Origin of the sequence: Helicobacter sp. NHP19-003, from assembly GCF_019703305.1 — a bacterium.
Taxonomy (GTDB): domain Bacteria; phylum Campylobacterota; class Campylobacteria; order Campylobacterales; family Helicobacteraceae; genus Helicobacter; species Helicobacter gastrocanis.
This window is the reverse complement of sequence record NZ_AP024814.1, coordinates 848,749-906,419: the sequence shown is the minus strand read 5'-3', so window position 1 is coordinate 906,419 and position 57,671 is coordinate 848,749. Positions and strand designations below refer to the sequence as shown.

Sequence of the window (57,671 nt, the reverse complement as noted above, 5' to 3'; positions counted from 1 at the left end):
GAAGAGATCACAACCTCCGTGCAAACTGTGAGTGTGAAGACCCAAGAGGTCATTAAACAATCCGCAGACATTAAGAGCGTTACGGGTATCATTAAGGACATCGCCGATCAAATCAATTTATTGGCACTCAACGCCGCCATTGAAGCCGCCAGAGCGGGCGAGCATGGACGGGGCTTTGCTGTGGTGGCAGATGAAGTCCGCAAGTTGGCTGAGAGCACCCAAAAAAGCTTGGGTGAGATTGAAAGCAATACAAATGTCTTAGTGCAGAGCATCAACGATATGGCCAGTTCTATACACGAGCAAACAAAGAGCATCACACAGATCAACCAGACCATGGATTCTCTGGAACAGGCCACAAAAGAAAATGCCAAGATCGCACAAACTTCTTCTTCCATTAGCCAAAATGTGAGCGGCATTGCCCACAGCATTTTAGAAGACGCGCATAAAAAGCAGTTTTAGGGCGTTTGTGCATGGGCTTTCAAATCCTAAGTGCCGGGCTTTTTTAATCCTATTCTCCAAATTTCCCACTTCTCCCCCCTTAAGCCCCCTTAAGCTTAAAATGTGTAATATTGCGTTTTGCTTCTAAGAAAGCTTGCGAAGAAAGAGGTTAAACTTTTTCTCAAAAAAGCGGATTTGGAGCGTGTTGTTTGACTTATTATTGTCAATAGCCTATGTTAAAGGTAAAAACTACAAAGCCAAAAGAATTATACTCAATAAGGCGGTGTGGCTCTTATGCAACGCTCTAGCGGATATGTTAGAGTGGCAAACAAGATATTAAGAGTAGATGGTGGATGCCTTGGCAAAGAGAGGCGATGAAGGACGCACTAGACTGCGATAAGCTGCGTGGAGCTGTCAGAAGCATTGATGCGCAGATTTCCGAATGGGGCAACCCAACTTACAGCAATGTAGGTTACTCTAATTATAGAGAGCGAACCTAGCGAAGTGAAACATCTCAGTAGCTAGAGGAAAAGAAATCAACGAGATTCCCTCAGTAGTGGCGAGCGAAAGGGGAAAAGGGCAAACCGCGTGCTTGCACGCGGGGTTGAGGACGGCAACATTCAAGGGGTTTTTCTAGCAAAGTTGTTTGGAAAGACAAGCCATAGAAGGTGATAGCCCTGTATGCGAAAGGAAAACCCTAGATAGCCGGATCCAGAGTAGGCCAGGACACGTGAAATCCGGGCTGAAGCCGGGGAGACCACTCTCCAACCCTAAATACTACTCTTTGACCGATAGCGCACAAAAGTACGTGAGGGAAAGGTGAAAAGAACCGTGGGTAACGGAGTGAAATAGAACCTGAAACCATCTACTTACAATCATTCAAAGCCCTATGATTTATCAGGGTGATGGACTGCCTTTTGCATAATGATCCTGCGAGTTGTGGTGTCTGGCAAGGTTAAGTGAAAACGAGCCGTAGCGAAAGCGAGTCTGAATAGGGCGCATTAGTCAGACGCTGCAGACCCGAAGCCAAGTGATCTATCCATGGCCAAGTTGAAACGAGTGTAACAGCTTGTGGAGGACTGAACCCGTGCCCATTGAAACGGGCTGGGATGAGCTGTGGATAGGGGTGAAAGGCCAAACAAACTTGGTGATAGCTGGTTCTCTTCGAAATATATTTAGGTATAGCCTCAAGTGATGACAAGAGGGGGTAGAGCTCTGATTGGGCTAGGGCTGCTCGCCGCAGTACCAAACCCTGTCAAACTACGAATACCTCTTGTTGTATCTTGGGAGTCAGGCGGTGGGTGATAAAATCAATCGTCAAGAGGGAAACAACCCAGACTACCAACTAAGGTCCCCAAGTTCTATTCTAAGTGGAAAAAGATGTGTGGTTACTCAAACAACCAGGAGGTTGGCTTAGAAGCAGCCATCCTTTAAAGAAAGCGTAACAGCTCACTGGTCTAGTGATCATGCGCTGAAAATATAACGGGGCTAAGATAGACACCGAAGTTGTAGATTGCCCTTTTAGGGCAGTGGTAGAAGAGCGTTCTGTGCAGCGTTGAAGGCATACCGGCAAGGAGTGCTGGAGCGCACAGAAGTGAGCATGCAGGAATGAGTAGCGATAAGATGCGTAGAATCGCATCCGCCGTAAATCTAAGGTTTCCTACGCGATGTTCGTCATCGTAGGGTTAGTCGGGTCTAAGCCAAGTCCGAAAGGGGTAGGCGATGGGAAATAGGTTAATATTCCTATACCAATTAGGGTGTGCGATGGGAGGACGCATAAAGTTAGGTGAGCCAGCTGATGGATGTGCTGGTCGAAGGGTGTAGATTGGGAGAGAGGCAAATCCGCTCCTGTATTTGAAACCTGACAGGCTCTCTAAGACCTTCGGGTCGAGGGGAGAATCACTGACACTATCGTGCCAAGAAAAGTCTCTAAGTTTAGCCCTAATTGTCCGTACCGCAAACCGACACAGGTAGATGAGATGAGTATTCTAAGGCGCGTGGATGAACTCTCTTTAAGGAACTCTGCAAACTAACACCGTAAGTTCGCGATAAGGTGTGCCTACGCAAGTAGGTCTCAGCAAAGAGTCCCTCCCGACTGTTTACCAAAAACACAGCACTTTGCCAACTCGTAAGAGGAAGTATAAGGTGTGACGCCTGCCCGGTGCTCGAAGGTTAAGAGGATGGGTTAGCCGCAAGGCGAAGCTTTGAATTGAAGCCCGAGTAAACGGCGGCCGTAACTATAACGGTCCTAAGGTAGCGAAATTCCTTGTCGGTTAAATACCGACCTGCATGAATGGCGTAACGAGATGGGAGCTGTCTCAAAGAGAGATCCAGTGAAATTGTAGTGGAGGTGAAAATTCCTCCTACCCGCAGCAAGACGGAAAGACCCCGTGGACCTTTACTATAGCTTAGCACTGCTAATGGGAATGCCATGCGCAGGATAGGTGGGAGGCTTTGAAGCAGACACTTTGGTGTCTGTGGAGCCATCCTTGAGATACCACCCTTGGCGTTTTTGTTAGCTAACTGGCCTAAGTCATCCTTAGGCAGGACAATGCTTGGTGGGTAGTTTGGCTGGGGCGGTCGCCTCCTAAAAAGTAACGGAGGCTTACAAAGGTTAGCTCATGACGGTTGGAAATCGCCAGTTGAGTGTAATGGCACAAGCTAGCTTAACTGCAAGAGAGACAACTCAAGCAGAGACGAAAGTCGGTCATAGTGATCCGGTGGTTCTCGTGTGGAAGAGCCATCGCTCAAAGGATAAAAGGTACCCCGGGGATAACAGGCTGATCTCCCCAAGAGCTCACATCGACGGGGAGGTTTGGCACCTCGATGTCGGCTCATCGCATCCTGGGGCTGGAGCAGGTCCCAAGGGTATGGCTGTTCGCCATTTAAAGCGTACGCGAGCTGGGTTCAGAACGTCGTGAGACAGTTCGGTCCCTATCTGCTGTGGGCGTAGGAAAGCTGAGGAGAGCTGTCCCTAATGAGAGGACCGGGATGGACATGCCACTGTGGTGCACCAGTTGTTCTGCCAAGAGCACCGCTGGGTAGCCACGCATGGTTGTGATAAGAGCTGAAAGCATCTAAGCTCGAAGCCAACTCCAAGATGAGCTTTCCCTGAAGCTCGCATGAAGACAACATATGTTTGATAGGGTGGGTGTGTAAGTGCAGCAATGCACTCAGCTAACCACTACTAATAGAGCGTTTGGCTTGTTTGCTTGCTTTAGAGAGCTTCACTGCCTTATTGAGTGTAATGAGAGCTTTGTAGAAAACCGCACATAGACTATTGATTTAAAGCGTTGCCTTCTTTCACATAAAAATGCTAGAATGGTGTTTTTATGGGGAGCTTTAACAAGCTTTGCAAAAAGCTTCGCTTTTTCCCGTGTCCCTAGTAGAGAGGAAATACCCAGCCCCATCCCGAACCTGGAAGTCAAGCTCTCTTACGCCGATGATACTGCCCTTTGCAAGGGTGGGAAAGTAGGGTGATGCGGGGGATTTTTTTAAAGTATTTTTTTTTTTACGCTACAATTTCTCAATTTCTCAATTTCTCAATTTCTCAATTTCTCAATTTCTCAATTTCTCAATTTCTCAATTTCTCAATTTCTCAATTTCTCAATTTCTCAATTTCTCAATTTCTCAATTTCTCAAGGCGAGAGGTGTGGGCAATTAAGAAGATGGATGGAGGTTGTGGGTTAAAGAAGATGGTAAAAACTAATTCTGTTGGAGGCAAAGATGCAAGTTAGCAATAAAAAAGAGTTGGCTGAAGCGATTGAAAATGGGGAAAATTCCATTGAGATAGTGGGCGATTTTTCGAAAAAGATCGTTAAAATCAAAGCGGCTGGCGATGTAGCGTGGGGCGTTGCTATTGCTGCTATTGCGGCAGCTGTTGCTATTATTATTGCAAGCGGCGGACTTGGAGCACCTGCTAGTCTTTTTACGGCGGCTGGAGCTGTAGGGATTCTTGGAACTGCTCCTACTATTTCTGCAGTTACTATTGCAGTTGCAGCTGGTGGTGTCGATGTGTTGAATAAATTGCGAGGTTATAATCTAGCAAAGATTTCTGACAATCATGTCATTCTTACTAAGGGGTAAGGAGAGGAAAAACCCATGGCTTACTACAAAAACCAACATGGCGCAAGCGCAATACCAAATACCAATCCCAAAAGCAAAACGAGGCTGGGGCCGAAGAGTATTTGGATAGGGAGATGGGATTTTTTTATTATTAATCCTTTATATGTTCATTTTCCAAGACTTATACTTGTTTAGATCGTTACCATTTCTTAGATATTTTTAGTTAAAACACTGCAAAGATGGCATGAGGATTTTTTTATGAAAGAGGAACAACAGCACTTTGAGCACTATAAAGAAATGGGCAAGATCGACTACTGCACTTATTTTATCAAGAATTATTTAGCCCTCAACTTCTATTGTAAAACAAGGTTTGAAACAAGAAACAAGAAAAAAGACAGGGAGATAATAGACGCACTCAAAGATGATAAACAGGTATTGCATAGATTTTCAGAACGCTTGGACGAAAATCCAAAAGATGAAAAACTCAAATTCTTTGGCCTATTAAAGGATTTTGACAAAATCTTAGAAAAATCGGGCGTGAAACACAACACACAGCTGGTGAGTTTTACAAGTGTGCAAGTCCAACCCATGCAACTAGAGCAGTGGAGTGAAAAAAATCGCAAAGTTACCTATGTTTTGAAGATCCATAGCGATCGTGTTTGGGACAACATGTTGAACATTAGTGTCGAGGTGCGAAAAAGCAAGCCATGCTCTATCAAGGGTATCTTTGACATTGAAAGCGATAAGTTTATATCCGCATTGAGAGAGAAACGACTCAGCGACACCCAAATCAAGACAATACAAGATCTATTTCGTAAAAGACTTAAGGGGCGTGTAGAAAATATTGCCAAACTGATCCACAGAAGCGACAAAAACATGCTTGAGGGGGACGATCGCGGGCTTATTTATCGGGGCCTTATGGAAATTCTATACCAGCTCCGCAACGCTTTACTGCACAGCGATGTACAACTTTGGGTTCCACGCATCCAGGAGGTTTATAAACAAGCAACTTTAATTTTGCAAGAAGTGTTGGAATTTTTGCCATTTTAATATTCAATATCTCCATCTACGCAGTATGTGAAACCCATGTTGAATCCAGGTTCTTTTCTCTTGCTCTTAGGCCAAGGCCTTATGGGATCGGTCGTCTTGCTTTTAACTTTTAGTAGTGCCTTGAGCTAGACAATGGCTTTTAAGACACACCACTCTAGCCACTCTGCCTATTTCTGCTACCATTTGTGGGGCGTTTGTGGCAGTGTTGTTTTCGGCTTCAATCTTTAAAAAATGGGAGAAAAAGAGGTTTTAGGTGCTTCTTTGCTTGAGGGTGTGGGTGGAATTTAAGACAATAAAGGCAAGTTCATCGTGCAGACCCTTTGAAGGCCTTTAAAGCTGCAATGGGGGTTCGCCCACCATGGATTCAATAAGCCCCTGCCCGATGGCCAATCAGTATAGAAAAGAGGCCAGCATAGATCGCAGGTTTTGCAGCCTACTTCTAACCCGCCTGCTTTAGCATGCCTATTTTTTGATTTGGTCAATCGCCTTCCTGTATTGCTCTAAGTTGGTGTTTGTAACCCAGTGCACCAACTTTTTCACCACAACGCCATACATTTTGTCGAGAATCTTATGGATCGCATCTTTATGGTTTTTGTCTAGCTCACTGACACCCACTAAGTTTGCGCCTGCAAATCCTCCTGAATTTGTCGTTTGTTGAGAATAAAAATAGACAATGGCTCGCTGTGCGCCCACATTGATGGCAAAGTTATGCGTGGTGCGCCCCGTTTTAGGCTCAAAGAATTTAAAGATGACTGCCCCCGCACTCTGATCCACTGCGCCGTTCATTTTGGTGTCCTCAGGGTTTTCTGTGTTCATGTCCGCATCCTCTAAAATCCCCATCCATCCCCTGATTTTTAAAATGGAGGAGATGTTCATTTTTTGATCGGCTGTTAAATTTTGCGCATCTGCTAGGTGGATGATGTGGTAGCCCTTTTTCTCTAGGATTTCTTGGACTTGTTTCACCAACGCACTTTGGAATTGGTCAATGTAAGGTTGGACATTTTCACCCGCTTGGATGTTGGGGGCTAAAATGGCAATGGTGTGGTTATTGGAGGCCTCTTGCTCAATGTTGACGGGGTAGTTAAAGTCTAGAGGGGTGGTGTTTTTTGCCACAGCGTGTTTTTGGGCTTGGTTAGCTGTGGGCTTTGCTCCCGTGTCCGTGGCACAGCCTGAAAGAGCAAGCGACACGCCCGCTAAGGTTAATAAAATCCCTTTTATCATTTTTCGCATAAACTTCCTTTAAAATCTGAGATGTGGAATACAAATATGAAGGCGCATTATAGAGTTTTTTGGTTAATTTTTGGTTAATTTTTGGTGAAAAATTTGGCTAAAAAGCCATTTTGTGGGGAATGACCTTGAGCGGGAGAACCCCCAGCTCATTTTATGGCTAAAAATTGATCACATAGTTGGCGTAAATGGCGATGTTGCGTCTAAATCTAATGGCGATGGCATCGCCCTTTTTCACGCCTAGCTCAGCGTAGTCTTCTGTCCGCGTGAGGGTTAAATAAGGGTCGTTGATGGTGGGGATGTGCACGCCCAGCTCAAAGCCCTGGTGCTTAGTGAAATTTGCCCGCAAACCTAGATTGATGAGAACCTGCACATGCGTGGGCGTGAATTTGCCCTTAAACCCTTCGGTGTTAAAAAACTGCGCCCTCTCTTGAAAGTAGCTGTTCATGCTGGTGCATTGCCCATTGTCCTTACTCCAAGCGCATTGCCCATCGATAGAGCCCTTACCCATCAGCCAGCTACTCCCCCCGACCATCACGCCCGCAAGCACCCCAAAGGTGGTGTCTTTCTTTTCATAGAAGTTAAAGAGCGCATCGATACCCACACCATAAAAGAGATTTGCGGCTTGTTGTTTGGTGGTCGCCCAAAAAGAGTTGCCATGTTCATCCTCTAGGGCCTGTTTAAATGAAGCCGGACCACCCTGCCCGCTGAAAAAGGCGTAATAACGCAAGCCAAAGCGTTTTTTCTTGCCAAAGAATTGTTTATAACCAAATTGAATATCCGCCCCGAAAAGGTTACCATTTAGCCCGCTTGATTGCCCTAAGACTTGGTACAAGACGGGGTTGCTCGCCTTTTGTGTCCCGCTAAAGTTGGAGTATTGAAAGCCCCCTGCAAAGAACACCCCATCTTTCTCCGCACTTAAGGGGGCAAGAGAACACAGGGCTAAAGAGAGTGCTAGAAGTTTGCTTTTACTTGCCTTGCTGATTGCTGATTGCCTCTCTCACCATATCGTAACTTCCTTTACCAACGAGAAATAAAAACCAAATGCTAGCGAAAACATAAAGGCTTGTCAAGCCCCAAAACTTGCAAACACGCATCATGACTCCTTTTAAATCCATCACTTTTGCAACCCTGTCGTGGGCAGACAGCCACGCCTAAAAGGGGAGGCATGTGTGTTGCCTCAATTTATTTTCTAATTTGATCGATCACCCGCCTGTATCGCTTTAGATTAGAGTGTTGCGCCCAAGAGATCACTTTTTCTAGCACCACTTTATACACCTTGTTGAGGATTCTATGGACGGCATCGTCATGATTTTTATCCACAGGACCACCTAAGTTCACATTGTTTACATTGTTTGCAGTGTCGCCAAGACTAACCGCGTTTGCCCCCGCAAATCCACTCAAGATGACCGATTCTTGAAAGTTGGAGTAAGTGATGGCTTGTTCCGCGCCGATGTTGATGGCGATGTTGTGGGTTGTCCGCCCTGTCTTGGGTTCAATGAATTGTAAAATCACCGCCCCAGCGCTTTGGGCTGCTTGTGTTTGCGTGTTGGGATCTTGCGGGTTTTTGGTGTCAATATTGGTCTCTTCTAGGATGCCTATCCATCCCTTGATGTTTATAAGAGAATAGATGGTATTTTTTTGCGTGGGTGTGAAATCTTTGGCGGATGCAATGCGTATGACAGTGTAGCCCTTTTTTTGGAGAATCTCTTGGACTTGTGCGGCGAGGGCGTTTTGGAATTTTGCGATGTAGGGTTGGACATTTTCATCAGCTTGGATATGCGGGGTTAAAATGGCGGTGATGTGGTCGTTTAGAGGCTCTTGGCCGATGTGGATGGGGTAATTAAATTTGATGGGAGTTACGCTCTTTGCGTGCTGCTGGTTACTTGCAGTTTGCGTTCCCGTGTCTGTCGCACAGCCCGAAAGTGCTAGGGAGATTCCCATGAGTGTTGATAAAATGCCCTTGGTGTGTTTTCGCATAAAATCCCCTTATTTGAAATGTTTAGAAACTAGGTATTGTAAGTTATCAATCAATAATTTGAGTTTAAACAAGAGCTAAAACCCCTTTTTCATGCAAATCTTAAGTGGGCAAACCCCCGCTAGTTTTTAGCCCCCCTACTTGCCAAATACTCCTCATAACTCCCCTTAAAGTCGATCACTTTTGCGCCCTTGTTGGTGGGGACAAGCTCGATGATGCAGTTGGCATAGGCACTGATGAGTTTGCGATCGTGATTGGAACAAAACAAAATCAGTTTGTCAAAACTAGAAATCATGAATGGAATATAGTTCCAATAAAGGGATACATTGTGCCTGAACACTAGGCTTGATTTTCAGGCTCTAGACGGATAGACACGATTTCGCTCTTGGTAAAGATGCGCACAGGTGGCCCCCAAAAGCCACAACCACTACTCACGATCATTTGGCAATCTTTTAAATGATAATGGCCATAGATGTATTTTTGATCCAGCCACACCAAGAGGCTAAAAGGGAATATCTGTCCGGCATGGGTGTGCCCGCACAAGATCAAGTTGGGTTTTTGCTCTAAATGTGTTAGGGATTTGGGTTGGTGGGAGAGTAAAACGCTGGGCAGATTGGGGTTAGCTTTGGCAAAGACAGCCTTAAAATCAGGTTCAAAGTGTTTGAAGTGATACCCCGTCAGATCATTCACCCCCATTAAATTAAGCCCCGCCACTGGGACGCTCTCATTTTGCAATACGCGCACATTATACTTTTTGAACACCTCAATGAGAGCGGCCGCCCCGTGGTAATACTCATGGTTGCCCAATACATAATACACGCCGTATTGCGATCGCAGGTCTTTAAGCGGAGCTAAATCCTCTTGCACCAACTCCGCTTTTAAATCCGCTAGGTCCCCCACAATGACGACTATATCTGGGTGGAGCGCATTAATGCGATCGACAATCTTTTGCAAATAGTCCTTTTTGAGATACTCGCCTATATGTACATCGCTGATCATGGCTAGATTGAGTGCCTGTTTTAAATTCTTGAGTTTGACTTGGCGTTTTGTGATCACAATATTGGTCGCATTGTAAAAACCTTTGGCGATCGAACTAAAGAGCAAAAAAATCATGCCCACATCAAATAGCTTTTTGATGGTTTGGCGTCTATGGGTATCGGTGTTTTTGGGTGTGATTTTGAGTATCAGCATATGTAATAACAAGAACAACGACATTAAAAAGCTAGTGGCAATGCTAATCCCGCCTATGGCATATAAGATAACCCTAAATTCACCAAAGAAATTAGGTATCATCCTTTGTTGTATGAGCAAAAAGAAAATTTCAAAAACACACAAGGTGATGGGTATAAAGCGCAAAGAGGGGTAGGTAAATTTCTTCAAACGCATATAACCAAAGCCATTCATCAACAGAAAGACAACTGAAAAGATCACTGCAAAAAGGACACGCATTCTATCACCGCAGGTAGATGAAATCATGTGATCATACCTAAATTTGATTAATCTATCCGATTGAATATTTTGCGGTGGTATTAAATTTCATCGTTGACACCGATCAATGGGGTCTAATGCCCCTTCAAGTCTTGTCAATCCCCCTTGCTGGCCAAATACTCCTCATAACTCCCCTTAAAGTCGATCACTTTTGCGCCCTTGTTGGTGGGCACAAGCTCGATGATGCGATTTGCATAAGCACTGATGAGCTCGCGATCGTGGCTCACGCAAATCACCGCTCCCTCAAATTTATACAAGGCCTCGCCTAAGGCGATGATCGCCTCTAGGTCTAAATGGTTGGTGGGCTCGTCTAACACCAAAAAATTGCCCTTTTCTAGCATGAGTTTGGAAAGCACCATGCGGTGTTTCTCGCCCCCACTCAGCGCACTCACGCTTTTTTCTTGCTCTGCTCCGCTAAAGAGCATGCGCCCTAAAGCGTTTCTCACCTCGCCGCTTTCAATCTTTTTATTGAAGTTAAAGAGCCATTGATACAGGCTCTCCTCCCCTTGGATGCTCTCGCTCACATCTTGGGGGAAGTAGCCCCTTTGCACAGTCGCGCCCCATTTGACACTCCCACTATCGGGGCGCATTTCCTCCACGAGAATTTTACATAAGGTGCTTTTACCCACGCCATTGGGTCCTATCAAGGCGATTTTATCTTTAGGGGCGATTTTTAGACTGACATTTTTCAGCACCGCTAAATCCCCATACGCCTTAGAAATTTGGCTACACTCTAAAGCCTCGTTGCCGATCGTGCGGCTAGGCTTAAAGAGAATGCTCGGGTCGCGTCTAGACGAAACCTCAATGCTTTGGATGTCTAGCTTTTCTAATTGCTTTTGGCGGCTGGTGGCCTGCCTAGCCTTGCTCGCATTGGCAGAGAAGCGGGCGATGAATCGCTCTAGCTCTTCTTTTTCCTTGAGCTTTTTATTGCGCTCAGCTTCCTTTTGTTTGGCGATGAGTGTGGAGGCGATGTACCAATCATCGTAGTTGCCGCTAAACTCCCTTAGCGTGCCAAAGTCTAAATCCAAAATATGGGTGCAGACGGCGTTTAAAAAGTGGCGGTCGTGGCTGATGATGACCATCGTCCCCTCGTGGCGTTTAAGATTTTCCTCTAGCCACGCAATGGCGTTTAAATCTAGGTTATTTGTGGGCTCGTCTAAGAGCAAAATATCGGGCTTTGGAAAGAGCACTTGGGCTAAGAGAATCTTGAATTTATCGCTGCTAGGCAGGCTTTTCATCAAGTCGTTGTGGCGGTTGGCGGGGATACCTAAATCCTCTAAGATTTTCTCCACGACCACTTCACATTCATACAAGGGGTCTTCTTGCACGCAGATCATCTCTAACTCGGCTAGGCGGGCATTGACCTTGTCATCGCTCAAATCCGCTTCTGTGTAGAGCCTTTCCTTTTCTTTTAGGGCATCGTATAAAACTTTGTTCCCCATCAGCACTGCGTCTTTCAAACTAAATTCTTCAAAGGCGTATTGATCTTGGCCCAGTACGCCCACTTTAAGCCCTGAGTCCACGCTCACATCCCCACTGCTTGCTTCGATCTCTCCGGCTAAAATCTTTAAAAAAGTGCTTTTGCCCGCCCCATTGGCCCCGATGAGTCCGTAGCGTTTGTGCGCATCTAGTTTCAAATTGACATTTTCAAAGAGCTTTTTAGTGGCATAGCGCATGCTAAGCTGGGTCGCTTGTAACATCCATAAATTCCTATGTGTTTTTGCTTTTAAGTATAGCTATTTTTGGTGAAAATAGGCTTTTTTAATCCGCAAATGCAGCAAAGTAAGGGCACTTAAGGCAAATAAAGCAGCGCAAATGCCGTTCATGTCAATGTTAATATAATGTGCCACGAGTCCGCCCGTTAAAGAGGCAAAGGTGATCCCCACATTAAACGAGGCTTCATTGAGCGCGATCGTGCTGCCCGGCGTGTCTGGCGTGAAGGTGCGCGCCAAATGGCCACTCAACATTTTTAGCGGCGCGATGCATGCAAAGCCAAAAAAGCCAAAGGCCATGGCGTTAAACGCCACAAAGGGCTTGGGTAAGTGGTGGCTAAAACTCATCGCGGCTAGGGTTAAAGCTAACATGCTTAGCAAAAAGCGCAGGGCGGCAAACGAGCCCCTTAAGTCCGTGAGCTTGCCTCCAAAAAGATTACCCAGCATCGCCGCCAAGCCGTAGTAAAGGTAGATGTTGGTGATGCTTTGCGCACTAAAGCCGTGCTTTTCTAGCAAGACACGCATGTAGATATAGACCACAAACATGGACCCACACGAAAAGGCGGTAACTAAAAAGCCCTGCCACACGGGTGCAAAACCAAATGCCACGCCTAAATTTTTAAAGTTAGTCTGCTTGCTGGTAAATTTGGGCAAGATGAACAACGCCAAAAAGGCGGCCAAAGAGGCCAAACCAGCGACTAAGAGAAAGGGGGCTAATAGCCCAAAATACCTTGCCACTAAAATCCCCAAAGGCACGCCCGTTACCAGGGCGATGGTGAGCCCGCTAGCCATAAGGCTCATCGCCATGCTGGTTTTGGATTTGGGGGCGGCTTTTAGGCACACAATCGTGGCGATCACAAAAAACAAGCCGTGCATCAGCCCCCCTAGAAAGCGGGCGATGAGCGCGCTTAAAAAGCTGTGGCTTAAAAACATGAAAGCGTTTGAAAGGGCAAAAAGACCTAGTGTGAAAATGAGTTGGTTGCGGTAGTTGAAACGAGAAATCAGCACACTCACGATGGGTGCGCCAATGACCACGCCAAAGGCATAAAGCGTGGCTAAGTTGCCCGCCTCGCTTACAGACACCCCATAATACGCGCCTAACTGAGTTAAAATCCCTGAAACTAAAAACTCCGCCACACCCAAACAAAAGCTAGACAGGGCAAGTAAAGACACAATCCGCAAATAATGCCGCATAGCCACACCGCCAAAATCAAGGATAAAGGCGCATTCTAACATGCTTTTAAAGGCTTTAGGGCACTGTTTGGCCTTCAATCAAGGAGTGTGTTTGCCCACAAAACAGAAGACCGGGGCTGTTTTAACGACATTAATACCCCTAATGCTTTGGTGGTGCAACATCACCACTTTTGGTAAAAACGGGCTTTTTAATGCCATAACGAAGAATCAATAAAGCACACAGCGCAAAAAGTGCGGCACAAATACTATTAAAATTGACATTGAAATAATGCACTATAAGCCCGCCCACAAAAGAGCCAACGGACATTCCTTTAAAAAATGCAGCTTCATTAAGCGCAATGGTGTCGTTTGAGGAGGTGTGGGGCGTGAATACATGGGCTAAGTGGATACAGAGCGTTTTAAACGGCACAACAAGCGCACAACTAAAGAAACCAAAGACGATCACATTGGTGGCTAAAAACGCTTTTGGTAGGTGGTAGCTAAAATGCATCGCACCCAAGACTAAAATTTCCATGGTGAGTAAAAAGCTTAGAGCAGCAAATGAGCCCCTCAAATCCGTGAGTTTGATCGCCAAGAAATGACCGAGTAGGCCGGCGATGCCGTAGTATACATAAATTTCAGCGATGCTCTCCGGGCTGAAGTGGTGTCTTTCCAATAAGACTCGCAAGTAGATATAAACCACAGACATAGATCCGCACGCAAAGGCAGTGACTAAAAAACTTTGCCACACGGGCGTGAAGTGAAACACCACGCCTAAATTTTTAAAATTGGCCGGCTGACTTGAAAATTTGGGCATGGTCAATAGAGCCACAAAAGCGGCTAAAAAGACCATGCATGCGATCAAGAGAAAGGGCGTTAAAAGTCCAAAATGCTTAGACACCCAAATGGTCAAGGGCACACCCATGGCTAAGGCGATGAGAAACCCGCTGATGAGTAAACCCAAAGCCATGCTCTTTTTTGCCTTGGGAGCGACTTTTAGGCAAATGACTGTGGCGATCACAAAAAACAAGCCGTGCATCAGCCCCCCTAGAAAGCGGGCGATGAGCGCGCTTAAAAAGCTGTGGCTAAAAAACATGAACAGATGAGAAAGAGCAAAGAGCGTGAGAGCAAAGACAAGCTGGTTACGGTAGTTAAAGCGCGAAAAGAGCACGCTTATAATAGGCACGCCCACCATCACCCCTAAAGTGTAGAGGGTAACCAAGTTGCCCACCTGGCTATCTGAAACGCCGTAGAATAGGCTCAAATAGGTTAGAATTCCAGGGACAAGGAACTCCGCCACACCGAAGCAAAAATTGGCAAGAGCAAGTATAGACACAATCCGCAAATAATGCCGCATAGCGCACCGCTAAAAGTAAATGCTGTACTCTAACATGTTCTAGGCAATCTTCAAGAAACACCACAAATTATTTAAACGCCCTTAAATTAAATTTGCTACCATGCGAGGAATCACTCCGACAAGGATTTTTTGACCATGGACTTGCAAAACTCCGCAAAAGGGGCGGATAAAACCCAATTTTTCCGCCAGTCTTTCCGCTTAAAACGCTATATAGTGGCGATCGCCATCACTATTTTTGCAATCGGTGTACCCTTCATACACATGGGCGAAGGGCAAGTGTTTTTAATCTCTTTTGAACATAGACAGATCCACATCTTTGGCAAAATTTACAGTGCGCAAGAAATGTATCTCATGCCCTTTTTGGTGATTTTTCTTTTTATTTTTATCTTTTTCATCACCTCCATGCTCGGACGGGTGTGGTGCGGGTGGGGCTGTCCGCAAACGATTTTTAGAACAATCCACAGAGATTTGATTGAAACCAAGATTCTAGGCTTGCACGCCAAGATCAGCAACAAACAACGCCCCACGCCAAAGACTGCAAGCAATCAACTGAAAAAAATTGTAGGGCTTTTCCTCTTTGCCCCCGTGCCTATCGTGGCGATGGCGGTGCTTTTGTTCTACTTTGTCCCCCCACATGAGTTTTTTAGCCACCTAGCCCATCCTAGCGACAATGCCCTGCTCATTGGCATTTGGGCAGTGTTGAGTGCGGTGGTGTTCTTTGATATCGTGGTGGTTAAAGAGCGTTTTTGCATTTATTTATGCCCCTATGCACGGGTGCAAAGCGTGCTGTTTGACGACAACACTTTAAACCCCATTTACGACAGCGCAAGGGGAGGAGCGATTTACGATGAAAACAATGTAAAAATCCCTAGTTTGCCCCAAAAACGCAACAAAACCAACGAATGCGTGAGTTGCAACCATTGCGTGCTGGTCTGCCCCACACACATAGACATTAGAAAGGGAATGCAATTAGAGTGCATCAACTGCCTAGAATGTGTAGATGCTTGCACGGTGACTATGGGTAAATTAAACAAACCTAGTCTAATCCAATGGTCATCCACAAACGCCACAAACACGCACAACAAGGTGAAATTATGGCGGGCGAAAACCATCGCCTATGTGGGCGTGTTGCTCGTAGTGGTGGGGGCTTTAATCATCGGCTCGCTTAAGAAGGCTTCGATGATTTTAGACATCACGCATGGAGGGCAACTTTATGCCATCCACAACGATTTCGTGGACAATAGCTATGTTTTTTTGTTCCAAAACACAAGCAATAGAGCGCATGCCTACACCTTTAATGTAGACGATCCAAACATCAGCATCGTACGCCCCAAAGACACCCTCAGCATTGATCCACAGGGCAAACTCAAGGTCGTGGTGGTTTTACGCATGCCCTTAAAAATTGCCAAAGAAGCCTACAAGAAACACGATGTAACGCATGCCAAAAAAGAGATTTTACCCATTGTGGTGAAAGCTTACAGCGTGGATAACCCCAAAATCTCTGTGCAACAAGAGAGCATTTTTATTGTCCCCAGTGCGCTAAAACCCACCAAGCCTAAAACCCACTAAGGGGTTAGGCTAAAACCCTTTTGACACACTCCCCATAACTAAAGTCAGGGGAATTAAATTAGTCCAGAATCGTGGCTTCAAGCAGGAGCACTCTTTTAGGAATCTTGTGTTTGCTCTTGACAAGGTTGATGCCTAAAGCCCCAAGGGCATTACCCCCTGATGAATCGGCAAACTGAAGCTAGGGACTTTACAGCGCAAGGGGTCAGCTCTGCGGGGTGGCGTTCTAAGATTTATCCTCTTTTGCGCCTTCTTCTAGGCCGTCTTTTAAAGATTCTTTGGTGTCCCAAGGTAAGCTGGTGTTCTCAAATTGCTCCTGGTAGCCTAAAATCAAATTACGCTGGCTTTGGATGTGGTAGTTTTGCGCCTTGATGGTCTGCTCTAAGTGGGCGATGCGCTCTTGCAATTCCAAGAGATTAGGGGCGTTGGTTTCCTCAACTTCTGCGCCCTCGCCCTCTAGCCCTGCTTGTTTTAAACGGGCTTTGAGTCTATCTATACACCTTTGCTGGTTCTCTATGGCGGCTTTTAAGCCCGCCACTTTGGGGCTCTCGCTTCTTTGTTTTTCGTTGTTTTGCTGTTGTTTGAGTTGCCCCAGCTCGGTTTTCACCGCTTTTAATTTAGTCGTGGTGTCAAAGAGAGCCTTCTGCTGGTTAGCAATTTTTTTATCTTTCTCTTGCAGCCTCGTGGCAAATTGCTTTTCAATTTGGAGCTTCTCTTTTTCAAGTAAAGCGTTGAAATGGGCTTCAAAGCTGGAGGCTAGAACCTCTTTAATGTCGCCTAAAGCCTTTTCTAAGATCGCTTGCAGTCGCTGTGTTTCTGGCATTTCACCCCTTTGTCATTTTAGGGGTATTCTAGCATTAAAAGTTGTAGCGGTAACCCACATACAAGCTGTATTGGCGGCGGTAGGTGAAAGATAAGCCTTTTTTATTGAAGTAGTAGTCGTTGATGGTGGGGATCTTGATCCCAAAGTCAAATTCCTGGTGTTTGCCAATGGTGGTGCGCATCCCTAAATTAAAGAGAAACTGAAACATGGCGGGATCGATGGTGTTTTCGGCTGTGGCGGGGTAGTTGATTGTAATGAGCGGCCCGCCTGTGGTGTTGCCCCAAGAGTTACCGGCAATCGCCGCACCCAAGAAAAACCCAAAGGTCACATCTTGTTTATTGATGACATCATAAAGGGTGTCGATGCCCACACCATAGGTGAACATGTCTGTCAAGTTAGCAAAAGTGCCCTTGCCGGGAACCAATTCATTTGCCCCAAAGACGGCGTGCCCATAGTCCATAAAGCCGTAGTAGCGCAACCCAAACCATTTCTTTTTGCCAAAGAATTGTTTATACCCCACACTGATCCCCAAGCCCTGCATTACGGCCAGATTGCTGTAGCTGCCTGCAGGCAGTCTACTAAATTGGTAGCTACCGCCCGTTACGGGGTTGATGGCAGCTTGATCGGGAGAGGGGTTTCTCACAGCCTGCCCCACTTGCCCCACTTCATAACTCGCACCCACATACCACGCGTTCCTCTCAGCCTGCAACCCTGTTGCACCAAAAGCCAAGGCACTCGATAAAAAGGCATAAAATTTTCTATTCATTGTAATCCTCTTCTTTAAGTTAAATGGTTTGCGCTATTCTAGCATAATTTTTTTAACATGTGTTGTTATAAAAAAATAAAGCTACCTCTCACGCAAGCTTTTGTCTAAAAGTTCTAAGGGGTGTAAGAATTGCACGGGGGCATCAATTTGCGCTAGGGCGTTGTTTAACTGCACTCGACACGCCGAGCACTCCGCACTCACCACCTGTGCCTTGGTGCCGACAATGTCTAGGGCTTTGGGCGCGCCTGCCTTTAAACTGAGCTGGTAATGCTCGCTTTGCATGGTAACCCCCCCAAAGCCACAGCAACGGTCGCTCTCTTGCATTTCGATGATTTGGTGGTTGATTTGTAGCAAACTTCTAGGCTCTTTGTAGATGCCAAGCACCTTTTTAGCATGGCATGGGTCGTGGTAGGTTACACTGATGGGGCTTTGCGCTTTGGTCTCTAGATGCTTGCTTAAGGGCGTTTGTGTGGCTAAAAAATGCGATGCCATTTGCAATTTAGCTTGGATACTCTTAAATTTTTCAGCCCAAAGGGCGCGCTCTTGGTTATCCTTTAGGCTTTCGATCAAATGCTGGTAGTCCTTTTTAAGCATGCTGATACAAGTGGCTTCGGGAACTAAAATCGCTTCCACTTCTTGGGCTAGATTAGCTAGGCTTTCGATATTTTGCTTGGCTAAAAACCAAGCGGTTTCAAAATCCCCCGTGAAATACGCCGGTGCCCCGCAACAAACCTGTTTAGGGATCGCCACGCTAAAATTGAGCTTGTCTAGCAAAGATAACAGACTCTCACCTACCTGTGGATAATTGTAATTGCCCAAACAACCGATAAAAAGCCCGACTTTTCTTAAAGGCTCTTTGGGCTCTAGGGGGGCTTTAGGCGCAATAATGCCCTTGTGGGTTTGTAAAAAGCTCTTAGCCACAAAGGGAAAAAATGCGCGCTTTTGCCACGAAAAAGAACCCTTAAAACGCCATTTCAACTTGTCCCCCTCTTGTTTAAAAGCGCAAGGCGATAGGGCGTAGCAAAGCCTAAAGACAAGATCCATTAATTTAGGGTGTCTTAGCAAGTAAAAATAGGCTTTCTTGTGCCAAGTGATCCCATACTTGCGTGCGCTTGTCAAGCGGATTTTTTCAATCATGGCATCAATGGGTAAGTGGAAAGGGCAAACTTGCACACAAGTGGTGCATAAAAAACAGCTCTCAAAGATTTTTTTAAGGCTTGTGTCTAGCTCTAGGCTCTCTTGTTTGACCTGCGCTATGAGTTCTAAAAAACCTCTAGGCGAAGTGCTTTCGTCTTTGTGTATCCGATAAATGGTGCAACTAGGTACGCACTTAGCGCACTTCACGCATTTTTGCGTAACCTCTTGCAAAGAAGCGTTTATGTCAAAAGGACTAGAGTGTTTGGCTAAACCGCTGCGCGCCACTTTGCGCTCCCAAATACGCGTCAAACACCATCGCCAAATTACGCACGAGCATCGCCCCCGTGGGGCTGGTTGTGAGTCCCCCCTCATTGATCACCACCAAACCCTCTTGCTCGTAGGGTTTTAGGGCGTTTAACGCATCTTTAAAATGCGTTTTAAAGTCAATGTCAAAAGCTTTTTCAATGCTGCTAAAATCCAGCTCCAAATTGTTCATCAGGTGCATGATGACTTCTTTTCTTAGGCGGTCTTCTGTGCTCAGCCTAATCCCCCGCTCTACGGGCAAATGCCCACTATCTAGGGCCTGCTCGTAGCGTTTCAGGTCCTTAAAGTTTTGCGTGTAGTAGTCTTGCCCCTCGCCGATGCTGGTAACGCCCACACCAATGGTTTGGGAGAATTTTTTCGTGGTGTAGCCTTGAAAGTTGCGCCTAAGTTGCTTGTTTTGTAAGGCCAAATACAGCTCGTTGTCCTTTTTGGCAAAGTGGTCCATCCCGATCATTTCATAACCATGCCCTTTTAAAAAGCCGATCAAAAATTGCAAAAGCGCAAGTTTTTCTTGGGGGCTTGGCAGGGTTTTGGGGTCAATTTTCATGGTGTGTTTGACCCAGGGGACATGGGCATAATTAAAGACCGCCAAGCGATCGGGGTTGAGTTTCAAAACTTCTAGCAAGGTCTTTTCAAAACTTTTAATGGTTTGCAAGGGCAAGCCATAGATCAAGTCAAAATTAATGGAGTTGATCCCAAAATCCCGGGCGATTTGCACCTTTTCGTGCACTAAATCCACGCTTTGTAAACGGTTGATCGCCACTTGCACTTGTGGGTCAAAGTCTTGCACCCCAAAGCTTAGGCGGTTAAAGCCGTGTTTTTTGAGCACTTGCATTTGCTCTAGGCTAAAGTGCCTTGGGTCGATCTCACAGCTCAGTTCCGCTTCTTTAGAAAAATTGTGGAAAGTTTCTTTGATTTTTTGGATGATGCGTTCTAATTGTGCGGCGTTGTAAAAAGTGGGCGTACCCCCACCAAAGTGCAATTGTACAACACTTCTTTGCGTGTCTAAATGGGATTTTAACAGCTCCAACTCTTTAGCCAAATACCCAATGTAGCGTTCCTTCTTGCTTTGGCTATTTGTGTAAATTACACTGCAGGCGCAAAAATAGCACGCACTCTTGCAAAAGGGCAAATGGAAGTACAAGGAAAGGGGGATATTTTGATCCGCCCGCTTAAACGCCTCTAGCAGGTCGGCTTCTTGAAAGCTCGGGTTGAATTCCACGGCGGTGGGGTAGCTCGTGTAGCGCGGACCGGGCTTAGAGTAAGAAGCGTATTTATTAAAGTCTAACTCTTGCACGGCTAAAAGGGCAGAGCCGAAATGTCAAGGTCTAGCTCCTGGCGCTTGCTCTCTAAAAACTCAGGCAGATTGAAAAACAAATTTGGGTGTTGCTTTTTAATTTGTTTGACAAAGTCCAGCGAGCTGATTTTTGGCAGACTTCCATCCTTACCCCTTAAACCCTCTAACTTCTTAAACACCACCGCCATTGCATCCGCAAAGTCAATAGGGGTTAAGCTCGCCATATCCCGCTCCAACTCCACCATGACCTTGTCTTCATACGCCCTTTGGATGACCCGCACAATGTGCTGCAACAGCACTTCGGGGATCACCACAAACTTTTGGTCCTGCTCGTCTTTGACAAACCACGCCTCTTGGGCATTGAAACTCCCCTCTTCCAACTCTAAAAGCACTTGCTGGGCAGAAATTTGCTTGGCTTGGATTTTATTCTGTCCGGATTCTAAACTTCTATAAATGTCTTGCATGCCCGCCTCAGCGGTTTTTTTGCTTCTTGCTCTTGCCATGCGCACCTCTCTTTTTCGGGCTATTCTAGCATAAAATCACATTTGCCGATAGAAAGCCCGCACACTAGAAAGCTTGATTGGCATGTTTAAAAGCGCAAAATCCGCCACGACCAACGCCAACAAGCTCTCGCAAACCACACTCCCCCTAATGGCGATGCATGGGTCATGCCGCCCCTTTAATTCTAGGGTAATGGGTTCGTTAGCGGTGCTGATGGTGCTTTGGGCTTTAGCGATGCTGGCCGTGGGCTTAAAATGCACCCACACAGCTAAATCCTCCCCGCTGCCTATCCCGCCTAGCACCCCCCCGGCATGGTTGCTCTTAAACCCCTTGGGGCTTAAAGGGTCGTTGTAGACACTCCCGCTTAAACGAGCCACGCTAGGATCGCCAATAAACACCCCCTTCACCCCATTTAAGCCCATAAACACGCTACCAAGCCGCGCATCCAATTTGTCATAAAGCGGTTCGCCAAGCCCTAGCAAATGCGCCCCGCTGGCTTGCACCAAGACCACGCCCCCCACGCTATCGCCCTCTGCTTTCGCCTTTAAAATCGCCTCTTGTTGCGCTGGCTCTGTGTCCTTATCTAGACTAAAAATGGGGCTTGTTTTGGCGTGGTTAAAATCTACGCTTTGCGCCTCAATGCCTGCCACGCTAAAAACCCCACTAAAGACTTGTATGCCTAGCTCTTTTAACAACATTTTAGCGATCGCCCCTGCTGCCACCCGTGCCACGCTCTCTCTGGCTGAAGTGCGCCCCCCGCCCCTGTAATCGCGCACGCCATACTTTGCCCAAGTGGTGAAATCGGCGTGTCCGGGTCTAAAGGCATCCTTGATATTGTGGTAATCCTTACTTTTGACATTGCGGTTATAAATGAGTAAGCCGATGGGCGCGCCCGTGCTGACCCCCTCAAAGACTCCGCTCACCACTTCCACCACATCCTCCTCTTTACGAGGCGTGGTGTAGGCGTTGATGCTTTTGCGCCTATTTGCCTCAGCCTGCAAATAATCTAGATCGATCTTTAGCCCTGCGGGCACGCCCTCTAAAACGCCCCCAATCAGCACCCCGTGCGACTCGCCAAAGGTGCTTAAACGCAAGCACCGCCCCAAAGTGTTCATAGCCCCCCCTGTGTGAGTTGTTTTAGTGCCTCTTTGGCGCAGAGTTGTTGTGCCTCTTTCTTGCTCTTAGCTGTGCAGGTAGCGTACAACTTGCTTGAAATAAAAACTTGCATTTCAAATTGTTTGGCATGGTCTGGCCCGCTCTCGCTCTTTAGCACATAGGTGGGGATGGTTTTAAAGCGCTCTTGAGTGAGTTCCTGCAACGCGCTTTTGTAGTCGGTAAACAAGGCTTGCAGGGACAAATCGTGATAGGCTAAATCTAATAAATCCTGCATTAAAGCGCGCACCACCTCTAGCCCGCTCTCTAGGTAAACAACGCCCATCAACGCCTCAAAAGCGCTAGACAAAATGGACGGCTTGCTTTGCCCGTGGTTGTGCGCCTCAGCGGGGGAGACCACAATGTGCTTTTGCAAGTCCAAGAGCAGAGCCAGCTTATAAAACGCCTTTTCGTTGACTAAAGACGCGCGCATTTTAGACAAATCCCCCTCTTGCAAGTCATTAAAGCGCTCAAAAAGAATTTCTGCGACCGCTAAATCCAAGACAGCATCGCCCAGAAATTCTAGCCTCTCGTTGTTTGTGGGCGATTGCGTGCTCCTGTGTGTCAGGGCTTGTTGCAACAACCCTTCGTCCTTGAAGTGGTAGTTTAGATTGGCAAACTTCAGCACGCTTTTGCCCTTTGTTTGTAGTTTAGGGCTTGTTCTTTGGCGAGCTTGTCGCATCGTTCGTTTTCAGCGTGCCCATCATGCCCTTTGACCCAATGTGTGGTGATGGCGTGTGCGCCTTTGAGCGTTAAGAACTCTTGCCATAGGTCTACATTTTTCACCTTGGCAAACTTCTTAGCTACCCACATTTTCAGCCACTCGCTGATGCCCTTACACACATAGATAGAGTCGCTGTAAAGGTGGATATTGCACGGCTCTTTTAAGACTTTGAGTGCCTCTATGACCGCCCTTAACTCCATGCGGTTGTTTGTGGTGTAAATCTCCCCGCCTTGGATGATTTTTTCCACGCCCTTGTAGCGTAAAATGGAGCAATACCCTCCATAGCCCGGATTGCCTAAAGCCGACCCATCGCAAAAAATCTCGATGCTTTTCATGAAACCTCCTAGTTTAAATTGCTCGCCTTGTGGTCGCTGGTGTGCTTGTCTAGACTTAAGACCACCTCTTTGGGTCCAATTTTAGCGCACACCAAACAGCGGTAACTCTCAAAGGGCGACACACTCTTGCATGCCCCACATTGATAGCTAAAGTTTAAATCCAGGCCATAATCGGCGTGCAAAGTGCGATACACTTCTAACTCCAAAGTTTCACACCGCCCCCTAGAATAGCCCTTTGCGATAAACACCTCTAGCACGCTTGGGCGCAACTCGGCTAAGTAGGGGGCGATTTCGCTCTCCTCAATGTCCCAAAGCAAATCCACTAAAGCCCTGCCCTCTGTTGCCTGTGCAATCTCTTGCAAAAACAAGCCCCTATGGTGGGTTTTTAAATGCTTTAAAGCACCCCTATACAGTTTATTTTGCTCCTTGCCCAGCTTCAAAATCGCCCTGCTTTGATCTTTCAAACCTAAATCCTCTTGCATGAGGATTTGCATTTGCAAGTAGTGGTAATTGTCTAACAGCCCGCTCTCACCCAAAGCATCCAGGCATTCCAAAGTTTCTAGGGCTTTTTGCGGTTCGCACATGGTTTCATACACCTGCACCATTGTATGCAAGGCGTGGGTGTTTCTAGGGTCGATGCGCAACACTTCGGTTAAAATGTCGCGTGCCTTTTGCACATAGCCTAGGTCAATATACGCCTTTGCCAAGCTCTCAAGCAAAGCGATGCGCTCGTTTTGGTATTTAGGCAATAAGGCTAGATAAATTTTGATCGCCTGCTCGCTATTGCCGTGCTTGGCGTAGTGTTTGGCTAAAAACACCCATGTTTGAAAGCCCAGCACCTCTAGGGGGTTTTCCTGTTCTTTTTGCAAGAGTTGTTGCACCTCAAAGGCCAACTCCACTTGGGCGTAAGAGTGGGACAGGGCATTTAGGGCTTTTAAATTGCGTCTGTGGGCGAGGGTGGAGCGGAAATAGTCGATCAAAATCACCCCCCCGATGATGAACGCCAAAATGGCGACACTGAAGAGCGAGTCCTTATAGATGAAGGCTAGTTGCTCCACAGCCTATAAGCCCTAGCGCAAAAATTTAATCTTGGCTTTGACGCGTAATTTTTCGTAGTATTCGGCAAGGATTTTGTCCTGTTGTTCCTCAATCAACTTGTTGGCGATAAAACTGCGGGCTTGGCTGAAAGACACTTCCTCTTTACCGAGCTTTTGCTGGATGTAAAAGGACACATAATTGCCCCCCCCAGCGTTCAAGATAGGCGTAAAGGTGTGTTCTTTGGTGGATAAAAACATTTGGGCGATTTGGGGGTTTAGGGATTTTAAATTGATCTTTTCTTCGCCCTTAGACACCCCGGGGATCTCAATGTCTTTATTCTCTAGGGCTTGGGTGAGGGTCTTGGTGTCTTTAGCGGTGTAGCGGGTGACTAAAACCTCGCTAGGCACGCTAAATTCCTCTCTATGGGCATTGTAGTACTCGCGCATTTTGGTTTCGCTGTTCGTGTTGACATTAAACAGCAAGATGTTGCGCAAAAGCTCCCTTGTTTCTAGCTGTTTTTTAAGCTGTTTTCTATAGTGCATCGGGTCGATCCCCTCGTTGGCTAGAGTGCGCATAAAATCGTTCACGCCCATGCCATTGTGTTTGGCGATCTCCTCGATTTGCGCATCGATCTTGTCGTCCTCAATGTCGATTTTCAAGCGTTTGATCTCTTGGGCTTGGATGCGCTGGATGATTAAAGAGTTGATCGCCTGTTGCCGACTGATGTGCTTCTCTTTTTCTAGGGTTTCTATTTGGTAGAGCGTGATCGGGTCGTTATTCACCGTTACGGCGATCCCACCCACAATCCCATCTTTGCGCTCCTCCACTAAATCTTCTGGAGGGAGTTTTTTTAAGGGTTGGGGCTTGGAGGACCCTTCTTTTATCTCTTCTTTTTTTTGCTCCTCTATCTTAGGAGCAACTTGTGTGGCTTGGCCGGGCTTTTTGAGTGCTTTTTTGATCTGTTCATCCAGACTCTTGGCGTTGTGTTTTGCGCCACCGACTCCCTTGCCCGTAACCGACTCCACATTAGAGCCCGAGTCTGCGTGCAAGCTTAAAAAAACAAGGCATAGGCAAACGAAAGCCCGCTTTAAAACCCCCAAGGTGCATTTATTGTGCAAAAGGACCAAACCTTTCTCTTTATTTTTTGTGATGGGAGCAAGTATAATGCAGTGGGGCTAAGAGCAAGATTAAGTTTTGGGCGCAAAATTACACAAGGGCGTTATAATAGCTGCGTTTTATACATAAAGAAAAGGATAACCATGCCCTCTAGCGTTTTTGAAAAACTTACAAACCACTTAAAAGAGAGCCTAGATCAGGCCCTCTCTTTGGCGTTGCACGCCAAAAACCCCGAGATCGAGCCGATCCATTTGTTTTGGGCATTACTCGCAAACACGCACTCCCTTTTGAGCCAAGCCCTTTTAAAAATGGGCGTGGAAAAGTCCCCCCTAGAGTTAGAAGCCAGAAGTTTAGCCGACAAATTGCCCAAAAGCTCCAGCGTGAGCGCACAGGGTTTAGGTTTAAGCAAGTCTTTACTAGACGCTTTGCATGCAGGTCTTGGGCTTGCGGTGCAAAAGGGGGACAGCTATGTGGCGATCGACACTTTCATTGAGGCGAATCGAGAACTGTTTAAAAGCTACTTTGGCAAGTTTGTGGATGTGCGTGAACTTATAAAAACCTTTGAGAGTTTGCGCAAAGGGGCCAAGATCGAGCAGCCGGGCGATGACGCGACCCTAGAAGCCCTTGAGACCTATGGGATTGATTTAACCGCTAAGGCCCTAGACAACGCCCTTGACCCCGTGATCGGGCGTGATGAAGAGATTTTACGCATGATGCAGATTCTGATTAGAAAGAGCAAGAACAACCCCATTTTGCTCGGTGAGCCGGGCGTGGGCAAAACCGCAGTGGTGGAAGGGCTAGCGCAGCGGATTGCTAAAAAAGAAGTCCCCCTATCTTTGCAACACAAACGGGTGGTGGTTTTGGACATGGGTATGTTGATCGCCGGGGCAAAGTATCGGGGGGAGTTTGAAGAACGCTTAAAAAAAGTGGTCGAAGAAGTCAAAAAAGCAGGCAATGTGATCTTATTCATCGATGAGATTCACACCATCGTGGGTGCGGGGGCTGGCGAGGGGAGCATGGACGCGGCAAATATCTTAAAGCCGGCTCTGGCTAGAGGGGAGTTGCACACCATCGGAGCGACCACGCTCAAAGAATATAGAAAATACTTTGAAAAGGACAGCGCGCTCACAAGGCGTTTTCAGCCCATCCCCCTAAATGAGCCCAGCATCAACGAAACCTTGCAAATTCTAAGAGGGATCAAGGAAACTTTAGAGGCACACCACAATGTGAGCATCGCCGATAGCGCTTTGGTGGCGAGCGCCAAACTCTCTAGCCGTTACATCCCCGATCGCTTTTTACCCGATAAGGCGATCGACTTGATCGATGAGGCGGCGGCGGCGTTAAAAATGCAAATCGAATCCGAACCCTACGCCCTAGCCCACACAAAAAGATTGATCCAGCAATTAGAGGTGGAAAAACAAGCCCTTTTAATGGAGGAGAGCAGTGCAAACGCAGAGAGGCTCAAGGTGGTTGAAAAGGAATTGCAAAACGCCCTAGAGGAAAAGCAACGCCTAGAGGTGCAATTTAGCAACGAACAGAAAGTTTTTAAAGACATCGCCGCCAGCAAGAACAGCATTGAAAACTTAAAACGAGAATCGCTCTTTGCCAAACAACAGGCGGATTTTAGAAAAGCCGCCGAGATCGACCACGACAAAATCCCCACCTTAGAAAAAGAAGTGGCTAGCCTAGAGCAGAAATTGGCCCAAATGCAAGCGCAGGGCAGCCTGTTAGAGTCGGCGGTGACCAAAGAGGGCATCGCCAGAATTGTGAGCCAATGGACACAAATCCCCGTGTCTAAAATGTTGCAAGAGGAAAAGGAAAGAATCTTGCATATTGAAGACGAATTGTCTAAAAGCGTGGTGGGGCAAAAAGACGCGATCAAAGCCATCGCCCGGGCGATCAAACGCAACAAAGCCGGGCTTAGCGACCCGAATAAACCCATCGGCAGTTTTTTATTCTTAGGGCCTACGGGGGTGGGCAAGACCGAGAGCGCCAAGACTTTGGCGAAGTTTCTCTTTGACAGCCAAAAGAATTTGATCCGCCTAGACATGAGCGAATATATGGAGAAACACGCCGCCAGCCGTTTAGTGGGCGCGCCCCCCGGGTATGTGGGCTATGAGGAGGGGGGGCAGCTCACTGAAGCCGTGCGCCGTAGCCCTTATAGCGTGTTGCTTTTTGATGAGATCGAAAAGGCACACCCGGAAGTGTTTAACATGCTCTTGCAGGTCTTAGATGAGGGGCGGCTCACGGACAATAAGGGCGTGGTGGTGGATTTTAAAAACACCATCATCATTCTAACAAGCAACATTGCCAGCGATAAAATCTTAGAGCAACAGAGTGCACACGCCAAAATGAAAGAACAACAAGAGACACTGAAGGCTAATGGCATTGAAAGTGAGGACATTTTAGAGATTGGCGAGGCCTACGACTTGCAAAAAGTCGTACAAGAGGTGCTTAAAGGCTATTTTAAGCCCGAGTTTTTAAACCGTTTGGACGATATCGTGATCTTTAACCCTCTAGAAATGGCAAGCATTGTCAAAATCGTGGATTTGCTCTTTGCCCAAATTGCCGAGCGGCTCAAGGAGAAAGAGATCAGCATTAGTCTAAGCCCCGAGGCAAAAGAGTACATCGCTAAAAGCGGATTTGACCCCATTTATGGAGCACGGCCGCTTAAAAGGGCGTTGTATGAGGAGGTGGAGGACAGATTAGCGGCGTTTCTTTTAGAAACAGACACCTTGCATTTAACGGGCAAAAGTCTAGCGTTTGTCGTGAAAAATGGTACAATCATTGTTGAGGAAAGTTGATGCGCTCGTTTTCTTTAGGTAGACAAATTGTTGCGCTGTGGTTGTTGACGATCACCCTAATAGTGGTGACCTTGCTTTTATTTGCCAAAAGCAACCACGAATCGGTTGAGCGAGTCAGCGCTTTGGTGAGTGAGGATCTAAAAAGCTTTTTAGGTGAAAAGATCAAACTCGCCACAAATGTAACGGCGTATAATCTAGCTAGAGCCATTGAAGGCGCGAAAGACGATGCCACTAGACGCGCCATCGTCGCTCACATGCTGGGTAACTTCCGCTACGAAAAAGACCGCTCTGGTTATTTCTTCGTTTATCAAAAATACATCCCTTTTTATAGTCCAAACGATAAAGGAGGCTCAGGGGGTTCTGATGAGTACCTCAAGGATGAAAATGGGGTTTATTATATGCAAGAATTACGCAAGGCAGCCATGAATGGCGGGGGCTTTGTGAGTTATATTTATCCAAAGCCCCTGCCCGATGGGAGAACAAAAGACATGCATAAAATCTCTTATGCGCAAAAAATCGATGGGGCTAAAGATTTGTGGATCAGCACAGGGCTGTATATAGATAATGTGATCGAACACACCCAAGCCATTAGCCATGAGATCGAAACAGGCATCAAGCGCTCTTTCCATGTCTACGCCTTGATTGTGTCCTTGTTTATGTTTCTAATCGTTGTGCCTCTTTATTATCTCTTTTACCGCAAAATCACGGGCAATATTGAAGCCTTAAATGGTGGCTTACAAGATTTCTTTGCTTTTGTTAACTACGAGAGCCAAAAAGTGCCCAAAGTGGTGGTACTTAACTCCAGAGACGAGTTAGGGGAGATGTCGCAGGCCTTAGACACTAATGTGCAAAAGGTGTGCGATCACTTGCAGGTGGATCAAAACTTTTCTAAAAACGCCCTAGAGGTTTTAGAGAGTGTGCGCACGGGCGACTTCACGCAAAACATCCAAGCCACCGCATCCAACCCTCAGCTACAACACTTGGGAGGCAATCTCAACGCCTTCTTTGGCTTTTTGGACGAAATTTTCCGCCAAATTTGCCAAACCATCCAAACCTACTCCAGAAATGACTTCACAAAGGGCATGGACACTGCACATTTGCAGGGCAGCTTTTTGCAGCTGGTGTGCGACATCAACACTTTACAACAAAGCACTGTGGGCTCGCTCAAGCACTCTTTAGAGATCGCCCACGCCTTGAGTACAGAAACGCAAAACTTGAACGACACTGCCCACAAATTGCAAGATGCCTCTAAACAACAAACCCAATCGTTAGAGCAGACCAACCGCACTTTGGAAAACATCAGCGATTCTATGCAAAGCGTGAACTCCAAGAGCCACGAGGTGATCGAACAATCCAACGGCATTAAAAACATTGTGATTACCATCAACGAGATCGCCGATCAAATCGGTTTGCTCGCCCTAAATGCCGCCATTGAAGCCGCCCGGGCGGGTGAGCATGGGCGTGGCTTTGCGGTGGTGGCCGATGAAGTGAGAAAACTCGCTGAGCGCACGCAAAAATCTTTGAGCGAGATAGAGGCAAACACGCAATCGCTCACACAAGCGATCAACGATGCGGCCAGTGCCATTGACGAGCAAACCAAGGGCATTGCGCAAATCAATGAGACCATGCAAACCTTGGAGGCAACGATGGCCCAAAACACCCAAATTGCGACCACTTCTTTAGAAATTAGTAAAAATGTCAAAAGCATCGCACAAAACATTTTAGATGAAGCAAACAGTAAGAAATTTTAAGAAAGGTTTGTATGCGATCATTTTCTTTAGGCAAGCAGATTGTGGCGTTGTGGTTGCTCACCATTGCAGTGGTTGTGGTCACCGTGTTGTTGTTTATGCATGGCAACAACCAATCGGTTAAACGGACAAATGAGTTAGTGGGCAAGGATTTGAGAGCCTTGCTGGGCGAACAACTGAAGTTAGCAACCAATGCGATGGCGCACAGCCTCGCCAAAGCGATCAAAGACACCGAGGGAGATGAAGCGAAAAAGGTGATCGTTGCCCACATGCTCGATGGTTTCCGTTTTGATGATGACAAGTCGGGCTATTTCTTTGTCTATGAGGAACATAAAGCTTTTTACAACCCCAATGTAAAGGGGGAGATTGGGGGCGATAAGAAACATTTAAAAGATAAAAACGGAGTGTATTATGTGCAAGAGTTGCGCAAGGCTGCGATGAACGGTGGGGGCTTTGTCAATTATGTTTACCCCAAACCCCTAGGCAATGGCGAGGTCAAAGACATGGACAAAATCGCCTATGCCCAAAAGATCGAGGGGACGAAGGATTGGTGGATCGGCACGGGGTTATACATGGACAATGTCAACCAGAGAACCGCCACCATCGCTCAAGACATCGATAGAAGCATGAAGCGCAATTCCTACGCTTATGCCGGCATTGTGGCTTTGTTTTTACTGCTCGTGGTGATCCCCCTCTACTACATTTTTTACAGCAAAATCACCCGCAACATCGGTACGCTCAACAAGGGTTTAAACGACTTCTTTGCTTTTGTCAATTACAAAGATAAAAATGTCCCACAAGTGGTGGTGCTACATGCAAAGGATGAATTGGGGCAAATGGCTAAAGCCCTAAAAAATAATGTAGACGAAGCGGTGGATCACTTCCAATCCGATCAGGTTTTTTCTAAAGATGTGCTCAAAATTCTAGAGGGGATGCACACGGGGGACTTTAAACAGAGCATCCAAGCCAACGCCGCCAACCCTGAACTGCAATATGTGGGCAAGAACCTCAATGACTTTGTGCAATTTGTGGATAAAATTTTCCAACAGATCAGCACAGCGATCCAAACTTATTCTAAAAACGATTTTAAAATGGGGGTGGACACAACGGGTTTACAAGGCGGCTTTTTACAGCTGGCTAAAGACATCAACACTTTGCAACACAGCATTGTGGATTCACTCAAGCACTCTTTAGAGATCGCCCACGCCCTAGACAAAGAGACAAACACCCTTAATGACACCACACACCGCCTTAAAGACGCGTCTAAGCAACAAATGGAGTCGATTGAGCAAACCGCCAACGCCCTAGAGCAAATCAGCGATTCGATGCAAAATGTCAATGCCAAAAGCCAAGAAGTTACCGAACAATCCGAGAGCATCCAAAAAATTGTCGTCATCATCAACGAGATCGCCGATCAAATTGGCTTACTTGCCCTAAACGCCGCCATTGAAGCCGCCAGAGCGGGCGAGCATGGGCGGGGTTTTGCGGTGGTGGCCGATGAAGTGAGACAACTGGCTGAACGCACACAAAAGAGCCTAGGTGAGATTGAGAGCAGTACGCAAGCTTTGAGTCAATCGATCAACGAAGCGGCAAGTGCCATTGAGGAGCAGACCAAGAGCATTTCTAAAATCAGCAGTGCCGTGGAGAACTTAGAGCAAACGATGGCAGACAATGCGGAGATCGCCACGACTTCGCTAGAAATCAGCAAAAATGTCAAAGAGATCGCCCAAAACATTTTAGATGAGGCGAACAACAAACAATTTTAAGCGTAATCTAATAAATCTTGAGTGGTGTACACGGAGGCGGGCAAACAGTGCAAACACACCTCAAACACCCGTAAAGAGCCGAGTGCATCGGCAGCAGCGCGGTGTGCTATGGGGATATTGATCCCTAGAAAAGTGTTTAAAAACCCCAGCCCGTGTTTGGGGCTTAATATGCTTTTGCGGCTCAGGCTCAAGGTGCAAAGTTTGGGATTTAAGAGCCCTGCACCTAAATGGTGGGCGCAACATGCGCTCAAATAAGGGAAGTCAAAGTCCGCATTGTGCGCCACAAACACGCTGTCGCCCAAAAACTCCTTAAACTTCTTAAGTACTTGTTTAAAGGGGGGGGCGTGGCGTAGGTGTTGCGCGCTGAGCCCCGTGAGCTCAACAATTTTAGGGGGGACATGTTCGCAATGAATCAAGCTCGAAAAAGTTTTAACGATCGTGCCCGCGCTAAAGGGGTCAAGGGCGGGCTTATAGAGCAAGGCGGCGATCTCTATCATTTGGGAGGTTTTGGGATCAGGCCCGTTTGTTTCGATGTCGATGAAGCAGTAAAGGGATTGCTGGTAGGGGATTTTCGTGCTCAATTCTAGCTGTGTAGTGTAGGCGATGGGAAAGCCACACGCTTTAAGATACTCGTAAGAAAGCAGGGGGTCTTCGCAAAAGGGTAAATGCAAAGCCTCTAGAGGTAGAGGGGCTTGTTTTAAAGAGTTGTAGAGGTCTTCGGGGCTCATGCCTTTTTCAATTCTTGCAGGGCTAAAGCGGGGTTTTCATGGCTAAAAAGGTAACTGCCCACCACCAATAAATTTGCCCCCACAGAGGCAAGCAAGGGGGCGTTCTTAGCATTGATGCCCCCATCCACTTGGATTTTACCGCTGTAGGTGGGGAATTTTTGTTTAAAGTGCGTGATTTTATCCAACACTAAGGGCAGGAATTTTTGTCCCCCAAAGCCCGGATTCACGCTCATAAACAGCACCAAATCCAAATCGGCGATGATGTACTCCAGCCCATTTAAAGGCGTGGCAGGGTTCAAGCTCACCCCCGCCTTAAAGCCCAAGTTTTTGATGTGGTGGATGAGCTTATGCAGGTGGGGGGTGCTCTCTAGGTGGATGGTCATGTAGGCGGGGTTTAGGTCTTTGTAAAGCTCAACACCAAAAAGAGGGTTATCCACCATCAAATGGATGTCTAGGGGGGCGTCTGTATGTTTGCCTAGATTTTGCAACACGCAAGGCCCAAAGGTGAGATTAGGTACAAAATGCCCGTCCATCACATCAATGTGTAAAAAATCCACGCCGACCACTTGTGCGAGGCTGTGCTTTAAATCCATGAAATCCGCGCTTAAGATACTTGCTGCTACTTCCATAGGGGGATTATACTAAAAAGTGGTGGATTCTGTAGGGCTCGAACCTACGACCAATCGGTTATGAGCCGAATGCTCTGACCAACTGAGCTAAGAATCCGCCTCTGCGAGAGGGCCGATTATAACCAAATCCAAACTTAAATGCAAGTAAGTTTTCAAACACCGCAAACAGGATGATGAAGGTGATGAAGCTGCTCCCCCCATAGCTAAAAAGGGGCAAGGGCAAGCCCACAACGGGGGCAAGTCCCAAGGTCATAGCGACATTCACGCTTGTATACACAAAGAGTAAAATCGCAATGCCCCCTGTGATGGTCTGTAAAAAGCGGTCATGTGGGTCGCTGTTAAAATAAGAGAGAAAATGCAAAATAAAACCCATGTAAAACGCCAAAAGCCCTAATGCCCCCAAAAAGCCAAAGCGCTCCACAAAGTAAGCAAAGATGAAGTCGCTCGTGGCAATGGGCAAAAATTTTAATTTCGCTTGTGTGGACTCTTCTTTAGATTTGCCTAAGAGCCCCCCAGAACCGATCGCAATGATGGATTGGCGGACATGGTAGTTGGGCTTTTCTGCGATGAAGTCGTGCAGGCGTTTTTTTTGGTAATCGTGCAAAGAGCTGTAAATGAGCGGGGAGGCGATCGCAAAAAGTAAACCGATGGTGATCCAAATTTTAGGATGCACCCCGACTAAAAACAGCACCCCAAAGCCCATGATGAGTACCACCAAGGCCGTGCCCAAATCGGGTTGTTTTAAAATCAACCCGGCGGGGATGATGATGTATAAACTGAGTTTGCCAAAGGTTTTCCAGCCATAGCCCCCCGGGGGGATGGGATGTGTGCTGATTAAATGGGCTAAGAGCAGTAAAATGGCGATTTTAACCGGCTCGCTGGGCTGCAAAGAAAAAGAGGTGCCGGGGATGGTGAGCCAACGCTTTGCCCCTAGCTTTACAGAGCCAAAGAAAATCACCAACACCAACAAAAACACGCAAAACCAATAGAAAAAGTGGAAAATGCGATCGAGTTGCCTAAAAGGAATGAAAAATATCATCCAAAACACCACAAACGCCACACTAAAATACAGGGCTTGTTTTAAGCTCAAAGCCGTGTTGGCCTCGTAAATTAAAAAAAAGGATAAGCCCATCAGGGGGATAATAAAAAAAAGCAATAAAAAATCAAAATGTGTTAGAATCTTCCTATTGACCATGTGCTCGCTTTTTTTGTGGTGGGTTATTTTAGCACAAACTTAAAGGGTCGGAGATGGGTTTTGCCATGCATGCGTTGTTTTTATTGCTCGGGGTTTTACGGGGGTTTTGTCTGGGTTTTTGGCATAGGGGGATGGTGATTGTGCCTGCCATGCTTTTGACAGGTTATGGGTATGACAGCGCAGTCGGCATTTCCATTTTGCAAATGGCTTGCTCGTCTGTGGTGGGGAGTGTGGCGAATTTCAAAAAAGGGCTTTTGGACTTGCATGTGGGTTTTTGGGTGGGGCTGGGCGGTCTTGTGGGGGCAAGTTTTAGCGGAGCGATTTTAACCTACACCTCCCATAAAGTCTTACTCGGTGTTTTTATTTTGGTAACTTTATACGCCCTTTTGCGCTTCGTCTTTGTGTCTAAAAAGGCACAAGAGCAAGAGAGCAAGAAGTTAAACCCCGCCACAAAAGACAAGGCGATTTTAGTGGCGATTGGGGCGATTACGGGGATTTTTGCGATTTCTTTAGGGATTGGGGGAGGGGTGCTGATGGTACCGCTCTTGTCCTACTACTTAGGTTTAAGCCCTAAACAGAGCGTGCCTTTGAGCTTGTTCTTTGTGGTGTTCTCATCCATTAGTGGGGTGGCATCGCTGTATCAAAGCCATATTTTGCAGTGGCAGTATTTGCAATGGGGGCTGTTGGTGGGCATGGGGAGCGTGCTGGGTGTGCTTGTGGGCGTTAGGCTCATTCCCAAAGTGAGCGCATCATTACACCGCTACTTGCTCATCAGTGTCTATACCCTATCCCTAGTTGTTTCCATTTACAAGTGGTTTTAGCTTGAAGCTGTGGCGGTGTTCTTTGGTGTAGCCGTGCTTTTTTAAAGCCAGAATGTGCGCTGGCGTGCCATAACCGCAATTTTTAGCAAAGCCGTATTCCGAGTAGATCTTGTCTAGCTCTAGCATTTCTCTATCCTTATGCGCCTTAGCTAGAATAGAAGCCATGGCAATTTGTGGGATTTTATCATCGCCTTTTACCACCGCCTGAAAGCTTTTTAAATGGGGGAAATGCAGGTTAAACAGCGTGTTGCCGTCTATGCAAACGCTCAAAATCTCGGGCAACTTTAAGATGATCTGGCTCATGGCTTCTTGCATGCATAAACTTAAGCCCTTGCTGTCTATCTCTTGTGCGCTCTTAGCCACCACGAGGCTTTGTATCTCCTTGTGGGCTTGGATCTGTTGTGCCCACGCAAAACGCCGCGCACGGCTTAGTTCCTTGCTCTCTTTCAAGCCCTTTTTGCAAAATTCATTTGCCAAATCATCAGCGCAGGCCACGCCAGCCACAAACAACGCCCCAGCCAAACACCCCCGTCCCGCCTCATCAATGCCTAGCAACATAGCAAACCCTTTTTAAACATGCTATCATAGCACTTTATGACAAAAAGGACAGCCATGCAAAAACCCTTTAGAAAGATTTCGGATTATGCCATTGTGGGCGGGCTTAGTGCGCTCGTGGTGGTGACCCTTGTCGGGTGCAAGGGGGCGGACAACAACCAAGAGCAAAAGCCCCAAAGCAACAGCAACACGCCCATTAAAAAAGGGGCGTTTGTGATCTTACAAGAGCAGGCGGACAAGAGTTATAAGGTCGCTGAAGAATACCCCAGCGACAAGACTCGGGTTGTGGTACGGGATTTGCAAGGCAAAGAACGGATGCTGAGCGATGAAGAGATTCAAAAGCTCATCAAAGATGAGGAAGTGAAAATTGACAAGGGCACCAGCCAGCTCACTAAACCCCCGGCTGAGGGGGGCGGTTCTGGACTTGGCATCGGCGCGGCGATTTTAGGCAGTGCGGCTGGAGCGATTTTAGGCAGTTACATCGGCAACAAGCTTTTTAACAACCCCAACTACAACCAAAACGCCCAAAGGAACTACACTTCTCCGCAGGCCTACCAAAGGAGTCAAAACAGCTTTAGATCGCCTCCTAGCGCTAGTCCTACGCACAGCGGCTTTTTTAGCCCTCAACAGGGCGCACAAAATGCGCCTTCCTCTCAAACCACCAGCCCAGCCAACACCACTAGGCCTCAAGCCACGCACACACCCCCCAGTGCCCCCACGCAAGCCACAACACATGGGCAAAGTGGCTTTTTTGGCTCCCATCGTGGCTCTAACATCTCTTAAAGGACATCCATGCAAATCAAAACCTTAAACCCCCTAAGTAAACATGCCCTAGAGGAAATCGGACTAGAGTGGCACACAGACCAAGACAACACCGACTACATCAGCACAGATTTAATCACCATCAACCAAGCCCAAGCGGACGCTTATTACGCCGCATGCAACGAACTTTACGACATGTGCGTGGAAACGGCACAAATGGTGATCGATCAAGAACGCTTTTTTGAGCTTGACATCCCTAACAGCATTGTACCCATGATTAAGCAAAGCTGGGAGAACGACATACACTGGCACATTTACGGGCGTTTTGATTTAGCCGGCGGGTTAGATGGACAGCCCATAAAGCTCTTAGAGTTCAACGCCGACACCCCTACCATGCTTTATGAGAGTGCCTTAGTGCAATGGGCGTTGCTCAAGCACAATGGCTACAACGCCGAGTTGCAATTTAACAATATCTTTGAGGCTTTGGGGGAGAACTTTAAGCGGCTTGTAACCTTGCAAGAGGACACGAGTGCATTCGCCCAAGAATACGAGGGTTGGAAAATCCTATTCTCTTGCGTGCAGGGCAGCAGTGAGGAGGAGCGCACCACGCGGTTTTTACAAGAGTGCGCCAAGAGTGCGGGCTTTGACACGCATTTCGCCTACATTGATAAAGTGGAATTCAACGCCGAAACGGGGGTGTTTTACGAGGGCATCAATTACGAGTTTCTCTTTAAGTTAATCCCTTGGGAGAACATCGCCATTGATGAGCCTGAACTAGCGATGCTCATGCAGGGCATGATGGAAAACCAAAACACGATTTTTTTAAACCCCGCCTACACCTTGATTTTCCAAAGCAAGCGGTTTTTAAAATTGCTTTGGGAACACTACCCCAACCACCCCCTATTATTAGAAACAAGCTACGAACCTTTGCGCAATAAAAAACAAGTACGCAAGGTCGCCTTTGGCAGAGAGGGGGCAAACACACAGATTTTAAACCCCGATTTAAGCGTGATCCACGAAACAGGGGGCATTTATGGCAACCACAAACCCATTTATCAGGAGTTTGCCCCTTTAAACAAGGTTGGGGAGTTTTACTACCAACCCAATGTCTTTTACGCCTACGAAGCTTGCGGGCTGGGCTTTAGAAAGGGCGGATTAGTGATGGATAATTTTTCTAAATTTGTGAGCCACATTATCCAATGATGTGTATCCAAAGCGTTTATAAATTCCACGCCTTGACGAGTGTGTTTTTCTTGCCCTTTGCCTTGTTGTTTGCCCTGAGTGGGGTGGCTTTTCTTTTGGATTTCAATCCCAATAGTGGAGCGCAGATCACCAGCTGGAGCGTCCCCCTTGTGGCCAAAGACAAAGAGTTAGGGTTTTTATTGGATTTTTTAAAACAAAAACACCTAGCTCTGCCATCTAAAATTAAACCTAGAAAGCACAGAGAGGCTTTGATCATCGGCACTGCCAGTTATGAGGTTAGCCTAAGTGCTAAGGGAAATCAGAGCGTGATCACTGTAATCCACCGCAGTTTTCTAGGCATACTCATGCAGGTACACAAAGGCAAAGCGGGCAAGTTATTGGAGATTTTTGGGATTGTTTTTGGGGTCTTTCTGTGTCTATTTTATATCAGCGGATTGCTCATGGGCTTTAAGCGCAAAAACACGGTTTCTATCCTAAGCGCATTTTTGCTAGGCACAGTAGTCTTGGGCGTGCTCTTAGCCCTAGCCCTTTAGAGCCAGCCCTTCTTTTTAAAGTAAAGAATGGGCAAGATCGTAGAAACGATCATCGCCATAACCGCCATTGGATAACCAAACTCCCATCGAAGCTCGGGCATCACTTCAAAGTTCATGCCATAGATTGTACCGATGAGCGTGGGGGGCATCATCGCCATGGTTGCCACGGTGAAAAGCTTGATGATTTTATTCTGCTCCACATTGACTTGAGAAGTGAAGAGGTTTTGGATATTGTCTAGAGCGTTGAGGTTTGCGGTGCTAAATTCCACGAGCGAATTAAAATCTTTGATGATGATGTTGAAGTCTTTCTTGGTTTCATTATCCACTTTATTACTTTTAAGCAACGCCGTGATGATGCGCCGTTTGTCAAAAAGGGAGTCTCTGAGCTCCATGTTGAACTCTTGCAAGAAAGAAAGAGAGATTAAAGTTTCTTCGTGGGTACACGCCTCCAAGTCAAAGACAATTTGTTTTCTTAGCACACTGGTTTCTCTATTGACCTCCTCCAAACAATCCGCCCCCTTTTCAAAGTAAAGCTCTAGGATTTTTGCCAAAATGTCAAAGCCGTCATGGAATTTTTTAGGGCTAGCCAAAACCCGCCTTTGCACATCTTTAAAAATGGGGAAATCCCCGTGATAAAGTGTGAAAAGGATATTGTTTGCGATGAAGTAAGTTACGGCTTCTGTGTGGAAGGCTAGGGGGGTGTCTTTGTAGATAAAATAGGTGTTGATGGTGATGGAGGTGCTGTTCTCCCAATACTTCACCACCGCACTTTTTTCAGGGTCTTCATAAAGATTTAGATCGTAGTTTTGGGCAATGCAATAGAGCTCGGCAAAAGTGGGGTTGACGATCTCAAACCATAGGATATTTTTCTCTTCAAAGGGGAAGCTGGCAAAATCCCTAAAAGCAAAGACCTCAACTAGTTCAGCGTTTTTTGTAAAGACATTGATCATGCCCACTCCTACCACATGATGGGCATGGCGCGCTTGTTGTCATGGGTGGCGGTCCAAGACTTCAAAGGCGACTAGAATTTTGCCCTCCAAAAGTTCTAGGCTCGCCCCCCCACCCGTAGAAATGAAGCTGACGCTGTCTTTATAGCCCGCCCTTGTTAAGACATCGATGGTGTCCCCTCCGCCGATCAAAGAAAACGCATAGGTGTTGGAAATGCTGTGTGCAACTTGGCTAGAGCCCCGACTAAACAAGGGCACTTCATACACCCCGAGTGGCCCATTCCAAATGATCGTTTGGCTGCTTTGGATCACCAAGGAAAAAAGCTTAGAAGTGGCGGGGCCGATGTCCACTGCCATGTGGTTTAGGGGGATGTCTTGGGCGGGGGTGATTTGCACCTGATCGGTGTGCTCTAAATGCGGGCTGCTCACCACATCCACAGGCAGGTAGACATGCACACCCCTTTGTTTGGCTTTGTTGAGAATATCTAGGGCATCTTGGATCAGGTCCTCTTCCACCAAAGAGGCTTGCATATTGTAGCCCAAAGCCTTTAAAAAGGTGTTGCTCATCGCTCCGCCGATGATGACTTTATCCACCCGCTCTAAGATATTGTGTAAGAGTGTGAGTTTGGAGCTGACTTTTGAGCCGCCCACGACCAGCAACACGGGACGCAAGGGATTTGCCAAAGCCTTAGCAAAAGAGTTGATCTCTTTTTTCAGCAAAAAGCCGGCGACTTTCACGGGGACATAGGCGGCGATCCCATAGGTGCTGGCGTGCTTTCTGTGGCTTGTGCCAAAAGCGTCATTGACATAGACATCGCACAGATCAGCAAGGCATTTGGCAAACTCAGGGGTGTTGTCCTTTTCGCCCTTGTAAAAGCGCAAATTCTCTACTAGAATAATGGGATTTTTTTGGCTCTCTTGCAAATCCTTAGCCATTTGTGGGGAGCTGGCAAACAACACTTCTTTGTTTAAGAGTCTTTCTAACCTTTTTAACAAATGCCTAAAAGAGTATTTCTCTTCTCTCTGCCCTTCTATTTGGGGCTGGGGCCGCCCTAAATGCCCCACCAAGACCACAGACTGCGCCCCATTATCGATGCAATGATTGATCGTAGAGATGCTCTCACGCATACGAGTGTCCTCGGTGATGTTAAAATCCTTATCTAAGGGAACATTAAAATCCACCCGTATCAACACCCGTTTATTTGTAACGCTGATGTCTTGTATCCCCAAGACCTCTTGCATGCGCTTGATCCCTGCTAGCATGTTAATCCTTTTGGCAAATGTAAACAGCCATATCCACCAAGCGATGGCTATAGCCCATCTCGTTGTCATACCACGCTAAAATCTTGGCGTGGTGCTGGTCTAAAACCAAAGTTTGGTCTTCGATGTAGATGGCGCTAAAGGGCGATCCGATAAAATCGCTAGACACCCGCTTTTCTGTGTCTATGCCTAAAATCCCCTTCAACTCTTTTTGGCTGGCTTGCTGAAAACTTGCGTGTAAGACCTCTAGGCTTAGCGGCTTTTTAGTGTCAAAGCTCAAATCCACTAAACTCACATCGGGGGTCGGCACTCTTAAAGCAAGGCCGCTCACTTTACCCGCCAGATGGGGCAACACTAGAGCGATCGCTTTATTCACCCCTGTGCTTGTGGGGATCACATTGAGCGCGGCAGCTCTAGCGCGGCGCAAGTCTTTGTGTTTGGAGTCTAGAAGGTTTTGGTCGTTGGTGTAGCTGTGAATCGTTGTCATCAAGGCGTGCTGCACACCAAAGTTAGAATCCAGCACCTTTAAAAGGGGGGCTAGGGCGTTGGTGGTGCAAGAAGCGTTAGAGATCACCGCCTCGCTCTTGTAGTGGGTGTGGTTGACCCCGTAGACAAAAGTCGGCGTGTTTTTGGCAGGCGCAGAGATCACCACTTTTTGCACACTCCCCTTAAGGTGCGCTTTGGCCAAATTCGCCTCGTTGAACTTGCCCGTGCACTCTAAGACCACCTGGGCGGGACTCAAATCCAATTTGTGCGGATCACGCTCGCCAAGCACCCTCACTTTTTGGCTATGTCCGATGCGCAAATGCGCGCTGTCTAAAATCTCGATGGGTAGATCGTGCTTATGCAAAGAGTCGTGGCGTAAGAGGTGCGCTAGAGTCTCTATCCCATAAGTGGCGTTGATCGCCACTAACTCTAAATCTTTTCTTGCCCCCACAACACGGCACGCACACAGCCCAATCCGCCCAGCTCCATTGACAGCAACACGCAACATGAACCCCTTACTTTCATCAATAAGCCCCTATCATACAAATAGCTAGCTTGAATCGCTCTTAAGGGGGCGCAAAATAGAGGGTTTTAAGAGCGTAAACGCAAGATAGGGCGCAGATTGCAATTTTTGTAGTATAATGACCGCCTCATGCGCCACATTTGGAGCAAAATTTGAAAGGGTGCCTATGAAAAAAGCGGAGTTTGTCGAATTGATGAAGGAAGAGGGGGGCTTTGAGAGCCGTAAAGATGCGGAATTTGCCCTAGATGGCTTTGTGAAGGCCGTGCAAAAAGCCTTGGGTAGACACGAAAGTGTGGAGCTTGTGGGCTTTGGCAAATTTGAAGTGGCGTTGCAGAAGGGCAAGAGTGGCAAAGTCCCCGGCAGCGATAAAACCTACGCAACAGAGGATAAAATGGTGCCTAAGTTTAAACCCGGCAAGGTTTTAAAAGACATGGTGGTGAAAGAAAAAGGCAAGATCGGCAAAGCCGCTAAATCTAGCAAGAAAAAGTAGCTCAAGTTCTTTTTGCTTTGAGTTGTGCTTCACAACTCAAACCTTCTGGATTTTAGTTTTTCAGTGTCCTTGTAGCTCAGTTGGATAGAGCGCATGATTCCTAATCGTGAGGCCGTGGGTTCAAATCCCGCCAAGGACACCACGCTTTCTTAAGCTTTTGGAGTTCAACATGTTTTTATCAAAAAGGAAACAACTTTTTTTAGGTAGTTTATCGATTTTTTTTAGTTTTAGTTTGCAAGCTTTAGAGCTCACGGAATACACCCCAGCCGCTACAGATGATGATTTTAGTTTGAGTTTAAAACGGCTCGAACGGCTAGAAGACAAGGGGGAGACCACACAAGGACACGCCCTCGGACTAGCAGATTTAATTAGAAACGCCGACAATAACTATTCCTTACAGGCCGCCCGTTTGCAAGTGGCGCAAGCCCTTAAAAACCACAGCATCGCTAAGGCAAAGTTCTTGCCCTCCATGACAAGCACTTACACCTTTAACCGCCGAGATAGGGACACGCCTTTTTACCCTAACTACAACATGCAAATGCTCAACACGAATTTAACACTCAATCTCTTCAACGGCTTTAGCGACATCAACAATGTACGGCAAATGGCGGCCAGCTACCGCTCTAGCAGTGCCAATATGGAGTACACCAAGCAGAGCATTTATTTGCAAGTGGTGCAACAATATTATCAGTACTTCAACAACATGGCGCAGTTGGTCGCCTTGCAAAAGAAGCTGGCCGAATTGCGCTCCAACATCAAGCGCATCCGCGACCTCTACAACGAAGGCTTAACCACCATTGACGATCTGGAGAGCGCAAAAGCGCAGGGGGCTTTGAGCGAAAACGACATCACGGACATGCAATTTTCCATCGAGCAAAACCGCTTGACTTTAGAGTATTTAACCAATTCTAAAATCCCCTCTTTGCGCCGTACAACCATTTCGCCCCCCACCCTGTCTTTAAAAGAGCGCGCGGATATTCGGGCGTTAAGAGAGCAAATCACAGCCATCCATTACCAAAATAAAGAGCTCAACTACTACCCCACGGTGGACATCAACGATGATTGGCAATACTACATCCAAAAACCGGCCTATGCGATGGGTAAGGATAACCGCTTTGGCAACCTCTATCCCGACCAACAAAACACTGTGGGTGTCGTAGTGACCTTAAACATCTTAAACGACATAGGCATTAATTTACAAAAGCAGTACTTGCGTTTAAACCAACTCTCTCAAGAGAAAAGCTTGATGTACAAAAGGATGGAGCAGGCAAAAGACGAGCAACTTTACCGCAAGTCTTTAGACATGGCATTGGCAAAAATTAGAAGTTCGGAGGCGAGCCTCAAATCGGCGACCATCTCTTATGAGAGCATTAAGAAAAAGTACGCCGCTAACTTGGTGGATTTCACCACCTACCTAAGGGCACTGCGTACCCGCTTTGATGCCGAAGTGGTCTATAACCAATCGCTCAACAATTACGAAATGCAAAAAGCCAATTACATTTTTTACAGCGGACACCATATCCAAGACTATGTACGCTAAAGGACGATGATGAAATATTTTTTATGCGCCCTGCTCTTTGTGGCGGGGCTAGGAGCCAAAGAAGTTTACGCCATTTTTAATGTCAGGGCTTTGCAAGACGCAAATTTAACTTTAGACTCCGCCGGGATTGTGGACGCGATCTATGTGGATGTGGGCAGTAAGGTGAAAAAAGGGGAAGTCCTTTTGACCCTTTACAATAAGGATAAAAAGTCGCAGGTGGACTCCATCATCCAACAATACGACTTCATGCGCAAGCAGTACGAGCGCTACAGCAAAATCGGACGGGCGATCGATAGAAACACCCTAGACAAATACTACTCGGACTACAGAAAGCTCGAATATGACCGCAATTACTCGCAGGCGGTGGTGGATAAAACCATTTTGCGCGCCCCCTTTGATGGCATCATCGCCAGCAAGAACATTGAGCTGGGCGATGGGATGAATGCCAACAACACAGTGTTGTTTCGACTCGTGAGCAAGGGGGTGAAAATGGTGATCGAGTTCGACTCCAAATACTTGCCTGTCGTCAAAGTGGGGGACACCTTCATTTACAGCATCGATGGTAAATCCAAAAAACAAGAAGTGAAAATCACCAAAATTTACCCCACCATTGATGAGAGTACCCGCAAAGTGAGCGCGGAGGCTCTTTTGCCCGCAAACAGCCCTTTAGTCCCCGGTGTCTTTGGGGACGGTTTTATCCAGTAGGGAGCTTTTGTGTATAAGTTTGCAATCCAAAGACCCATCACGACTTTAATGTTTGCGTGCATGATTGTCTTTTTTGGGACAATGGCTTTAAAGAAAATCAGCGTGGCACTCTTTCCTAACATTGACTTCCCCATCATTGTGGTGAAAACCAGCTACCCGGGGGCGAGTGCGGACATTGTAGAGAGTAAAGTAACCGACAAGATCGAAGAAGCCGTGATGAGCGTGGATGGGATCAAAAAAGTAACCTCTAACAGTGCGCGTAATATTAGCATCGTAACCATCGAGTTTGTGCTTGAAAAGCCCATCATGACCGCTTTAAACGACATCATCAATAAAGTGTCTTCGGTGAGCTTTAACGACCCCAACATCCGCCGCCCCTCCATCGATAAAGTGGACACCAGCGGGCAGGCGATTCTCTCTATTTTCTTAACCAGCAAGACCAAGACCCCAGCTGAGCTCAACGACCACGCCAAAAATATTATTAAGCCCATGCTACAAAAGGTCGAGGGCGTGGGCAATGTCCAATTGCAGGGCTTTGAAGAAAAGCAAGTGCGTATTTACGCCGACCCAAGTCTGATGAATAAATACGGCCTGACCTACAACGATCTTTACAACACCCTAAAGACGCAAAACCTTGAAATGGACGGGGGCAAGATCATCAGTCCCAAGAAAAACTACACCATTTTAGTGGACGGCAACAGCTACACGCTCCAAGAGCTGGGCGACATCCAAATCGGTAGCCATGTCCGCCTAAGAGACATCGCCACCATTGAAAAGGGCATTGATCCGGACATCACCTATGCCAGCTATGGGCATGATCAAGGTGTTGTGCTAGAAGTGCAAAAAATCGCAGGGGCTAATGAGATCAAAATCGTGGATGCAATCTATAAGGAATTAGATGCCATGCGCGCGGTGAGCCCTGGTTATGAGTTGCGCCCCTTCTTAGACACCACAGACTACACCCGCCACTCGATTAAAGATGTCAAGTTTGACTTGATCTTGGGAGGGATTTTGGCGGTTTCTGTGGTCTTTGTGTTTTTGCGTAGTCTGTCCATCACCTTTGTTTCGGCAATGAGTATCCCTATCTCCATCATGGGGACTTTTGCGCTCATCCAGTGGATCGGCTTTTCTTTAAACATGATGACGATGGTCGCGCTCACCCTCTCCATTGGGATCATCATTGACGATGCGATCGTGGTGATCGAGAACATCCACAAAAAGCTAGAAGCCGGGATGGACAAAAGAACCGCCAGCTATGAGGGTGTGCATGAAATTGCCTTTGCCATCATCGCCATCTCTGCCATGCTCTTGTCTGTGTTCATCCCTGTGGCCAACATGAGCGGGGTGGTGGGGCGGTGGTTTCAAAGCTTTGGGATCACCGTTGCCCTAGCCATCACGATCTCCTATTTTGTGGTCGTTACGGTGGTTCCTATGCTCAGTTCGCTCATTGTGTCCTCTGAGCAATCCGCCCTTTATAAGCGCACAGAACCCTTTTTCACTAAAATGGAGAAAGCCTATGCCCGTTTGCTTGGTTGGCTTTTAAACCATAAACTCCTTGTAAGCTTGGTGGTGGTGGGCATTTTTGCCGCCTCTTTGCATGTTGCCGGCAAGTTGGGCATGGAGTTTTTGCTCAAAGAAGATCGGGGCAAGTTTTATGTCTATGTCAAGGCACAGACAGACATCAGCCTAAAAGCCATGCTGGCCAAAATGAAGGCCTTGCAGGCAGTGATTGAAAAAGACCCAGATGTGGAGTTTGACTCCATGCAAGTGGGTTATGGCAATATCCAAAGCACTTTTAAGGGCAAATTCTATGTCAAACTAAAGAAGAATCACAAAAAGAATCAATTTGTGATTATGGAGGAGATGCGCCACAAACTAAGAGCCATCCCCGAGGCTAAGGACTTGCAATCCATCAACTTAGCCGAAGTACCCCTCATTGGCGGGGGGGACAACTCGGCGTTTCAGGTGTTTGTCTATGCCCCCACACAAAAGCTCGTGGATGAGAGCGTGGCAAAGTTGCAACACTTCTTGCTAGAAAGCCCTGAGATGAAAGGCAAAGTGGCGGGTTATCACACCAACACCTCCGACTACCAAACCCAATACCAACTGCGCGTTTTAAGGGCAACCACGACCAAGTATGGCGTAACCGCACAAGACATTGCGAGTGTGGTGAGCAATGCCTTTTCGGGGGAGAATCGGGTGAGCTATTTTAAGGAAAATGGCAAGGAATACGACATCATCATTAGAGTCCCGGCAGATAAAAAAACAAACATAGATGATATCAAACGACTGCAGATTAAAAATAAAGACGGCAAGTTGATGTTTTTAGACGGGCTGATTGAAGTGATTGAACGCAAAGTGGCTTCCAACATCACCCGCTACAACCGTCAAAGGAGTGTAACGGTCTTGGCACGCCCGGCTAGGGGTGCAAATTTGGGCGAGCTGTTGAGCCAAGTGGAAAAACACAAAGATCAATGGTTGGTTAAGGGGGCGGCTTTCCGCTTCACGGGCGAGTCAGACCGCCTTAAGGAGAGCAACGATGCCTTTGGCGTGGCGATCGCGACCGCCTTTATCCTCATCTATATGATTTTAGCCGCCCTTTACGAATCGCTCTTAGAGCCTTTGATCATCATGGTTACGATGCCCTTAAGCTTCTCGGGGGCATTCTTTGCTTTGGGGATGGTGCACCAATCCATGAGCTTGTTCTCTTTAATGGGGCTGATTTTGCTCATTGGCATGGTGGGCAAAAACGCCACCCTCATCATCGACATTGCCAACGACCGCCGTAAAGAAGGGCACAGCATTGAAGAAGCGATCGTGTTGGCGGGCGAATCGCGCCTAAGGCCTATTTTGATGACCACCATCGCAATGGTCTTTGGGATGTTGCCCTTAGCCATCGCCGTGGGGCAGGGTTCAGCGATGAAATCGCCCATCGGTATTGCTATGAGTGGGGGGCTTTTGGTGTCTATGATGCTTAGCTTGCTGGTGGTACCTATCTTTTATCGCCTACTAGCCCCTCTAGATGACAAGCTCAAAAAATTCTATCGGGGCGATAAGTGAATAAATGGGCTTTAGGGGTCTTAGGGCTGGTGGGCGTGGCGTTGGCACAACAGCAAGTCCTGCCAAAGAATCAGGTGTTTATCGGGGTTACAACGGGTTTTTCGACCTACAATGTTGCCAAACAACCCTACAATAATTCCTTTTTATGGGGGCTTAAGGCGGGCTACCAGTTCAATCCCAGCCGTTATGTGTCTTTGCGTGCGCAAATAGATTACATCCAAACCTTAAAACCCACCGCCTTTAACACCGATGTGTATTCATTCATGGATGTCCACTTAGACATGGTGAACGACTTTTACCACAGCAAGAAATTTAGTTTCGGCACTTTTGTGGGCGTGGGCTTTGGTTATTTCCAAGGGGCCATGACTTTGCATAGTTCTGTCGATCACCTCTCTTTCATGGGCTATAACGGGGTGGTGAATTTTGGCGTGGGCAGCACCATCGCACAAAAACAACGCGTGGAGTTAGGGGTGAAAATCCCTTTTGGCAAGGTGCAATCCATCCGTCAAAAGAACTTGGCGATGGATTTTTACTATTGGCTCGTGTCCTACGCTTATTTGTTCTAGCTTTGTATAAACTCTAAGCTTTGTTGCAACAACTGCGCCCCCTTGAGCGTTAAAATGCTCTCGGGGTGGAACTGATAAGCTAGGGCTTTGTCTTTAGCGTGGTAAATCCCCATCACAATCTCGCCACAATGGGCGATGACTTGCAAACAAGGGGGTAAATTGGCCGCCATTAAAGAGTGGTAACGCCCCACTTGTAAAGAATCCCCCAAACCCCTAAAGGCTTCAAAGGGCTCTAGGGTGATTGTGGAGCTTTTGCCATGCACAATGCTAGGGCTTTTGACAATGCGCGCTCCATAGCTTTGCGCCAAAGCTTGCAAACCCAAACACACCCCCAAAATGGGGTATTTGCCCTTTATGGCATCAATCATGGCTAAAAGTTGCCCCGAGTGCGTGGGATTGCCCGGACCCGGGGAGATAAACAACAAGGGTTTTTCTTTTTCTACCTGCATATACTCTAAAAGCAGGGGGGCTGGGGTGGTGTTGCGTAAGACTAAAACAGAGTGCCCCAGCCCCTCTAAGTCATAGACAAGGTTATAGGTGAAAGAGTCGAAATTATCAATGAAGTAAATTTTCATGCGTGTGTCTTTAAAATGGCAGAGATCACGGATTTGGATTTGGCCTTGGTTTCGGCAATCTCTGCCTCCACTAGGCTGTCTAGCACAATCCCCGCCCCCGTTTGCACCACAGCCCGCCCGTTTTGCACGAACGCTGAACGGATGATGATACAGCTATCCATCGACCCATCGGCGCATAAATAGCCCATAGACCCTCCATAAGAGCCCCGTCTCTTGCCCTCTAGTGTGGCGATGAGCTTTAAAGCGGCGATTTTGGGCGCGCCGCTTAAAGTCCCGGCGTTCATAAAACTTTGGTAGGCGTGCAGTGCGTCTAAGCCCTCTTTTAGCGCGCCCTGCACGGCAGAAGTTAAATGCATCACATGGGAGAATTTCTCCACTTTTAAGAGTTTTGACACCACACGGCTGAAGGGTTTTGCCACGCGGGCAATGTCGTTGCGGGCTAAATCCACGAGCATGATATGCTCTGCCCGCTCTTTGGGGTCGTTTTGCAAGTCTAATTCTAGGCGGTTGTCCAAGTCTAGGTTAAGGCTGCCATCGGGGTTTTTGCCCCGTGGGCGGGTGCCGGCAATGGGGTAAATTTGGACTAAATTGGTGCTGGCGTCATACTTTAGGGCACTTTCAGGGCTTGCCCCAAAGAGGGTAAAATCCTCTGTCTGCATGTAAAACATGTAGGGGCTGGGGTTTTGCTCTTTTAGGTGGTGGTAGGCACTTAAGGGCTCTTTGCACTCTAAATAAAAGCTTCGTGAGGGCACGGCTTGGAAGATCTCGCCCTGCTTGATTTGCTCTTGCAGGGCTAGGACCATCTTAGCAAAGTCTGCATCTGTGCCATTGGTGCTTAGGTTGCTCTCTTGGGGGCTTGTCTTGGGGCTAAAGGGGGCGGGATTTAGGCGAGCTAGATGGTCTATTTCGGCTTGGATTTGCTCTTTAAAAGTGGGGGCAAAGCAAGAACCAAAGATTTGGGTGCTCTTAGCTTGGTGGTCGATTAAAATTAAATTTTGTGCCACGAAAAAGATAAAATCGGGGGCGGTGTTGTCTGTTGCCTCTAGGCGGGGCAAGTCCTCAAACGCCCCGATGAACTCAAAGCCAAAATACCCCCCACAAAACAGCCCAAAGGGGGGGGTTGTAGAAGTGTCTACGCTTTTAAACACCGCCCTTAAGCAATCAAGTGGGCTAGCACTTTTAAGCTTGCTAAACTCATCGCTTAGGGTGGTGTCTTTGGCATAGGTCTTTTCTAACGCTCTTTGTTTGGGCTCTAGCTCTAGCACTTTTGCCATTTTGTCTAGCAAGGCTTGCCCGTTGGCATTTAAAGCCTCTAGGCACACCTTCGCATCTTGGCACACAAGTTTTAAACACGCCTTCGCCAAAATGATCGATTTAGTGTGTTTTTTATTTTCTACTTGTGCGCTCTCTAACAAGAGCGTGTTCGCCCCCTGCAAGTGGGCGTAAAGGGCTAGGGGGTGGGGGGTGTAGGGGGCTTTCTGTTGTAGGCTTAACATGCCTTGCTGTTGTAGTTGGCTAGGGCTTTTTTAAAGATTTCTTCGGCTTGTGCCTTGTCGCCAAAGTCCTTGATTTTCACCCATTTTTCGGGCTCTAAATCTTTGTAGGTTTCAAAGAAGTGTTTGATTTTTTGCAACACAATAGGGGGCAAGTCGTGTAGGTCTTTAATGTTGTCATATCTTGGGTCAATTTTGCTTAAAGGCACGGCTAAGAGTTTCTCATCAAGCCCGCTTTCATCTTCCATGACGAGCACCCCGATTAAACGGCATTTAATGACACTGCCGGGCATTAGGGGGTCTTCGTTCAACACCAAAATGTCCGCAGGGTCGCCATCAAGGCTCAAAGTGTGGGGCACAAAGCCGTAATTAGCCGGGTACACCATAGAAGGGTACATGACGCGATCGACCAACACCGCTCCGCTGTCCTTATCCACCTCGTATTTGACCTTAGATTGGTAGGGGATTTCAATCACGGCGTTCAGGGCGTTTGCCTCGCCCGCTTTAATTTTTGACAAGTCCATTTTTATCCTTTATGTGGGTTTTAATGTAGGCTTCAATGTCGGCGACAATGGCTTCAATGCTTCTTTCGCCATTGATTTGCTGGTGCACCTCTAGGGCTTTGTAAAACTCTACAATGCTCTCTAGGGGCTTTAAATACACCTGCATGCGGTTGTTAAACACCTCGACATTGTCGTCATCGCCCCTTGAGCGCCCTAAAACCCTCTCTCTTGCCACCGCTTCGCCCACGCTCACCTCGATCACGCCTTTTAACTTCACCTCTTCTTGGGCTTTTAGCACTCTGTCTAAAGCGTGCATTTGCTCTAAAGAGCGGGGGTAGCCGTCAATGATGATCACCTCTTTAGGGGCGTTTTTAATGGCGGTGATGATGGTGTCGATGACGATTTCTAGGGGGACTAACTCGCCCTTATTCGTGAAGCTGGCAATGTGCCTGCCCCGCTCGCTTTGGCTGGCAATCTCAGCTCTTAGTAAATCCCCTGTGGAGTAATGCACCATAGTGTCGCTGTTGCGCTCGGCTATGAGTTGCGCATCCGTGGTCTTGCCACTGCCCGGCGCGCCGATGATTAAAAATAACGCTTTCATGTCTATGTCATCCTTTAATGGTTTGGTTAATGTTTGGGGTTTCTCAAGCGGATATGCAACTCCCTTAACTGCTCTTCACTAGCAGGGCTGGGGGCCTTGCTTAACAAACAAGTCGCCTTTTGGGTTTTAGGAAAGGCAATGACTTCGCGAATGCTGGGGGCTTTGGCTAAGAGCATGATGAGCCGATCAAAGCCGATGGCAAAGCCTCCATGGGGGGGCGCGCCATAACGCAAAGCCTCTAGCAAAAAGCCAAATTTTTCCTGCGCCTCCTGCTCACTAATGCCAAGCAGGGCAAAGACCTTTTTCTGCAACGCCTCTTGGTGCATACGCAAACTCCCCCCCCCTAGCTCCACGCCATTGAGCACAATGTCATAAGCGATGGATTGCATGTCCTCTAAGTCGGTGTTGTCAATGTCTTTGGGCATGGTAAAAGGGTGGTGCATGGCACTGAGCTTGCCCTCCACCCTTTCAAACATGGGAAAATCCACCACCCACAAGAAGTTAAATTCGTCAGGATCGATCAAGTTTAAATCTTGCCCGAGTTTCAAACGCAAACGCCCCATGTAATCTAAAACGACCGCCTTTGCGCCCGCCCCAAAAAAGAGCAAATCCCCCTCTTTAGCTTCTGTCCGCTCTAAGAGCTCATTTAAGGCTTGGGGTTCTAAGAATTTCACTAAGGGTCCCTTGGGCCCCTCCGCCTTCATTTGGATGTAAGCCAGCCCCTTTGCCCCAAATTGGCGCACAAAGTCCTCGAGCTGGGCTAAATCTTTACGGCTTAAAAGCGTGTCGCCTTTTTCAACTTTTAGAGCTTTAAAGCGGTTGTGTTTAGGGTCGCTGGCGATCGTTTTAAAAATCTCATTGTTGGAGCTTACGAACAAATCCCCCACCTCCACAAGGGGCATGCCAAAACGCAAGTCTGGCTTGTCGCTGCCATAGCTCTCTGTTGCCTCTTTGTAGGTCATGTGCTTAAAGGGGGGGTTAATGTCAATGCCGGCCACTTTAAAGACAGCTTTTAGCAAGGTTTCGGCAACTTGCATGATGTCTTCTTGCGTGCAAAAGCTCATCTCCACATCGATTTGGGTAAATTCGGGCTGTCTGTCTGCGCGCAAGTCCTCATCTCTAAAGCATTTGACAATTTGGTAATAGCGGTCCATCCCTGCCACCATCAAGATTTGTTTAAAGAGTTGAGGGCTTTGGGGCAAAGCGAAAAACTGCCCGTCATGGACACGGCTGGGGATCAAAAAGTCGCGTGCCCCTTCAGGCGTGGTTTTAGAGAGCATGGGGGTTTCAATTTCTAAGAAGTCTAGGCCATCTAGGCAATCTCGCACCGCCTTAGCCACCTTGCTGCGCATTTTAAAAATGCCATAGGCTTTAGGCGAGCGCAAATCCAAAAAGCGGTATTGCAAGCGCAAGTCCTCATTGACGCTAGGATCGCCGATGGCAATGGGCGGGGTTAGGCTTTTGTTTTCAAGGCACAAGTCCTCAAGCACGACTTCAATGGCCCCTGTGGCAAGCTTGGGGTTTTCTAAGCCCTCTCCTCTTGGGCGCACCACACCCTCCACAATCAACACATCTTCGTGCCTCACAAGGCTAGCTTGTGTGTAAGCCTTAGAAGTGGGGTCGCACACAAGCTGGACTAACCCGCTTTTATCGCGCAAATCAATGAAAATCACGCCTCCGTGGTCGCGGTAGTTGTGGCACCACCCACAGAGTTTCACTCTCTTTTGTGTATCACACAGCCCGACCTCAGCACATAATTGTGTCCTTAACATGTTTGCCCTTAGTGTTTTAAGTATTCTTGGAGTAATTCCTGGATTTCATTAGGGTGTGATTTAATCACAAACCCATCGGCGTGCAAAGAGTCTGCTAATTGCTTGTTCGACTCGCTGCTCATGGACGAGTTGACGATCACGGGTAAATGCTTGGTCCTTGCATCGGCTTTAATGCGCTTTAACACTTCAAAGCCAGACACCATGGGCATTTCCAAATCCGTGATCACGGCCCCGACTTTATCGATCATGTTTGCAGCAAACAAGCGTTTCAACAATGCATCCCCATTGGGGAAGGCCTCGTATTTGAGCTTTAATCCATCGATGATGCGCTCTAAATTATGCATCGCCACCTGCGAATCTTCGGCGATGAAAATCAGTTTATCGCTTTTAATGGCTTCTACAAACTGCTCTTTGAGCTGATCGAGCTCTTGCATGGTGGGGAAAGTGTCTGCCAACATTTTCTCCACATCTAAGATTTGGATCACCCGATCTTGTTCGAATCTCGTGATTGCGTTGACCTTACCCGCTGCACTAAGGCCCTGTTTACCCCCCACGCTGATCTCCCCCCAATGTTTATGCACGATCCGTTTAATGGAGAAAATCTTAAGTCCCACGACACAGCTAGAAAACTCGCACACAATGACTAAATTTTGATCGCTCTTGACAGAGACTTGGCTCAAATCCCTATTGGGGTCATTATGGTCGAAGTACAGCCATCGGTTCACATCGATCAGGGGCACAGACTCACCTCTTATGGTGAGAAAGCCCAGCATCATGCTGTCATTGCCCCCCACGGTTTCAGTCACATCGCCTTCGTAATGGATGATCTCGCGGATTTTAAAAATATTGATGCCATACAACTCGGCATCGTTGTTCTCATCGCTGCTCAAGGTGAAGCACAAAAATTGCGCCTCGTTGTTGAGGTGTAAGGAAATGGTGCTGTCAATGTCGCTAATCAATCACGCCCCTTATCTTAAGCTCTTTTAATCTAAAATCCGCACAAAACCCCATTATAGCAAAGACTGGCTAATGATCCAAACTTTACAAGACTACCACAACCTAGTAGAAAATCTTTGCCTTTACGCCCACCATTACTATGTGTTGGCAAAACCCTTAGTCAGCGATGAGATTTACGACCAACTCTACCACCAAGCCCTCGCCTACGAGCAAGCGCACCCAGAGGACATTTTGCCCCACTCCCCCACACAAAGAGTGGGGGGCGAAGTGATGCCTTTCTTGCCCAAACAAGAACATAAAGCGCGTATGTGGAGCTTAGACAATGTCTTTAGCTTCAAAGAATTACAAGAGTGGCTCAAACGCTTAAGCGACTTTGCCAAAGCCCCCCTAGAGTCCTTCATCTGCTCGCCTAAACTAGACGGGGCATCGCTCAATCTCTACTATGAAGACGGGCATTTGGTGAGCGCGAGCATGCGGGGCAATGGCGTGGTGGGTGAACTTGTTACCCACAACGTCAAGACCATCCGCTCCATCCCCCTTAAAATCCCCTACACCAAACCCATTGAAATTAGAGGCGAAGTGCTGTTGCTTAAAAAAGACTTTAACGCCCTGAATGCCGACAGATTGGCGCAAGGTTTAGCCCCCTTTGCCAATGCCAGAAACGCCAGCGTGGGCAGTTTGCGCCAACTAAACTCAGGCATAACCGCCCAAAGAAAGCTCACCTTTTACCCATGGGGGCTAGGGTTTTGCGCTCAAGAGTTTACAAGTTTCAAACAAGCCATGCAAGAAGTACAAGAGTGGGGCTTTTTGGGCTTAGACTTTGTGGCGTGCGAGAGTGCTCAACAGATACAAGAAGCCTTTAGCGCCTTTAGCGCCAAACGCCCCAATTTGCCCTATGAAGCCGATGGCATGGTCGCCATTCTGGATAATTTAGAATTGCAACGCTCTTTGGGTTTCACCATCAAAGCCCCCCGCTTTGCCATTGCCTACAAATTCCCCACCGCTGAAAAATGCACCAAACTTTTAAAAGTGCTCAACCAAGTAGGGCGTAGCGGGGCGATCACCCCTGTGGGCGTTTTAGAGCCCGTGTTCGTGCAAGGGGCGTTGGTGTCGCGCGCAACCCTAGACAATTACACCCAAATTGAGCAACAAGATTTACAAATCAACGACATCGTGGTCGTGGTGCGTAGTGGTGAGGTGATCCCTAAAATCTTACGCCCCCTAAAAGAGCTAAGAGATCACACCCAAGCAAAAATCACCCCCCACCCACTGCCCCAGCTGTAACACCGCCTTGCAAGCCCAAGCTTTAAATGTCTGCCCCGCCTGCAACAACGCCCTACTGCTGAAAAACAAGCCCAATTTCTGCCCCAAGTGTGTGCGATTTTTTAAAAAGCCCACCCACTGCCCCGTCTGCCACACCCCCTTAGGCCCCCAACAGCAAAAATGCCCCAAGTGTGCCCACAAAGTCGGCATGCCAAGTCTGTGCTTAGAGTGTGGGGAGGATTTGGTCTATAAAGAATATTGCACCCGCTGTGATTTGGACTTGAGGAATCGGGCTAGGGGGCTTGTTTGCCCCAATGTTAAATGCCCTGCAAGGGTGCAAGAGAGCATCGTCTACTTTGCGTCTAAACAAGGGCTAGAGATCAAGGGGCTGGGCGATAAAGTCGCGCGGCAACTCTTACAAGCGGGGCTCATTGGAGGTGTGGCGGATTTATACACCTTAAAAAAGCAAGACTTATTGGCCTTAGAGGGCTGGCAAGAAAAAAGGGCAGACAATCTCATTAAAGCGATCAATAACACCAAGCACGCCCCGCTGTGGCGGTTTCTCTGCGCTCTAGGCATTGAGCATGTCGGCAAGGGGGCGAGCCAAGTTCTAGCCAACGCCTTTGGCTTAGAGGTCTTTAACGCCACCACCGCGCAAATCACGAAGCTCAAGGGCTTTGAGGAAAAAATCGCCCGCTCTTTTGTGGCGTGGGTGCAAGAAAACAAAGCCTTGATTGCAACGCTTTTAAGCCACATTGTGCCCACAGCCCACACCCCCACCAAGCCACAAGAGAGCGGATTTTTTGCGGGTAAAAATGTGGTGCTCACAGGCACACTTAGCCAGCCTAGAGCTGCGATTTGCCAACAACTCGAACAACAAGGCGCACACATCCAAACAAGCGTGAATCGGCAAACAGATTACCTCATCTGTGGCGACAACCCCGGTTCAAAGTTAGCAAAGGCGCAAAGTCTAGGGGTGCGCATTTTAGATGAAAAGGCGTTTTTCGCACATTTAGTCTAGTTTTTTTCTAGTTTTAAAGAGGTTCTGGTGGTGCGCCCTATGTAAGCATTGTGCGATTTTTAGTTTTGTTTAGTACAGCTAGAGGTTTTGACTTGATTTTGGCGTGGCTAGGGTTTTTAGTAGAGGGGGTGTTGGTGTGCTTAGACTCTTTTTAGTTTGGCTGGGCTGGGTGTGGCTAAGTTTTTAGAGGCTTGTGATTTGGCTAGGGTTTGAGTTGGGCTGTGGCTAGGGGGTTTTCGTGTGGATATAAGGAGCACGCCCAGCGGGATAGGCGTTTTAAAGGCGGCTGGAGGGTTTGGCTAGGCCATGGAGTTGCCTAGTTCAATGCCTTAGTGGGAGCAACCGCACCCGCCACCGCAACATTGTTTGGCGGGGGCTTGGCTCTTCAACACTTCTTGCTCTGTGGCTTCTCTTAGCCCTAAGAGTGTGAATTGAAAACTGAGCTCCTTGCCCGCTAGGGGGTGGTTATAATCGAGCATCACCATTCGATCGCTAAAGTCCTTCACGCTCACTTGCACGCTCTCGTTGTTTTCGCCCTGTCCGAACAAGGTCATGCCTCTTTTAAGTTCAATGCCCTCAAATTGATCCCTAGGCACCTCTTGGAGGTAATCGGTGCGGTATGCGCCGTAGGCATCGTGGGGAGGGATGACAATATTTAGGGTTTGCCCCACCTCTGCTTGTTGCACCGCCTTTTCAAGCCCCACAATCACCTGCCCTGCCCCCACCAAAAACTCTAGGGGTTTCTTGCCAATGTTTGAATCGAGCACTTCCTGTGTAGTGTGATCTCTCACTTCGTATTCAATGATCGCAACCTGGTTTTGCATGCGTGTCCTTTCTTTTTAGCTGGGGGGTTATTTTAGCGTTTTTTTGGGCTTTTGTTCCAAAAGATTTTTAGCTTTCTTACCCTGTTCGCTCTCAGGGTAGAGCCTAGAAAGAGTCTGTAAGAATTTTTTATAATTGGCGTGGTTTTTTATGTGCTTGAAAGCTAGGGCGGTGTGGTAGAGCAAGGTGGGCATGTAACTTGTCTTGTCATCGAGCATGGCGCTCTTTTTAAAAAAATTAATGGCACTCTGGTAGGACTTGGCAAAGTAAGCCGACTCGCCTGCCATGTAATTCATGTAAGCGCTCTTGTAGGGTAGGCTTGCTAGCCACGCAAACCGCTCTTGCGCCCCTTGATAGCGTTTGGTTTCAAAAAGAGCGTGCGCCTCTTTATCTATGGCTTCTTTTTGTGCGGGGTCTTTGTTAAAATCTTGCTCTTTCTTGGATCGCAACATTTGGCTTTGCAACGCAACAAGCTCTTTAAGTTTTTGGTTGTTCGCATTGGCTTGGCTGTCTATGGATTTTTGCAACTTTTGTAACTTCGTGGCAAAGTCAGCACGCATGTCCTCTAGGAGTTTTTGGGTTTCTTGATTCTTTTTTTCAAAGTTGGCTAGGGTTTCTTGGTTGGTTTGGATTTGGGCTTTTAAGGTGTTGATGAGGTCGGCTTGTTGTTTGATGAGATCGGCTTGGGTTTCTTGGGTACTTTTTAAGGCTCTTAGTTTGTCGCTGTGGACACTTAGGGCATCTATGGCTTTTTTAAGCCTGATTCCCTGCCCCTCCACTAAGCTTCTTAGGCCCTCCTGCCCCTGCAACAGACCATCGGTCTGTCCTTTGAGTGTGGTCAAGATGTCGCCCAGATTTTTATTGCTGTTTTTTAGGGTGTTTAACTCTTGTTTGGTCGCTCCGCTTTGCAGCTCAAAGGCGGAAGGCTCGGCGCATAAAATCCCCCCCACCAACAAGCCTAAAAACCGCACTTAGTCCACAACTTTGATGTCAACACGGCGGTTTTTGTGGTAGCACTCTTTAGTTTTTTCTTGGCAAATGGGTTTGGTTTCCCCAAAGCTCACCACTTTAATGTT

General features: G+C 47.3%; 51 protein-coding genes, 2 tRNA genes, 2 rRNA genes and 1 pseudogene (2 of these 56 only partly in view). 21 read left to right on the top strand and 35 right to left on the bottom strand.

Going from position 1 to position 57,671, the window contains the following annotated elements:
* The 5 genes from K6J72_RS04755 to K6J72_RS04735 all read left to right on the top strand — a co-directional run.
* On the top strand, positions 1–459 hold the final stretch of the coding sequence (locus K6J72_RS04755) for a methyl-accepting chemotaxis protein (protein ID WP_260320510.1). It extends 1,284 nt beyond the left edge of the window; 459 of the gene's 1,743 nt are visible here — the last part of the coding sequence; the start codon falls outside the window, past its left edge; it ends in the stop codon at positions 457–459.
* A gap of 305 nt (positions 460–764) precedes the next feature.
* Positions 765–3,650 (top strand): 23S ribosomal RNA (locus K6J72_RS04750).
* 160 nt (positions 3,651–3,810) lie between these two features.
* A 5S ribosomal RNA gene (gene rrf / locus K6J72_RS04745) occupies positions 3,811–3,926 on the top strand.
* Positions 3,927–4,164: 238 nt separating this feature from the next.
* The gene (locus tag K6J72_RS04740) at positions 4,165–4,524 is read left to right on the top strand and encodes a hypothetical protein (protein ID WP_221279000.1); all 360 of its coding nucleotides are present in this window, start codon (positions 4,165–4,167) and stop codon (positions 4,522–4,524) included.
* A gap of 237 nt (positions 4,525–4,761) precedes the next feature.
* Complete coding sequence (locus K6J72_RS04735) at positions 4,762–5,553, top strand: hypothetical protein (RefSeq protein WP_221278999.1); 792 nt, start codon at positions 4,762–4,764, stop codon at positions 5,551–5,553.
* Between the two features lie 462 nt (positions 5,554–6,015).
* On the opposite strand, the gene K6J72_RS04730 is transcribed toward K6J72_RS04735, so the two are convergent.
* The 8 genes from K6J72_RS04730 to K6J72_RS04695 all read right to left on the bottom strand — a co-directional run bounded on the left by K6J72_RS04730 (position 6,016) and on the right by K6J72_RS04695 (position 14,488).
* The gene (locus tag K6J72_RS04730; RefSeq protein ID WP_221278998.1) at positions 6,016–6,783 is read right to left on the bottom strand and encodes an HpaA family protein; all 768 of its coding nucleotides are present in this window, start codon (positions 6,781–6,783) and stop codon (positions 6,016–6,018) included.
* A gap of 157 nt (positions 6,784–6,940) precedes the next feature.
* The gene (locus tag K6J72_RS04725) at positions 6,941–7,681 is read right to left on the bottom strand and encodes an outer membrane protein (RefSeq protein WP_260320509.1); all 741 of its coding nucleotides are present in this window, start codon (positions 7,679–7,681) and stop codon (positions 6,941–6,943) included.
* A gap of 284 nt (positions 7,682–7,965) precedes the next feature.
* Positions 7,966–8,760, bottom strand: a complete 795-nt coding sequence (locus tag K6J72_RS04720) for an HpaA family protein (protein ID WP_221278997.1) — start codon at positions 8,758–8,760, stop codon at positions 7,966–7,968.
* A 119-nt stretch (positions 8,761–8,879) separates the two neighbouring features.
* Positions 8,880–9,053, bottom strand: a complete 174-nt coding sequence (locus K6J72_RS04715; protein WP_221278996.1) for a hypothetical protein — start codon at positions 9,051–9,053, stop codon at positions 8,880–8,882.
* 44 nt (positions 9,054–9,097) lie between these two features.
* The gene (locus K6J72_RS04710; protein ID WP_260320508.1) at positions 9,098–9,973 is read right to left on the bottom strand and encodes a metallophosphoesterase; all 876 of its coding nucleotides are present in this window, start codon (positions 9,971–9,973) and stop codon (positions 9,098–9,100) included.
* A 368-nt stretch (positions 9,974–10,341) separates the two neighbouring features.
* Complete coding sequence (locus K6J72_RS04705; RefSeq protein WP_221278995.1) at positions 10,342–11,946, bottom strand: ABC-F family ATP-binding cassette domain-containing protein; 1,605 nt, start codon at positions 11,944–11,946, stop codon at positions 10,342–10,344.
* A gap of 36 nt (positions 11,947–11,982) precedes the next feature.
* Complete coding sequence (locus tag K6J72_RS04700; RefSeq protein WP_221278994.1) at positions 11,983–13,152, bottom strand: MFS transporter; 1,170 nt, start codon at positions 13,150–13,152, stop codon at positions 11,983–11,985.
* A 139-nt stretch (positions 13,153–13,291) separates the two neighbouring features.
* On the bottom strand, positions 13,292–14,488 hold the full coding sequence (locus K6J72_RS04695) for an MFS transporter (RefSeq protein WP_221278993.1): 1,197 nt from the start codon (positions 14,486–14,488) through the stop codon (positions 13,292–13,294).
* A gap of 135 nt (positions 14,489–14,623) precedes the next feature.
* Between K6J72_RS04695 and ccoG the strand changes: the two genes are divergently transcribed.
* Positions 14,624–16,057: a cytochrome c oxidase accessory protein CcoG gene (gene ccoG, locus K6J72_RS04690; protein WP_221278992.1), complete on the top strand. Its 1,434-nt coding sequence runs from the start codon at positions 14,624–14,626 to the stop codon at positions 16,055–16,057.
* Positions 16,058–16,280: 223 nt separating this feature from the next.
* Here the strand turns inward: ccoG and K6J72_RS04685 are convergent, their stop codons facing one another.
* The 10 genes from K6J72_RS04685 to K6J72_RS04640 form a co-directional block, all read right to left on the bottom strand.
* Positions 16,281–16,877: a hypothetical protein gene (locus K6J72_RS04685; RefSeq protein ID WP_221278991.1), complete on the bottom strand. Its 597-nt coding sequence runs from the start codon at positions 16,875–16,877 to the stop codon at positions 16,281–16,283.
* A gap of 34 nt (positions 16,878–16,911) precedes the next feature.
* Complete coding sequence (locus K6J72_RS04680; protein WP_221278990.1) at positions 16,912–17,643, bottom strand: outer membrane protein; 732 nt, start codon at positions 17,641–17,643, stop codon at positions 16,912–16,914.
* Positions 17,644–17,724: 81 nt separating this feature from the next.
* On the bottom strand, positions 17,725–18,987 hold the full coding sequence (locus tag K6J72_RS04675; protein ID WP_430886750.1) for a (Fe-S)-binding protein: 1,263 nt from the start codon (positions 18,985–18,987) through the stop codon (positions 17,725–17,727).
* Between the two features lie 46 nt (positions 18,988–19,033).
* The gene (gene hemN, locus K6J72_RS04670; RefSeq protein WP_221278988.1) at positions 19,034–20,401 is read right to left on the bottom strand and encodes an oxygen-independent coproporphyrinogen III oxidase; all 1,368 of its coding nucleotides are present in this window, start codon (positions 20,399–20,401) and stop codon (positions 19,034–19,036) included.
* Between the two features lie 2 nt (positions 20,402–20,403).
* A complete protein-coding gene (locus tag K6J72_RS04665) occupies positions 20,404–20,904 on the bottom strand; it encodes a DUF2603 domain-containing protein (protein WP_221278987.1) in 501 nt (166 codons plus the stop codon).
* A 36-nt stretch (positions 20,905–20,940) separates the two neighbouring features.
* On the bottom strand, positions 20,941–22,017 hold the full coding sequence (gene aroC, locus K6J72_RS04660) for a chorismate synthase (RefSeq protein WP_221278986.1): 1,077 nt from the start codon (positions 22,015–22,017) through the stop codon (positions 20,941–20,943).
* Entirely contained in the window at positions 22,014–22,736 is a 723-nt protein-coding gene (gene rnc / locus K6J72_RS04655; protein WP_221278985.1) for a ribonuclease III, read from the bottom strand. The genes aroC and rnc overlap by 4 nt, the downstream gene beginning before the upstream one ends.
* The gene (rnhA, locus tag K6J72_RS04650; protein WP_221278984.1) at positions 22,676–23,113 is read right to left on the bottom strand and encodes a ribonuclease HI; all 438 of its coding nucleotides are present in this window, start codon (positions 23,111–23,113) and stop codon (positions 22,676–22,678) included. The genes rnc and rnhA overlap by 61 nt, the downstream gene beginning before the upstream one ends.
* Positions 23,114–23,121: 8 nt before the next feature.
* The gene (locus K6J72_RS04645; RefSeq protein ID WP_221278983.1) at positions 23,122–24,171 is read right to left on the bottom strand and encodes a tetratricopeptide repeat protein; all 1,050 of its coding nucleotides are present in this window, start codon (positions 24,169–24,171) and stop codon (positions 23,122–23,124) included.
* Positions 24,172–24,183: 12 nt separating this feature from the next.
* Positions 24,184–25,278, bottom strand: coding sequence for a peptidylprolyl isomerase (locus tag K6J72_RS04640; RefSeq protein ID WP_260320506.1), 1,095 nt, complete (start codon positions 25,276–25,278; stop codon positions 24,184–24,186).
* 132 nt (positions 25,279–25,410) lie between these two features.
* On the opposite strand from K6J72_RS04640, the gene K6J72_RS04635 reads away from it, so the two are divergent.
* The 3 genes from K6J72_RS04635 to K6J72_RS04625 are packed head-to-tail and all read left to right on the top strand — an operon-like array spanning position 25,411 to position 31,585.
* Complete coding sequence (locus K6J72_RS04635) at positions 25,411–28,071, top strand: ATP-dependent Clp protease ATP-binding subunit (protein WP_221278982.1); 2,661 nt, start codon at positions 25,411–25,413, stop codon at positions 28,069–28,071.
* On the top strand, positions 28,071–29,822 hold the full coding sequence (locus tag K6J72_RS04630) for a methyl-accepting chemotaxis protein (protein WP_221278981.1): 1,752 nt from the start codon (positions 28,071–28,073) through the stop codon (positions 29,820–29,822). The genes K6J72_RS04635 and K6J72_RS04630 overlap by 1 nt, the downstream gene beginning before the upstream one ends.
* A gap of 11 nt (positions 29,823–29,833) precedes the next feature.
* Positions 29,834–31,585, top strand: a complete 1,752-nt coding sequence (locus K6J72_RS04625; RefSeq protein WP_221278980.1) for a methyl-accepting chemotaxis protein — start codon at positions 29,834–29,836, stop codon at positions 31,583–31,585.
* Here K6J72_RS04625 and K6J72_RS04620 read toward each other — a convergent pair.
* The 4 genes from K6J72_RS04620 to K6J72_RS04605 all read right to left on the bottom strand — a co-directional run bounded on the left by K6J72_RS04620 (position 31,582) and on the right by K6J72_RS04605 (position 34,137).
* Positions 31,582–32,313, bottom strand: coding sequence for an exonuclease domain-containing protein (locus K6J72_RS04620; RefSeq protein WP_221278979.1), 732 nt, complete (start codon positions 32,311–32,313; stop codon positions 31,582–31,584). The genes K6J72_RS04625 and K6J72_RS04620 overlap by 4 nt on opposite strands.
* The gene (gene rpe / locus K6J72_RS04615; RefSeq protein ID WP_221278978.1) at positions 32,310–32,942 is read right to left on the bottom strand and encodes a ribulose-phosphate 3-epimerase; all 633 of its coding nucleotides are present in this window, start codon (positions 32,940–32,942) and stop codon (positions 32,310–32,312) included. The genes K6J72_RS04620 and rpe overlap by 4 nt, the downstream gene beginning before the upstream one ends.
* A gap of 20 nt (positions 32,943–32,962) precedes the next feature.
* Positions 32,963–33,039: transfer RNA gene (locus K6J72_RS04610), tRNA-Ile, on the bottom strand.
* Positions 33,001–34,137 (bottom strand): FtsW/RodA/SpoVE family cell cycle protein, encoded by a 1,137-nt coding sequence (locus tag K6J72_RS04605; RefSeq protein ID WP_221281122.1) that lies wholly within the window; start codon positions 34,135–34,137, stop codon positions 33,001–33,003. The genes K6J72_RS04610 and K6J72_RS04605 overlap by 39 nt, the downstream gene beginning before the upstream one ends.
* 53 nt (positions 34,138–34,190) lie before the next feature.
* On the opposite strand from K6J72_RS04605, the gene K6J72_RS04600 reads away from it, so the two are divergent.
* A complete protein-coding gene (locus K6J72_RS04600; RefSeq protein ID WP_221278977.1) occupies positions 34,191–34,958 on the top strand; it encodes a sulfite exporter TauE/SafE family protein in 768 nt (255 codons plus the stop codon).
* Here K6J72_RS04600 and rnhB read toward each other — a convergent pair.
* Positions 34,929–35,516: a ribonuclease HII gene (gene rnhB / locus K6J72_RS04595; RefSeq protein ID WP_221278976.1), complete on the bottom strand. Its 588-nt coding sequence runs from the start codon at positions 35,514–35,516 to the stop codon at positions 34,929–34,931. The two genes, K6J72_RS04600 and rnhB, sit on opposite strands and share 30 nt — an antisense overlap.
* A gap of 54 nt (positions 35,517–35,570) precedes the next feature.
* On the opposite strand from rnhB, the gene K6J72_RS04590 reads away from it, so the two are divergent.
* The 3 genes from K6J72_RS04590 to K6J72_RS04580 are packed head-to-tail and all read left to right on the top strand — an operon-like array spanning position 35,571 to position 38,011.
* A complete protein-coding gene (locus K6J72_RS04590; protein ID WP_221278975.1) occupies positions 35,571–36,296 on the top strand; it encodes a UPF0323 family lipoprotein in 726 nt (241 codons plus the stop codon).
* A gap of 9 nt (positions 36,297–36,305) precedes the next feature.
* A complete protein-coding gene (locus K6J72_RS04585; protein ID WP_221278974.1) occupies positions 36,306–37,478 on the top strand; it encodes a glutathionylspermidine synthase family protein in 1,173 nt (390 codons plus the stop codon).
* The gene (locus K6J72_RS04580; protein ID WP_260320505.1) at positions 37,475–38,011 is read left to right on the top strand and encodes a PepSY domain-containing protein; all 537 of its coding nucleotides are present in this window, start codon (positions 37,475–37,477) and stop codon (positions 38,009–38,011) included. Before K6J72_RS04585 ends, K6J72_RS04580 begins: the two co-directional genes overlap by 4 nt.
* On the opposite strand, the gene corA is transcribed toward K6J72_RS04580, so the two are convergent.
* From corA to gap, 3 genes are read right to left on the bottom strand one after another with little or no spacing between them, the layout of a single operon-like run.
* Positions 38,008–38,961, bottom strand: coding sequence for a magnesium/cobalt transporter CorA (gene corA / locus K6J72_RS04575; RefSeq protein WP_221278973.1), 954 nt, complete (start codon positions 38,959–38,961; stop codon positions 38,008–38,010). The genes K6J72_RS04580 and corA overlap by 4 nt on opposite strands.
* 39 nt (positions 38,962–39,000) lie before the next feature.
* Positions 39,001–40,221, bottom strand: a complete 1,221-nt coding sequence (locus tag K6J72_RS04570; protein ID WP_221278972.1) for a phosphoglycerate kinase — start codon at positions 40,219–40,221, stop codon at positions 39,001–39,003.
* A 1-nt stretch (position 40,222) separates the two neighbouring features.
* Positions 40,223–41,212 (bottom strand): type I glyceraldehyde-3-phosphate dehydrogenase, encoded by a 990-nt coding sequence (gene gap / locus K6J72_RS04565; protein WP_221278971.1) that lies wholly within the window; start codon positions 41,210–41,212, stop codon positions 40,223–40,225.
* Positions 41,213–41,393: 181 nt separating this feature from the next.
* On the opposite strand from gap, the gene K6J72_RS04560 reads away from it, so the two are divergent.
* The 6 genes from K6J72_RS04560 (at position 41,394) to K6J72_RS04535 (ending at position 47,588) form a co-directional block, all read left to right on the top strand.
* Positions 41,394–41,717, top strand: a complete 324-nt coding sequence (locus K6J72_RS04560) for an HU family DNA-binding protein (protein WP_221278970.1) — start codon at positions 41,394–41,396, stop codon at positions 41,715–41,717.
* A gap of 65 nt (positions 41,718–41,782) precedes the next feature.
* A tRNA-Arg gene (locus K6J72_RS04555) sits at positions 41,783–41,859 on the top strand.
* A gap of 27 nt (positions 41,860–41,886) precedes the next feature.
* Positions 41,887–43,257 (top strand): TolC family protein, encoded by a 1,371-nt coding sequence (locus K6J72_RS04550; protein WP_221278969.1) that lies wholly within the window; start codon positions 41,887–41,889, stop codon positions 43,255–43,257.
* A 6-nt stretch (positions 43,258–43,263) separates the two neighbouring features.
* The gene (locus K6J72_RS04545; RefSeq protein ID WP_221278968.1) at positions 43,264–43,962 is read left to right on the top strand and encodes an efflux RND transporter periplasmic adaptor subunit; all 699 of its coding nucleotides are present in this window, start codon (positions 43,264–43,266) and stop codon (positions 43,960–43,962) included.
* 9 nt (positions 43,963–43,971) lie between these two features.
* Complete coding sequence (locus K6J72_RS04540) at positions 43,972–47,022, top strand: efflux RND transporter permease subunit (protein ID WP_221278967.1); 3,051 nt, start codon at positions 43,972–43,974, stop codon at positions 47,020–47,022.
* Positions 47,019–47,588, top strand: a complete 570-nt coding sequence (locus K6J72_RS04535; protein WP_221278966.1) for an outer membrane beta-barrel protein — start codon at positions 47,019–47,021, stop codon at positions 47,586–47,588. The genes K6J72_RS04540 and K6J72_RS04535 overlap by 4 nt, the downstream gene beginning before the upstream one ends.
* Here the strand turns inward: K6J72_RS04535 and K6J72_RS04530 are convergent.
* The 6 genes from K6J72_RS04530 to K6J72_RS04505 are packed head-to-tail and all read right to left on the bottom strand — an operon-like array spanning position 47,585 to position 53,491.
* Entirely contained in the window at positions 47,585–48,163 is a 579-nt protein-coding gene (locus K6J72_RS04530) for an aminodeoxychorismate/anthranilate synthase component II (RefSeq protein WP_221278965.1), read from the bottom strand. The genes K6J72_RS04535 and K6J72_RS04530 overlap by 4 nt on opposite strands.
* Positions 48,160–49,659 (bottom strand): anthranilate synthase component I, encoded by a 1,500-nt coding sequence (gene trpE, locus K6J72_RS04525; protein ID WP_221278964.1) that lies wholly within the window; start codon positions 49,657–49,659, stop codon positions 48,160–48,162. The genes K6J72_RS04530 and trpE overlap by 4 nt, the downstream gene beginning before the upstream one ends.
* A complete protein-coding gene (ppa, locus tag K6J72_RS04520; RefSeq protein WP_221278963.1) occupies positions 49,653–50,180 on the bottom strand; it encodes an inorganic diphosphatase in 528 nt (175 codons plus the stop codon). The genes trpE and ppa overlap by 7 nt, the downstream gene beginning before the upstream one ends.
* Positions 50,161–50,760, bottom strand: coding sequence for an adenylate kinase (locus tag K6J72_RS04515; RefSeq protein ID WP_221278962.1), 600 nt, complete (start codon positions 50,758–50,760; stop codon positions 50,161–50,163). Before K6J72_RS04515 ends, ppa begins: the two co-directional genes overlap by 20 nt.
* A gap of 26 nt (positions 50,761–50,786) precedes the next feature.
* Positions 50,787–52,532 (bottom strand): aspartate--tRNA ligase, encoded by a 1,746-nt coding sequence (gene aspS, locus K6J72_RS04510; protein WP_221278961.1) that lies wholly within the window; start codon positions 52,530–52,532, stop codon positions 50,787–50,789.
* 8 nt (positions 52,533–52,540) lie between these two features.
* Entirely contained in the window at positions 52,541–53,491 is a 951-nt protein-coding gene (locus tag K6J72_RS04505) for a chemotaxis protein (RefSeq protein ID WP_221278960.1), read from the bottom strand.
* A gap of 70 nt (positions 53,492–53,561) precedes the next feature.
* Between K6J72_RS04505 and ligA the strand changes: the two genes are divergently transcribed.
* Positions 53,562–54,773 carry an NAD-dependent DNA ligase LigA gene (gene ligA, locus K6J72_RS08375; protein WP_260320504.1) on the top strand — a complete coding sequence of 404 codons (1,212 nt, stop codon included), beginning with the start codon at positions 53,562–53,564 and terminating at the stop codon, positions 54,771–54,773.
* Positions 54,774–54,780: 7 nt separating this feature from the next.
* Positions 54,781–55,773 carry a BRCT domain-containing protein gene (locus tag K6J72_RS08370; protein ID WP_260320502.1) on the top strand — a complete coding sequence of 331 codons (993 nt, stop codon included), beginning with the start codon at positions 54,781–54,783 and terminating at the stop codon, positions 55,771–55,773.
* Positions 55,774–56,102: 329 nt separating this feature from the next.
* Here the strand turns inward: K6J72_RS08370 and K6J72_RS04495 are convergent, their stop codons facing one another.
* The 3 genes and pseudogenes from K6J72_RS04495 to K6J72_RS04485 form a co-directional block, all read right to left on the bottom strand.
* Positions 56,103–56,597 (bottom strand): FKBP-type peptidyl-prolyl cis-trans isomerase, encoded by a 495-nt coding sequence (locus tag K6J72_RS04495; protein ID WP_221278959.1) that lies wholly within the window; start codon positions 56,595–56,597, stop codon positions 56,103–56,105.
* A 27-nt stretch (positions 56,598–56,624) separates the two neighbouring features.
* The gene (locus K6J72_RS04490) at positions 56,625–57,566 is read right to left on the bottom strand and encodes a hypothetical protein (protein ID WP_221278958.1); all 942 of its coding nucleotides are present in this window, start codon (positions 57,564–57,566) and stop codon (positions 56,625–56,627) included.
* Positions 57,567–57,671: pseudogene (locus K6J72_RS04485) on the bottom strand (OmpA family protein); it runs 445 nt beyond the window's last position.

Excerpts from the sequence above, each read along its gene's own strand:
- K6J72_RS04600 (WP_221278977.1), top strand. The coding sequence starts at position 34,191 with ATGGGTTTTGCCATGCATGCGTTGTTTTTATTGCTCGGGGTTTTACGG.
- corA (WP_221278973.1), bottom strand. The coding sequence starts at position 38,961 with ATGATCAATGTCTTTACAAAAAACGCTGAACTAGTTGAGGTCTTTGCT.
- K6J72_RS04495 (WP_221278959.1), bottom strand. The coding sequence starts at position 56,597 with ATGCAAAACCAGGTTGCGATCATTGAATACGAAGTGAGAGATCACACT.
- rnhA (WP_221278984.1), bottom strand. The coding sequence starts at position 23,113 with ATGAAAAGCATCGAGATTTTTTGCGATGGGTCGGCTTTAGGCAATCCG.
- rnc (WP_221278985.1), bottom strand. The coding sequence starts at position 22,736 with ATGCGACAAGCTCGCCAAAGAACAAGCCCTAAACTACAAACAAAGGGC.
- K6J72_RS04720 (WP_221278997.1), bottom strand. The coding sequence starts at position 8,760 with ATGCGAAAACACACCAAGGGCATTTTATCAACACTCATGGGAATCTCC.
- K6J72_RS04580 (WP_260320505.1), top strand. The coding sequence starts at position 37,475 with ATGATGTGTATCCAAAGCGTTTATAAATTCCACGCCTTGACGAGTGTG.
- K6J72_RS04735 (WP_221278999.1), top strand. The coding sequence starts at position 4,762 with ATGAAAGAGGAACAACAGCACTTTGAGCACTATAAAGAAATGGGCAAG.
- trpE (WP_221278964.1), bottom strand. The coding sequence starts at position 49,659 with ATGTTAAGCCTACAACAGAAAGCCCCCTACACCCCCCACCCCCTAGCC.
- K6J72_RS04680 (WP_221278990.1), bottom strand. The coding sequence starts at position 17,643 with ATGAATAGAAAATTTTATGCCTTTTTATCGAGTGCCTTGGCTTTTGGT.
- K6J72_RS04695 (WP_221278993.1), bottom strand. The coding sequence starts at position 14,488 with ATGCGGCATTATTTGCGGATTGTGTCTATACTTGCTCTTGCCAATTTT.
- K6J72_RS04570 (WP_221278972.1), bottom strand. The coding sequence starts at position 40,221 with ATGCTAGCAGGGATCAAGCGCATGCAAGAGGTCTTGGGGATACAAGAC.
- ppa (WP_221278963.1), bottom strand. The coding sequence starts at position 50,180 with ATGGACTTGTCAAAAATTAAAGCGGGCGAGGCAAACGCCCTGAACGCC.
- ligA (WP_260320504.1), top strand. The coding sequence starts at position 53,562 with ATGATCCAAACTTTACAAGACTACCACAACCTAGTAGAAAATCTTTGC.
- rpe (WP_221278978.1), bottom strand. The coding sequence starts at position 32,942 with ATGGAAGTAGCAGCAAGTATCTTAAGCGCGGATTTCATGGATTTAAAG.
- K6J72_RS04700 (WP_221278994.1), bottom strand. The coding sequence starts at position 13,152 with ATGCGGCATTATTTGCGGATTGTGTCTTTACTTGCCCTGTCTAGCTTT.
- K6J72_RS04585 (WP_221278974.1), top strand. The coding sequence starts at position 36,306 with ATGCAAATCAAAACCTTAAACCCCCTAAGTAAACATGCCCTAGAGGAA.
- K6J72_RS04515 (WP_221278962.1), bottom strand. The coding sequence starts at position 50,760 with ATGAAAGCGTTATTTTTAATCATCGGCGCGCCGGGCAGTGGCAAGACC.
- K6J72_RS04665 (WP_221278987.1), bottom strand. The coding sequence starts at position 20,904 with ATGGCAAGAGCAAGAAGCAAAAAAACCGCTGAGGCGGGCATGCAAGAC.
- K6J72_RS04560 (WP_221278970.1), top strand. The coding sequence starts at position 41,394 with ATGAAAAAAGCGGAGTTTGTCGAATTGATGAAGGAAGAGGGGGGCTTT.
- K6J72_RS04545 (WP_221278968.1), top strand. The coding sequence starts at position 43,264 with ATGATGAAATATTTTTTATGCGCCCTGCTCTTTGTGGCGGGGCTAGGA.
- rnhB (WP_221278976.1), bottom strand. The coding sequence starts at position 35,516 with ATGTTGCTAGGCATTGATGAGGCGGGACGGGGGTGTTTGGCTGGGGCG.
- K6J72_RS04710 (WP_260320508.1), bottom strand. The coding sequence starts at position 9,973 with ATGTCGTTGTTCTTGTTATTACATATGCTGATACTCAAAATCACACCC.
- K6J72_RS04635 (WP_221278982.1), top strand. The coding sequence starts at position 25,411 with ATGCCCTCTAGCGTTTTTGAAAAACTTACAAACCACTTAAAAGAGAGC.
- K6J72_RS04685 (WP_221278991.1), bottom strand. The coding sequence starts at position 16,877 with ATGCCAGAAACACAGCGACTGCAAGCGATCTTAGAAAAGGCTTTAGGC.
- K6J72_RS04620 (WP_221278979.1), bottom strand. The coding sequence starts at position 32,313 with ATGAGCCCCGAAGACCTCTACAACTCTTTAAAACAAGCCCCTCTACCT.
- K6J72_RS04715 (WP_221278996.1), bottom strand. The coding sequence starts at position 9,053 with ATGATTTCTAGTTTTGACAAACTGATTTTGTTTTGTTCCAATCACGAT.
- K6J72_RS04630 (WP_221278981.1), top strand. The coding sequence starts at position 28,071 with ATGCGCTCGTTTTCTTTAGGTAGACAAATTGTTGCGCTGTGGTTGTTG.
- gap (WP_221278971.1), bottom strand. The coding sequence starts at position 41,212 with ATGTTGCGTGTTGCTGTCAATGGAGCTGGGCGGATTGGGCTGTGTGCG.
- K6J72_RS04550 (WP_221278969.1), top strand. The coding sequence starts at position 41,887 with ATGTTTTTATCAAAAAGGAAACAACTTTTTTTAGGTAGTTTATCGATT.
- K6J72_RS04590 (WP_221278975.1), top strand. The coding sequence starts at position 35,571 with ATGCAAAAACCCTTTAGAAAGATTTCGGATTATGCCATTGTGGGCGGG.
- K6J72_RS04625 (WP_221278980.1), top strand. The coding sequence starts at position 29,834 with ATGCGATCATTTTCTTTAGGCAAGCAGATTGTGGCGTTGTGGTTGCTC.
- K6J72_RS04740 (WP_221279000.1), top strand. The coding sequence starts at position 4,165 with ATGCAAGTTAGCAATAAAAAAGAGTTGGCTGAAGCGATTGAAAATGGG.
- K6J72_RS04605 (WP_221281122.1), bottom strand. The coding sequence starts at position 34,137 with ATGGTCAATAGGAAGATTCTAACACATTTTGATTTTTTATTGCTTTTT.
- aspS (WP_221278961.1), bottom strand. The coding sequence starts at position 52,532 with ATGTTAAGGACACAATTATGTGCTGAGGTCGGGCTGTGTGATACACAA.
- ccoG (WP_221278992.1), top strand. The coding sequence starts at position 14,624 with ATGGACTTGCAAAACTCCGCAAAAGGGGCGGATAAAACCCAATTTTTC.
- K6J72_RS04705 (WP_221278995.1), bottom strand. The coding sequence starts at position 11,946 with ATGTTACAAGCGACCCAGCTTAGCATGCGCTATGCCACTAAAAAGCTC.
- K6J72_RS04530 (WP_221278965.1), bottom strand. The coding sequence starts at position 48,163 with ATGAAAATTTACTTCATTGATAATTTCGACTCTTTCACCTATAACCTT.
- aroC (WP_221278986.1), bottom strand. The coding sequence starts at position 22,017 with ATGAACACTTTGGGGCGGTGCTTGCGTTTAAGCACCTTTGGCGAGTCG.
- K6J72_RS04730 (WP_221278998.1), bottom strand. The coding sequence starts at position 6,783 with ATGCGAAAAATGATAAAAGGGATTTTATTAACCTTAGCGGGCGTGTCG.